55 protein-coding genes and 1 tRNA gene (1 of these 56 cut by a window edge) are annotated in these 56,730 nt (G+C 57.4%); 19 read left to right on the forward strand and 37 right to left on the reverse strand.

Translation table 11 applies throughout. The features are described 5' to 3' along the window. From ACR0EN_RS10705 to rlmB, 4 genes are all read right to left on the reverse strand, one after another. Nucleotides 1-269 carry the 5' portion of a CoA-binding protein gene (locus ACR0EN_RS10705; RefSeq protein ID WP_170392089.1) on the reverse strand. The gene continues 202 nt to the left of window position 1, outside the view, so only the first 269 of its 471 coding nucleotides appear in the window; it begins with the start codon at nt 267-269; its stop codon lies off the left edge, out of view. A gap of 291 nt (nt 270-560) precedes the next feature. After that, entirely contained in the window at nt 561-932 is a 372-nt protein-coding gene (locus tag ACR0EN_RS10710; protein ID WP_255611718.1) for a YHS domain-containing (seleno)protein, read from the reverse strand. Between the two features lie 175 nt (nt 933-1,107). Next, on the reverse strand, nt 1,108-1,383 hold the full coding sequence (locus ACR0EN_RS10715) for a hypothetical protein (RefSeq protein WP_255612144.1): 276 nt from the start codon (nt 1,381-1,383) through the stop codon (nt 1,108-1,110). 12 nt (nt 1,384-1,395) lie between these two features. Continuing rightward, nucleotides 1,396-2,169, reverse strand: a complete 774-nt coding sequence (gene rlmB / locus ACR0EN_RS10720; protein ID WP_480567210.1) for a 23S rRNA (guanosine(2251)-2'-O)-methyltransferase RlmB — start codon at nt 2,167-2,169, stop codon at nt 1,396-1,398. Nucleotides 2,170-2,285: 116 nt separating this feature from the next. Between rlmB and ACR0EN_RS10725 the strand changes: the two genes are divergently transcribed. Further along, nucleotides 2,286-2,369: transfer RNA gene (locus ACR0EN_RS10725), tRNA-Tyr, on the forward strand. A gap of 86 nt (nt 2,370-2,455) precedes the next feature. Here ACR0EN_RS10725 and ACR0EN_RS10730 read toward each other — a convergent pair. From ACR0EN_RS10730 to ACR0EN_RS10755, 6 genes are all read right to left on the reverse strand, one after another. Beyond that, the gene (locus tag ACR0EN_RS10730) at nt 2,456-3,928 is read right to left on the reverse strand and encodes an ArnT family glycosyltransferase (protein WP_480586691.1); all 1,473 of its coding nucleotides are present in this window, start codon (nt 3,926-3,928) and stop codon (nt 2,456-2,458) included. Nucleotides 3,929-4,086: 158 nt separating this feature from the next. Beyond that, nucleotides 4,087-4,623 (reverse strand): DUF2478 domain-containing protein, encoded by a 537-nt coding sequence (locus tag ACR0EN_RS10735; protein ID WP_170422398.1) that lies wholly within the window; start codon nt 4,621-4,623, stop codon nt 4,087-4,089. Nucleotides 4,624-4,695: 72 nt separating this feature from the next. Further along, a complete protein-coding gene (locus tag ACR0EN_RS10740) occupies nt 4,696-5,361 on the reverse strand; it encodes an NnrU family protein (protein WP_170563835.1) in 666 nt (221 codons plus the stop codon). A 105-nt stretch (nt 5,362-5,466) separates the two neighbouring features. Next, nucleotides 5,467-7,530: an ABC transporter permease subunit gene (locus ACR0EN_RS10745; RefSeq protein WP_170818767.1), complete on the reverse strand. Its 2,064-nt coding sequence runs from the start codon at nt 7,528-7,530 to the stop codon at nt 5,467-5,469. Beyond that, nucleotides 7,527-8,576, reverse strand: coding sequence for a betaine/proline/choline family ABC transporter ATP-binding protein (locus ACR0EN_RS10750; protein WP_170392104.1), 1,050 nt, complete (start codon nt 8,574-8,576; stop codon nt 7,527-7,529). Before ACR0EN_RS10750 ends, ACR0EN_RS10745 begins: the two co-directional genes overlap by 4 nt. A gap of 10 nt (nt 8,577-8,586) precedes the next feature. Next, nucleotides 8,587-9,537 (reverse strand): ABC transporter substrate-binding protein, encoded by a 951-nt coding sequence (locus ACR0EN_RS10755; protein ID WP_170392106.1) that lies wholly within the window; start codon nt 9,535-9,537, stop codon nt 8,587-8,589. A gap of 334 nt (nt 9,538-9,871) precedes the next feature. Between ACR0EN_RS10755 and ACR0EN_RS10760 the strand changes: the two genes are divergently transcribed. Together ACR0EN_RS10760 and ACR0EN_RS10765 are read left to right on the forward strand one after the other, a co-directional pair. Continuing rightward, entirely contained in the window at nt 9,872-10,534 is a 663-nt protein-coding gene (locus tag ACR0EN_RS10760) for a DNA-3-methyladenine glycosylase I (RefSeq protein WP_170512305.1), read from the forward strand. 42 nt (nt 10,535-10,576) lie between these two features. Continuing rightward, nucleotides 10,577-11,263: a hypothetical protein gene (locus tag ACR0EN_RS10765; RefSeq protein WP_170392110.1), complete on the forward strand. Its 687-nt coding sequence runs from the start codon at nt 10,577-10,579 to the stop codon at nt 11,261-11,263. A 5-nt stretch (nt 11,264-11,268) separates the two neighbouring features. Here the strand turns inward: ACR0EN_RS10765 and ACR0EN_RS10770 are convergent, their stop codons facing one another. After that, nucleotides 11,269-11,676, reverse strand: coding sequence for a c-type cytochrome (locus ACR0EN_RS10770; protein WP_170392112.1), 408 nt, complete (start codon nt 11,674-11,676; stop codon nt 11,269-11,271). Between the two features lie 97 nt (nt 11,677-11,773). Between ACR0EN_RS10770 and ACR0EN_RS10775 the strand changes: the two genes are divergently transcribed. Next, on the forward strand, nt 11,774-12,211 hold the full coding sequence (locus ACR0EN_RS10775) for a DMT family transporter (protein ID WP_170401478.1): 438 nt from the start codon (nt 11,774-11,776) through the stop codon (nt 12,209-12,211). On the opposite strand, the gene ACR0EN_RS10780 is transcribed toward ACR0EN_RS10775, so the two are convergent. Further along, nucleotides 12,195-12,881, reverse strand: a complete 687-nt coding sequence (locus ACR0EN_RS10780; RefSeq protein WP_480586696.1) for an ABC transporter ATP-binding protein — start codon at nt 12,879-12,881, stop codon at nt 12,195-12,197. The two genes, ACR0EN_RS10775 and ACR0EN_RS10780, sit on opposite strands and share 17 nt — an antisense overlap. After that, nucleotides 12,874-14,160 carry a lipoprotein-releasing ABC transporter permease subunit gene (locus tag ACR0EN_RS10785; RefSeq protein WP_170512314.1) on the reverse strand — a complete coding sequence of 429 codons (1,287 nt, stop codon included), beginning with the start codon at nt 14,158-14,160 and terminating at the stop codon, nt 12,874-12,876. The genes ACR0EN_RS10780 and ACR0EN_RS10785 overlap by 8 nt, the downstream gene beginning before the upstream one ends. Nucleotides 14,161-14,552: 392 nt before the next feature. Here ACR0EN_RS10785 and ACR0EN_RS10790 point away from each other — a divergent pair, with 392 nt between their 5' ends. Beyond that, on the forward strand, nt 14,553-14,909 hold the full coding sequence (locus ACR0EN_RS10790; RefSeq protein WP_170563856.1) for a hypothetical protein: 357 nt from the start codon (nt 14,553-14,555) through the stop codon (nt 14,907-14,909). A 30-nt stretch (nt 14,910-14,939) separates the two neighbouring features. Here ACR0EN_RS10790 and proS read toward each other — a convergent pair whose 3' ends face one another. Next, nucleotides 14,940-16,280, reverse strand: a complete 1,341-nt coding sequence (gene proS, locus ACR0EN_RS10795; protein ID WP_480586700.1) for a proline--tRNA ligase — start codon at nt 16,278-16,280, stop codon at nt 14,940-14,942. Between the two features lie 132 nt (nt 16,281-16,412). Between proS and ACR0EN_RS10800 the strand changes: the two genes are divergently transcribed. The 5 genes from ACR0EN_RS10800 (at nt 16,413) to ACR0EN_RS10820 (ending at nt 22,233) form a co-directional block, all read left to right on the forward strand. Then, nucleotides 16,413-17,810 (forward strand): FAD-dependent oxidoreductase, encoded by a 1,398-nt coding sequence (locus ACR0EN_RS10800; protein ID WP_480586703.1) that lies wholly within the window; start codon nt 16,413-16,415, stop codon nt 17,808-17,810. Then, nucleotides 17,810-18,784 carry an isopenicillin N synthase family dioxygenase gene (locus ACR0EN_RS10805; RefSeq protein ID WP_480586706.1) on the forward strand — a complete coding sequence of 325 codons (975 nt, stop codon included), beginning with the start codon at nt 17,810-17,812 and terminating at the stop codon, nt 18,782-18,784. The genes ACR0EN_RS10800 and ACR0EN_RS10805 overlap by 1 nt, the downstream gene beginning before the upstream one ends. Before the next feature lie 90 nt (nt 18,785-18,874). Continuing rightward, nucleotides 18,875-19,948, forward strand: a complete 1,074-nt coding sequence (locus tag ACR0EN_RS10810; RefSeq protein WP_170392915.1) for an AI-2E family transporter — start codon at nt 18,875-18,877, stop codon at nt 19,946-19,948. Further along, nucleotides 19,949-20,638: an HdaA/DnaA family protein gene (locus ACR0EN_RS10815; protein ID WP_170801911.1), complete on the forward strand. Its 690-nt coding sequence runs from the start codon at nt 19,949-19,951 to the stop codon at nt 20,636-20,638. It abuts the gene before it with no gap. 50 nt (nt 20,639-20,688) lie between these two features. Further along, nucleotides 20,689-22,233 carry a Ppx/GppA family phosphatase gene (locus tag ACR0EN_RS10820; protein ID WP_170401504.1) on the forward strand — a complete coding sequence of 515 codons (1,545 nt, stop codon included), beginning with the start codon at nt 20,689-20,691 and terminating at the stop codon, nt 22,231-22,233. Here ACR0EN_RS10820 and ACR0EN_RS10825 read toward each other — a convergent pair whose 3' ends face one another. The 7 genes from ACR0EN_RS10825 to ACR0EN_RS10855 form a co-directional block, all read right to left on the reverse strand. Further along, complete coding sequence (locus ACR0EN_RS10825) at nt 22,234-22,593, reverse strand: hypothetical protein (RefSeq protein WP_480586709.1); 360 nt, start codon at nt 22,591-22,593, stop codon at nt 22,234-22,236. Nucleotides 22,594-22,642: 49 nt separating this feature from the next. Continuing rightward, on the reverse strand, nt 22,643-23,635 hold the full coding sequence (locus ACR0EN_RS10830; RefSeq protein ID WP_170625259.1) for an endonuclease/exonuclease/phosphatase family protein: 993 nt from the start codon (nt 23,633-23,635) through the stop codon (nt 22,643-22,645). 3 nt (nt 23,636-23,638) lie between these two features. Further along, complete coding sequence (locus tag ACR0EN_RS10835) at nt 23,639-24,319, reverse strand: molecular chaperone DjiA (RefSeq protein ID WP_170392133.1); 681 nt, start codon at nt 24,317-24,319, stop codon at nt 23,639-23,641. Nucleotides 24,320-24,328: 9 nt separating this feature from the next. Then, nucleotides 24,329-24,853 carry a GNAT family N-acetyltransferase gene (locus ACR0EN_RS10840; protein WP_170818772.1) on the reverse strand — a complete coding sequence of 175 codons (525 nt, stop codon included), beginning with the start codon at nt 24,851-24,853 and terminating at the stop codon, nt 24,329-24,331. Continuing rightward, the gene (locus tag ACR0EN_RS10845; RefSeq protein WP_170732941.1) at nt 24,850-25,452 is read right to left on the reverse strand and encodes a VOC family protein; all 603 of its coding nucleotides are present in this window, start codon (nt 25,450-25,452) and stop codon (nt 24,850-24,852) included. Before ACR0EN_RS10845 ends, ACR0EN_RS10840 begins: the two co-directional genes overlap by 4 nt. A 109-nt stretch (nt 25,453-25,561) precedes the next feature. Beyond that, nucleotides 25,562-27,688, reverse strand: coding sequence for a methylmalonyl-CoA mutase (gene scpA / locus ACR0EN_RS10850; protein WP_170661943.1), 2,127 nt, complete (start codon nt 27,686-27,688; stop codon nt 25,562-25,564). Next, nucleotides 27,685-28,500: a hypothetical protein gene (locus tag ACR0EN_RS10855; RefSeq protein ID WP_170818773.1), complete on the reverse strand. Its 816-nt coding sequence runs from the start codon at nt 28,498-28,500 to the stop codon at nt 27,685-27,687. Before ACR0EN_RS10855 ends, scpA begins: the two co-directional genes overlap by 4 nt. A gap of 170 nt (nt 28,501-28,670) precedes the next feature. Here ACR0EN_RS10855 and ACR0EN_RS10860 point away from each other — a divergent pair, with 170 nt between their 5' ends. Continuing rightward, nucleotides 28,671-29,117, forward strand: a complete 447-nt coding sequence (locus tag ACR0EN_RS10860) for a DUF4174 domain-containing protein (RefSeq protein WP_170392143.1) — start codon at nt 28,671-28,673, stop codon at nt 29,115-29,117. A gap of 76 nt (nt 29,118-29,193) precedes the next feature. Here ACR0EN_RS10860 and ACR0EN_RS10865 read toward each other — a convergent pair whose 3' ends face one another. Then, nucleotides 29,194-31,239: an acetyl-CoA carboxylase biotin carboxylase subunit gene (locus tag ACR0EN_RS10865; protein ID WP_170818774.1), complete on the reverse strand. Its 2,046-nt coding sequence runs from the start codon at nt 31,237-31,239 to the stop codon at nt 29,194-29,196. Between the two features lie 117 nt (nt 31,240-31,356). Next, nucleotides 31,357-31,560, reverse strand: a complete 204-nt coding sequence (locus ACR0EN_RS10870) for a hypothetical protein (RefSeq protein ID WP_170392147.1) — start codon at nt 31,558-31,560, stop codon at nt 31,357-31,359. Nucleotides 31,561-32,210: 650 nt separating this feature from the next. On the opposite strand from ACR0EN_RS10870, the gene ACR0EN_RS10875 reads away from it, so the two are divergent. Then, complete coding sequence (locus tag ACR0EN_RS10875; RefSeq protein ID WP_480586712.1) at nt 32,211-33,362, forward strand: DcaP family trimeric outer membrane transporter; 1,152 nt, start codon at nt 32,211-32,213, stop codon at nt 33,360-33,362. 86 nt (nt 33,363-33,448) lie between these two features. On the opposite strand, the gene ACR0EN_RS10880 is transcribed toward ACR0EN_RS10875, so the two are convergent. The 3 genes from ACR0EN_RS10880 to ACR0EN_RS10890 form a co-directional block, all read right to left on the reverse strand. Beyond that, the gene (locus ACR0EN_RS10880; RefSeq protein ID WP_170512369.1) at nt 33,449-33,802 is read right to left on the reverse strand and encodes a hypothetical protein; all 354 of its coding nucleotides are present in this window, start codon (nt 33,800-33,802) and stop codon (nt 33,449-33,451) included. Nucleotides 33,803-33,938: 136 nt separating this feature from the next. Then, nucleotides 33,939-34,418: a DUF6497 family protein gene (locus tag ACR0EN_RS10885; protein ID WP_480459624.1), complete on the reverse strand. Its 480-nt coding sequence runs from the start codon at nt 34,416-34,418 to the stop codon at nt 33,939-33,941. 28 nt (nt 34,419-34,446) lie between these two features. Continuing rightward, nucleotides 34,447-35,979 (reverse strand): acyl-CoA carboxylase subunit beta, encoded by a 1,533-nt coding sequence (locus ACR0EN_RS10890; RefSeq protein WP_170392153.1) that lies wholly within the window; start codon nt 35,977-35,979, stop codon nt 34,447-34,449. Between the two features lie 181 nt (nt 35,980-36,160). Between ACR0EN_RS10890 and ACR0EN_RS10895 the strand changes: the two genes are divergently transcribed. Together ACR0EN_RS10895 and ACR0EN_RS10900 are read left to right on the forward strand one after the other, a co-directional pair. Then, nucleotides 36,161-37,366: a multidrug effflux MFS transporter gene (locus ACR0EN_RS10895; protein ID WP_170563891.1), complete on the forward strand. Its 1,206-nt coding sequence runs from the start codon at nt 36,161-36,163 to the stop codon at nt 37,364-37,366. A 64-nt stretch (nt 37,367-37,430) separates the two neighbouring features. Further along, on the forward strand, nt 37,431-38,831 hold the full coding sequence (locus tag ACR0EN_RS10900) for a helix-turn-helix transcriptional regulator (RefSeq protein ID WP_170818775.1): 1,401 nt from the start codon (nt 37,431-37,433) through the stop codon (nt 38,829-38,831). Nucleotides 38,832-38,887: 56 nt separating this feature from the next. On the opposite strand, the gene ACR0EN_RS10905 is transcribed toward ACR0EN_RS10900, so the two are convergent. The 6 genes from ACR0EN_RS10905 to ACR0EN_RS10930 all read right to left on the reverse strand — a co-directional run bounded on the left by ACR0EN_RS10905 (nt 38,888) and on the right by ACR0EN_RS10930 (nt 44,715). Continuing rightward, entirely contained in the window at nt 38,888-39,127 is a 240-nt protein-coding gene (locus ACR0EN_RS10905) for an HP1242/YdcH family protein (protein WP_170392158.1), read from the reverse strand. A 133-nt stretch (nt 39,128-39,260) separates the two neighbouring features. Continuing rightward, nucleotides 39,261-40,919, reverse strand: a complete 1,659-nt coding sequence (gene betA, locus ACR0EN_RS10910; protein WP_170818776.1) for a choline dehydrogenase — start codon at nt 40,917-40,919, stop codon at nt 39,261-39,263. A gap of 88 nt (nt 40,920-41,007) precedes the next feature. Next, a complete protein-coding gene (betC, locus tag ACR0EN_RS10915; RefSeq protein WP_480586715.1) occupies nt 41,008-42,516 on the reverse strand; it encodes a choline-sulfatase in 1,509 nt (502 codons plus the stop codon). Continuing rightward, nucleotides 42,513-43,085, reverse strand: a complete 573-nt coding sequence (gene betI, locus ACR0EN_RS10920) for a choline-binding transcriptional repressor BetI (RefSeq protein ID WP_170392164.1) — start codon at nt 43,083-43,085, stop codon at nt 42,513-42,515. The genes betC and betI overlap by 4 nt, the downstream gene beginning before the upstream one ends. Nucleotides 43,086-43,142: 57 nt before the next feature. Continuing rightward, on the reverse strand, nt 43,143-44,075 hold the full coding sequence (locus ACR0EN_RS10925) for a DMT family transporter (protein WP_170392166.1): 933 nt from the start codon (nt 44,073-44,075) through the stop codon (nt 43,143-43,145). A 40-nt stretch (nt 44,076-44,115) separates the two neighbouring features. Continuing rightward, nucleotides 44,116-44,715, reverse strand: coding sequence for a LysE/ArgO family amino acid transporter (locus ACR0EN_RS10930; protein ID WP_170512381.1), 600 nt, complete (start codon nt 44,713-44,715; stop codon nt 44,116-44,118). A gap of 84 nt (nt 44,716-44,799) precedes the next feature. On the opposite strand from ACR0EN_RS10930, the gene ACR0EN_RS10935 reads away from it, so the two are divergent. Next, nucleotides 44,800-45,693, forward strand: a complete 894-nt coding sequence (locus ACR0EN_RS10935; protein WP_170392170.1) for a LysR family transcriptional regulator ArgP — start codon at nt 44,800-44,802, stop codon at nt 45,691-45,693. On the opposite strand, the gene ACR0EN_RS10940 is transcribed toward ACR0EN_RS10935, so the two are convergent. Further along, nucleotides 45,690-46,964, reverse strand: a complete 1,275-nt coding sequence (locus tag ACR0EN_RS10940) for an MFS transporter (RefSeq protein WP_170420736.1) — start codon at nt 46,962-46,964, stop codon at nt 45,690-45,692. The genes ACR0EN_RS10935 and ACR0EN_RS10940 overlap by 4 nt on opposite strands. Before the next feature lie 172 nt (nt 46,965-47,136). Then, complete coding sequence (locus ACR0EN_RS10945; RefSeq protein WP_170392173.1) at nt 47,137-47,877, reverse strand: YebC/PmpR family DNA-binding transcriptional regulator; 741 nt, start codon at nt 47,875-47,877, stop codon at nt 47,137-47,139. A gap of 110 nt (nt 47,878-47,987) precedes the next feature. On the opposite strand from ACR0EN_RS10945, the gene ACR0EN_RS10950 reads away from it, so the two are divergent. The 4 genes from ACR0EN_RS10950 to ACR0EN_RS10965 all read left to right on the forward strand — a co-directional run bounded on the left by ACR0EN_RS10950 (nt 47,988) and on the right by ACR0EN_RS10965 (nt 53,114). Beyond that, nucleotides 47,988-49,760 carry an SLC13 family permease gene (locus tag ACR0EN_RS10950; protein WP_480586718.1) on the forward strand — a complete coding sequence of 591 codons (1,773 nt, stop codon included), beginning with the start codon at nt 47,988-47,990 and terminating at the stop codon, nt 49,758-49,760. A gap of 16 nt (nt 49,761-49,776) precedes the next feature. Then, the gene (locus ACR0EN_RS10955) at nt 49,777-50,511 is read left to right on the forward strand and encodes a glutamine amidotransferase (protein WP_170594678.1); all 735 of its coding nucleotides are present in this window, start codon (nt 49,777-49,779) and stop codon (nt 50,509-50,511) included. 72 nt (nt 50,512-50,583) lie between these two features. Further along, complete coding sequence (locus ACR0EN_RS10960) at nt 50,584-51,441, forward strand: bile acid:sodium symporter family protein (protein WP_170512356.1); 858 nt, start codon at nt 50,584-50,586, stop codon at nt 51,439-51,441. Nucleotides 51,442-51,452: 11 nt separating this feature from the next. Further along, entirely contained in the window at nt 51,453-53,114 is a 1,662-nt protein-coding gene (locus ACR0EN_RS10965; protein WP_170818781.1) for an FAD-binding dehydrogenase, read from the forward strand. On the opposite strand, the gene ACR0EN_RS10970 is transcribed toward ACR0EN_RS10965, so the two are convergent. The 3 genes from ACR0EN_RS10970 to ACR0EN_RS10980 form a co-directional block, all read right to left on the reverse strand. Beyond that, complete coding sequence (locus ACR0EN_RS10970; RefSeq protein ID WP_170818782.1) at nt 53,115-53,861, reverse strand: YbaY family lipoprotein; 747 nt, start codon at nt 53,859-53,861, stop codon at nt 53,115-53,117. Nucleotides 53,862-53,958: 97 nt separating this feature from the next. Next, nucleotides 53,959-55,737 (reverse strand): SLC13 family permease, encoded by a 1,779-nt coding sequence (locus ACR0EN_RS10975; RefSeq protein WP_170392185.1) that lies wholly within the window; start codon nt 55,735-55,737, stop codon nt 53,959-53,961. Nucleotides 55,738-55,828: 91 nt separating this feature from the next. Continuing rightward, a complete protein-coding gene (locus ACR0EN_RS10980; protein ID WP_170512362.1) occupies nt 55,829-56,641 on the reverse strand; it encodes a TIGR00282 family metallophosphoesterase in 813 nt (270 codons plus the stop codon). Nucleotides 56,642-56,730: the final 89 nt, after the last annotated feature.

Raw genomic sequence — 56,730 nt, forward strand, 5'->3', positions numbered from 1 at the left:
ACAATGGGTGGCACGGCCTCGGAGCGGCGAAAGATGTCAACCATATCGACGGGCTCGGGAATGTCGGACAGCGAAGCCTGCACCGTCTGGCCAAACAGCATCTTGCCTGCATGGCCCGGATTGACCGGTATCACCCGATATCCCTTGAGCGACAGATAACGCGCGACGTAGTAGCTGGGCCGCACCGGGTTCATAGAAACCCCAACCACCGCAACCACTTTGGTGCGCCTAAGGATTTGGGTCAGAACATCGTCGGAGTAGTCATTCATGAGCACACCATAAGCAAGCGCATGCAAAGAAAAAAGCGCCCAGGAAACTCCTGAGCGCCAGTTGTTGGAACGAGGGACAGTGAAATGACCCGCGGCAGTTCCATTCCGCGGTCACTGTGACATTTAAGCATGAGTTTTCTAAAAAAAAGAGGTCGCGCGCATTTTTGTGATGACACATCACAAAAGGCGGAATGCCGCCGAATGAAACCGTGCGCATTTCCTTCGGCGATCATGGTCAGAACGGCTCGTTACATAAGCCGCGCGCCGATCTTAAGCCAAGAGCAATAGGCTTTATTGGTAAAGAACCGCAGGCCAATGCCCCTCGGCCTCGCGGATGTAATTGGTGACATCGCGTTCCCAGATACGTTCGATCGCTTCCGAGTGGGTCAGATATAACCGCCCATCCACAATCTGCCATGCCATGGGATCGGTACTGCTTAGCAGACCTTTCGCCATCGCATAGGCGCAGTAACCACCAAACTGCGGGGCATAGGCGCGCGGATTGCGTTCAAATCGATCGCGATTTTCCTCTGACGCAAACCGCCAAATCGCACCCTTCCACATCAGCGCTATGTCGGGCTGACCCAACTCTGGTGCTCCAGCCTTGAAATAAGAAACCGCATCATAGCCTGAGACCGCCATCCCATCGTCCACATAGAACATGGGCATTTCCTGCGCACCGACGACAGAGGCAAACGGGGTACAAGAGAGACTGATCAAGAAGGAACGTCGAGACAACATAGGTGATTCACTGGATTGCGGTTAGAGGGCTTCAAGATGCATATTTCAAACCGTATCTGAAACCCCCATGACGCCGATGTGAACTGGCGTGCGGTTGTTAATCGAAAACGTCTTCGATCACGTCCCAGGCTTCGTCCAACACCTTTGAGAACAGGCCCCGCTTTTTCTTCTTTTTGTATTTTTTGTGCTTCTGTGCCGGCTGGTAACTTTTGATCGGCCGATCTGCCAGTTTGGCTTTCGGCACCATCTTGAGATTATGCAGGGGTGCGCCGCAGCTTGCGCAACTCAGCTCGTGCTGTTGCTTTCCCCGAAGAACCAATGCGGCACGGGTACCGCAATAGCAGCAGGTGGCAATTTTATGTGGAGTGGATATGGGGGCCTCCTGTCATCTGGGTTTGGATGCATATAGTGCGATAGCCGCGGCATTTGAGACGTTCAGAGAACCAAATCCCCCCGCCGCGTCAATTTTTACCAATTGATCGACGGTTTCTTTGGTTTTCTGCCGCAACCCGGGCCCCTCGGCCCCAAGCACCAGCGCCACCGGGCGATCACGCTTGTCGCCCAGCGTGGCTTCTATCGTCTGTTCAGCCTCACCATCCAGACCCAAGACTAAATACCCCATGTTCTGCAGCTCGATGATCGTATCGGCCAAATTGCGCACGCGTAGATAGGGCTGTCGTTCCAATGCACCGCTGGCGGTTTTAGCCAACGCGCCGGTCTCAGGCGCCGAATGGTGGCGGGTGCCAATAACGGCGCTGGCGCCCAGCACTTCTGCCGAGCGTAGAATCGCCCCGACGTTATGTGGGTCTGTCACCCGGTCCAGCAGCAACACACGTGGGTTTTCCTGCCCGATACAGTTCTCGGCAAGCCCACCCCATTCCAGCGGCTTGACCTCAAGTGCCGCGCCCTGATGAACCGATCCCGGATCAATCGGTGCGGTGAATTTTCGCGGATCAACCATCTCGGGCGTGATCGCTGAAAATTCAATGGCTTCCAGCAGTTTGTCGCGGGCATTGCGCGTCACAATCAGGCGCAGCTTCTGCCGTTTCGGGTTCATCAGCGCGTCGCGCACGGCGTGTAGACCGAACAGCCAGACGGTTTCTGCCGCAGCCGCTTTGCGCGCCTGTTCCTTCTCAACGACCCACTTTGGTTTCTTCATGATACGGGCCTCCGGGCCGGGAATTCGGTTTCCTGCGTCAAAGCGGTATTTTCCTGTTGACGCCCTTTAGACGCGCTAGTAATCACGCCTCCACGTCAGGTGCAACGCCTGACAGTGGGCGACAGGCCGCAAGGTGTGGCAGGGGACTGTAACTCCCTCGCGGAGACGCACGCCTGGTTCGATTCCAGGGTCGCCCACCACTTACTCACCGATAAATTTGGCCCATTCGTTCAGGCCGATAACTGTTTGATTGCACCGCGCGCTGTCAGTTGCCATAGTCACAGCACTATTGCGACACAGGTCCAAATGACAGCGACATCTCTTCTTTGTTGTCAAAGCGGTATGGCGCAACCAAGGTTTTCACCTGTGCTGGGTCGACGTCCTTCGGGACATTTCGAGCCGATTCCCAAACCCGAAGAGCAGCATTTGGCGCGCGCGGGTCCCGATCGCTGTAAACAGGATGATCGGGCGCAAAATAGGCCATGTTTCCGGAAATCCAATTGTCAGCAACAATTGCATTTTCGGGCGCTGTTTGCGCAATTATCTCAGAGGTCAAAGTAGCGAAAGGGGCCGCGCGTTTGGCATCCCCTGCCAGATTGTGATGCAGCATCGCCAGTCCAATAAACACCGCTAGAACGGCGCTGACCTGGGCAAATCGCCTTACGCCTTTACGACCTGCACTCGGTAACAACCACAAACACAGCACGGGGCCGGCATAAATCAATATCGGTTGCAGCCAGCGATCCTTTACGTTGGTGCTTCCGCTCACAAGCACTACAGCCGCCATAAGTAACAACGCCCAGACCAGAGTACGCGTCATCAATCGCCTCAGATCATCGCCTTTGGCGGCCACCCCATGCCTGAGATAGATCGACCAAAGGACGCCCAGTACGATCAGCAAGAGCGATACAAACCCAGCCGACGCCAAGGCCAGCTCAACCAAGCCTTGCAGCGCGATCAATGTGGTTGGGCCATCGCTGCTCATGTCCAACTTGCGCGCGCTTGCAAATGCGTGTTCGGGATTGTTCAGAACCCATAGCATCGGTGGTGTGACAAGCAATGCGGCGACACCCAACGAAAGCAGCAGTCGAGGCGACCAGAGAGGCTTGCGCGTCTCAGATGCACTGAAAGCCGCCAGCAACATGGCCAGCAGCGCGATCGCATAGTTGTATTTTGACAAACTTCCCATTGCCACGACTACGCCCAGCAAGACGAATCCCCAAGTCGTCGGTTTGCGAATTAGCCCCCAAATCACCGCGAAGGTCAGAACCGAGCAGAGATTGGCCAGAACGGTATGCGTCAGCGCGCGTTGCGCCTCCCAACTAAACTGATAGAGCATCAGAAGTGACAGGACCGACAGCCCTGCCCACAGTGGCGCATGACGGGTTCGTATGGTCAGGTACAGCGCGACAACCGTCGCCAGCAGCATCCCGTTCTTCAGCAGTGACAGCCCTAATATGCCGGGACCGGTTATCTGAAAGATGCCCCATTGCAGCCAGGCATAAAGTGGCAGTTGCGGGCCGTAGCCCCATTCCAAGCGGCGCGCATCAAGAAGTATCTCAGCCTCATCCAGACCAAGCGCGCCGCCGGTTGCAACTCGCAATACGACATGAAGCAGAAAGTAAGCCGTTACTATGCTTAACCAGAAGCGATCTGTCGACATCAACCCATCAAGACGGGATTGCTTCGCTGCCGGGTCATCGACCCCGCAAGCGGCTTCCAGAGATCGCTCATCTGAGACGCACTGATCTTCGATCATGGATAAGCCCATTTCGTCGGCACTCGCCCAGGATACCTGGCCGCCGGATTGCAACTTTGACCGAAGCTAGACCCGATGTGTGGGCTCAAGTCCACCATTTTTGCGGCAGTTGGGCGCGTGAAACGAAGTGCTTCGCTTAGTCGGTCGAAGCGCGGGCTTTAGTTGCCAGATGCCGCGGCGTGTTGCACGTCGGTTTGGGATATTTTGTCAAACCACTCAGTCAGGCTGCTGACATCGGGGCCAAGCGCCTCGGCTATGCCGCCGGCGAATTCCTGAAACTTTTCAATGTTCAATTTATTGACGCCCACCAAGACGGGAATTTCACGTTCAAGAGCGTCGGCGATAATCGGGCGAAAGCCCCGCCCGTCCGCCTCGTGCTTTCCGAACTTGTTGATGATCAGCAATTGAGGGCTATCCTCAAGCGACCGCGTCACGAGGCCGACGGCCCGTTCCAATTCAGCCGGATCCAGACGGCAACCCCGAGCGTTCTTGCCAAGGGATTGTGAGATGCGAATGGTTTCCCCGGTCGGCAAGACTTTCAGATCCATATCGCATTTATATCCGTCGGCACATTCGGTGTTGGTCTGCACAACCCCGGCAATCGGTGTTCCGGCCTGCACAAGACCATCCGCAAATTCGCTAAGCAGGCGATCGGTTGCGCCGCGATCGGTTGTCGTAACATAGGCCAGATGCATTTTTTGGACCTCAAAGTTCAATTGGTGACGTTTCAGATAGCACGCGTCGGCTTGTCCGACCACCTTCATCCATCAAGGCAGTGGAGAAAGCCCGATCACCGATGCGTGCAGGTGGAGGAGAACCGCGTAAGAAGCCAAAGCAGTCAACCAGACCCAAAGGCTGGGCCAAGGGCGGGGCGCGCTGAGTGACAGGCGCGCCGTATTGCGGGAAAGGCGTACCCACTGCGTCCCCAAATTGCGCGCGGTGCGGTGATCAATGAGCGCCATGCCCATCACCGCAAAGCCAGCAAACAAGCCGAACAAGATGACATGCGACAGGCTTCCATTGGCCAACAGATGTGCCAAAGCCCATAGCATCAACGCCGCAAGTATCGGATGACGCGTCGTGCGCAGGATTCCAGGGTTTTCGGGATCGAACGGACGGTGCCCCAGCCCTCCGAATGAGAACGGGTTCCGGATCGACAGGCCCGCAATGGCCAACCAGCAGACTATAGGCATGACCAGCAAAGGCACCCAGCGAAAGATTGGAAGCGGCGGGATCACTTCGACATAGGGTGCATTTGCGGCGGCGATGATCAACCAGGCCAAAACTGCTAGCGAAATCATTGAATAGCTGGCGAAATATGCGCGCTTTCCCATCGTACCGATCAGCCAGCCGCGCACTGCGGGGCGTGCTGGAATCATGTGGCTAAGAAGGAATGTGGCAAGTGCTGCGAGGAAGAGGCCCCAACCAGTCATCGTAATCTCCGAACGTGTTGCTCCCGGTTTAGGCCGTGACAGCGCGCTGGTCTTTGTCCGAAATCAAGTGAGGGCAAAGGGGCGGTTACCCGCCCCTGCCCTGTCTTACAGGCCCAGCGCCTTGCGGCGTTCCTCGGCAAAACCCTGCACCATACGATCAGCGATCAGTGCTAAAATCGCCATGGCGGCACCGGCCGAGATGCCAAGCCCCACATCCGCCTGCCCCAGCGCCAGATAGATCGACTGGCCCAGACCGGTTGTCCCGATCAGTGCCGCAATCACCAGCATGGCGAAGGCATAGAGGATGGTCTGGTTCAGCCCCAGTAGGATGGTCGGTGCGGCATAGGGCGCGCGGACGTCGCGCATGATCTGCCATTCGGTCGCGCCGCTGGAGATTGCGGCTTCCATCATTTCCTCGGGTGTGTTGACCAGCCCGTGTCGCGTGTAGCGGATCATCGGGACGATCGCGTAGGCACAGATCGCCAGGAAGGCCGAGAACTCACCGATCTGAAACACCATCAGAACCGGGATCAGGAACACAAACAGTGGGATCGTCTGCAGCATATCACAGATCGGGCGAACCACTTTCCAGACCGGCCCCCAAACTGCGCTGGCAAGACCGATCAGCCCTCCGACCACTGCGCAGGAAAACACTGCGGCACCGCTGAGGTAGAGCGACAGGAGTGCCCGCTCCCACAGGCCTGAAACGAGGATGGTACACAGCAGCCCAACCGACAGCGCCGCAAGACGCCAGCCACCCGCGACCCAACCCAGCGCAGCCGCGCCCGTCAGGACAAACGGCCAAGGCAGGTTTGATATGCCGGTTTCCAGCATTCCGATCAGGATAAGAACGATCAGTCCACCGGTCAGATGCCCGCGCCATGCCATCAGCAGAGCGATAGCCGCACCAGCGGCGAACAGACCCCAGCTCATGCTCGGGGTCCACTGGAACCCCCAGGTGAACGGTAGTACAGCCTGGTCCAGACCGATCCGCAAGGGCAACAACACATAGAACAGAGAATTGTTCTTGAGTGCGTCCAGCCAAGGCCCGTTAGCCTGCGTAAATGCGGTCAGGCCGGTGTCAATCGCCTCGGCCATCGGGTCCAGAACTGTAAGGTCAGACGGGTTCGGCAACCGGGACCAGAAGGCAGCGGTAAATAGCACTGCAAAGCCCAGCATCGCCCAGACAACGCGGCTGTCATAACGCTTGCGCTCGGTCGCCAAAGTGCCGCTCATCCTGTCGATGATCACTGCGAAGACAACGATGACCAGACCGGCCATGAGGGATTCACCGAACTGCGCCTTGCGCATGGTCAAAAGGACTTCCCAGCCGATGTCGTTGAAGCCGCCGATGACCGCGGCGATGATCACCATCGACAGGGCGGCCATCAGGCATTGGTTCACACCAACCATGATCTGAGTCGTGGCAGCAGGAATTTCGACCTGAAAGAGTTGCTGCCAGCGCGTCCCGCCGGACATGATCGCAGCTTCTTTGATTTCGGGCTCTACCCGTTCCAGCCCCAGCATAACGTTGCGAGCCATAGGTGGCGCGGCGTAGATGGCCGAAGCGATCAGGCCGACCACCGGACCGAAGCCAAACAGAAGCAGCAGCGGCGTCAGATAGGCAAAGGTCGGCACCGTTTGCATGATGTCCAGTACTGCCTGAACAAAGGCCTTCACACGTGGCACTTCATTGGCAAGAATACCGATAGCCCCGCCCATAATCAGCGCCACGGGGACAGATACGGCGACAAGGGCCAGCGTATTCATGCTCTCGGCCCAATAGCCTGAAGCCAGAACGAAGCTGAGGCCAAAGAACCCCAGCGCCGCCATCGGCAGACCGCCCAGATACCAACCCAGCGCAGTGACGACCCCAATCAAGATCGGCCAGGGCGTGCTGCCAAGCACGTAGTTTGCAGCATTCATCGGATAAGTCATCAGGTCCGAAAACAACCGCATCGCCGGTTTAATGCCATTCAGAAACCAGTCGAGAAACGCACCAACCCATTGCGTTGCAGGCAGTTCCCATTCTTTGGGCCATGTGACCAGCCATGGGGCGACGCCTTCCAGCGCAAGGCAAACCGCGCCAACGACAAGGGTAATCAGCGCGGCCTGCGTCCCAGCCGTCAGGCGGGCCTGCCGCGCGGGGATATCCGTCACAGCGGTCATGCTTCATCCACCTGCAAAGCTGCGGCGAGATCGGACGGATGAACCGTACCTACAATATTGCCGTCTGCATCGCGGACGGGCACGGGTTCATACAGCTCCATGCAATGTGCGAGCGCCGCGTCGAGCGTCATGGATGTGGTCAGGCCCGGATCATCCGGCCCACGCTCAGCATCATCACGCATGACCGAAGCAACCTTAGCATGCTGGCCTTTGGCCACGTCCTTAGAAAATTCGCGCACGTAGTCGTCTACCGGACGCAGCACGATATCCGTCGGCGTGCCGATCTGAACGATCTTGCCGTCGCGCATAATGGCGATGCGGTCGGCCAGTTTCAGCGCCTCTTGAATGTCGTGAGTGATAAAGACAATGGATTTTTTCAACGTCGCCTGGATGCGTAGGAATTCATCCTGCAGCTGGCGGCGGATCAAAGGATCAAGGGCCGAGAACGGCTCGTCCAGAAACCAGATATCGGGATTCACCGCAAGGCTGCGCGCGATCCCCACGCGTTGGCGTTGACCACCCGAAAGCTGCCGGGGAAAGCTATCTTCGCGGCCTTCCAAGCCGACCAGCGAGATTACTTCCTGCGCACGCGCCAAACGTTCCTTTTTGCCGACGCCTTGCACACGTAGCGGATAAGCCACGTTTTCAGCCACGGTCATATGAGGGAACAGGCCAAAATGCTGGAAAACCATGCCCAGCTTCTTGCGCCTTAGTTCAGTCAGGGTTTTCTTCGATGCACCGATGACATTCTCGCCATCCACACGGATCTCGCCGCCCGTACCGGGCAGAAGTTGCGAAATGCAACGAATCAGCGTCGATTTGCCCGAGCCGGACAGGCCCATGATGACAAAAAGCTCGCCTTCTTTGACCTCGAAATTGGCATCCTGAACAGCGGGGATAAACCCCTGTTCGCGCAAATCGGCGGCGGCTTTGTCAGCGTCACTCCCTGACCGAGACAGCGCGTCGGTCAGAGCTTTGTCGGCACCTTGGCCAAACACCTGCCAGAGATTCTGGCAGGCGATGGCTGGCGTATTCGCTTCAGTCACTTAAGCGGACTCACTGCGTTGCCGCGTCAACGACGGGGCGCCATTTGTCTTCATTCTCGGCCATCCATGCCGCGACGACTTCTTCGACCGCGCCACCATCTACGTCGATCGCCCCCATCATTGGCTGCTGGTCTTCGACCGAAAGCTGATAGTTAGTCAGGATTTCATAGGCAGCGGGCCACTTGTCTGCCATGCCGCTCCAACCGGCCTTGAAGATACGTGACGGCGAGAAATCGCAATCATTCACTGCGTTGGGGTTCGGGCCCCAAGACGGATCGTTAAAGCACGCCTCTTCGCCTGCAGGCAGTTCGACAAACTGTACGTCATATGCCGACATCGCCCAATGTGGCTGCCAGAAGGTGATCAGCAACGGCGACTTGCGCTCGGTCGAGGCGCGCAATTCGGCGATCAAAGCGCCCTCGGAACCCGCGGGGACCGCTTTGAACGGCAATTCAAGACCGGTCATACGATCCGCGCCGGGCGTACCCCAATCCGCTGGGTAATCGACCAGACGGCCACCGGGCAGAGTTTCAGCCGTAGCAAAAACTTGCGCACACTCTTTCAACGCTTCCCACGCAGGCAGGCCCGGGCACAGCTCCGCCACATGTGCCGGGTAGGCAATGCCTTCCTTGGCATCAAGCCCCAGATCGCCGATTTCAACAACGGTGCCTTCGTCGATCTTCTTGGCATATTCGTCGGACACGTTGGACGACCAGATTTCCAATGTCGCGTCAATGTCCCCATCGGCCAACGCCTGGAACTGATTCATCATCCCGGCGGTCACGTATTCTACGTTATAACCGGCGGCCTTCAGCATCTCACCTGCCACATGGGTGGTCACATGTTGACCGGTCCATTCGTTGATCGCCAGCTTGATCGGTTCATCGACCGCGCCCATATCTGCGGCATGGGCCGCCCCGGCCACTGCGATAGCCAAAAAGCTTACGCTTAGCTTTTTCATAACAACAACTCCCTGTTTTTTACGTTTGCCCCATGGCGATATCGAGCCCGCCCAGGATCATTTGTGGTCACAGCACATTTCGCAACATGCACAAGTTTAGCCGAAAAAGGAAAGGGAACAGTTGTTCCGGGTCCGACGCGCTTCATCTAGCGTTAAACCACGACCCGTCCCTGCTGCTCCACTCGGCAATACACACACTTAACACCGTCAGTTCGGAACCGTCAAAGATATTGATTGACTAGTCAATATAAAACACGCGCTTCATCTCAAGATCTGATTTGCCTTGTCAAATCTTCTTAATAAGGCAGCATCTGGATAAGGGAGGGTCTGGGAGATGCGTCACTTTGAAAAGATCTACCAGATATCGGCTGATCGCCACGGCGGCCCCGCCGAACTGGAAAGCAAGCTAAGCAAGCCTAAACCAATCGCCGAATTGGTGGCGATGTCAGATGATCGCTGGTTATCGATTATTACGAAAACCGTGTTCCAGGCAGGGTTTAACTGGAAAGTGATCGAATCGAAGTGGGACGGATTCGAAACGGCATTTGACGGCTTCGACATTGGACGCTGCGCATTCATGGATGACGAGAAATTCGACGCACTGCTGCAGGACACCCGCATTGTCCGCAACGGAACTAAGATTGCCACAGTGCGCGACAATGCCGCGTTTCTGCTGGAACTCCGCGCGGAAGGTGGCGTCGGGCAAATTCTGGGCGGGTGGCCATCACAGGATTATGTCGGCTTGCTACAGATGCTCGCCAAGCGCGGATCGCGGCTTGGCGGTGCTTCGGCGCAGTATGCTATGCGATTTGCCGGTCGGGACAGCTTTATTCTGTCCCAAGATGTAACAGCTCGTCTGATCGCTGAGGGCGTTATCGACAAACCTGCAACCTCCAAAAAAGCAATGGCCGCGGTGCAGGCCGCGTTCAATACATGGATGGGACAATCCGGGCGATCGCTGACGGAAATCAGCCGGGTTCTAGCGATGAGCCTTTGAAAACGACTTGCAGCGCCGAGCTGCCGCATTAGGCTTAATGCCATGATCCGCCCCCTGTTGATTTCATTGCTGTTTCTATGTGTAGCCTGTGGTCGACCTCTAACCGATCACGAGCGCGCATTTGTCAGTAAAATCCACGGAGACACATTGAATCTGGATCGTGTGCGATTGGTAGAGGGTGCCCCCGTCGCAGCGGTTACATTTACCCGCAAAGCCCGCCCTCGGGTTGCCTGCCGCGAACGGATCTTACCACCTGTCAAAGAGGAAACCGTGACCGGCAAACCCGCGGGCGTTGCATTGTTCAACCATGTATACTTCACGAAGGACTGGTATCTGGACGACTACATGAGCCAGTACCCCGATCAGGTGAACCTGATCGGGGCAATGTTGCTTGCGCATGAATTAACCCATGTCTGGCAGTGGCAAAATCGCAAGACAACTGGTTATCACCCGTTCCGCGCTGCGGCAGAGCATGGCCGGAAGGACGATCCTTACCTGTTCGACCTTGATACTTCGCCCGATTTTCTGGCCTATGGCTACGAACAGCAGGGCGCCATCGTCGAGGAATATGTTTGCTGCCGGGCGCTCGACCCCGACGCACCTCGAACCAAGCGTCTGCACGATATGCTAAGCGCCCAATTCGAAGTCTCGAAATTGCCCGGTAACAGGCGTGAAAGCTCCGTCCTGATACCCTGGGCGGGCGCAGAGATTAATGGCATCTGTCGCTGAGCTTGTTAGTTTACTTGCAGGGTCTTCAGGTAAGCCACTAGATCCACGATTGGCTTGCTGGTCAGGATTGGCTGCCCTTCCGGCGTTTTGATCGCGGTGTCGTTGCCTTCGAAATAGGGGCCATAAACCGGCATCGGGCTGCCATGGCTGACCAACGGTTCGCGCCCGTCAATCCGCGCCACGACGCGCGCTGTCGGAAATACACCATTTGCATCGGCCAGCGTTCTCAGGTTTGTTGGCTGGATCACCAGCACCCCGGCCATTGGCCCATGCCCTGTTGCATCCAGCCCATGACAGGTAGCGCAATAGTGCTGATACAGCTCGGCCCCGGTCTCCACGTCCTGAGCTGAAGAGGCCTGTGGTATCATGGTAAGTACAGTCAGCGCGCCTGCGCCAAGTATTGATCGGATCATCACTTTTCTCCCTCCTGCCTTGCAATTCGAGACTTGCCGGGAGGTCGCGCTGGCGCAATGATCCAGATCAACGAAATAGGCGCAGGGACAAAAGGCAATGACACAATACGCAGCCATCATGCTGGCCGCCGGAATCGGCGTTCCCATCCTCGCCGCGCTGAACGCCGCATTAGGCAAGTTGATCGGCTCACCCAATGCGGCCGCCGTCATCCTGTTCGCGATCGCCTTTGTCGCTTCAGCGCTGGCGCTGTTGGTACTCGGTGGATCCGATGCCTTTGCCAAACTCACCCAAGCCCCCAAACATCTGCTGCTGGGTGGCGTATTAATCGCCTTCTATGTGCTATCAATCACCCATGTGGCCCCACATTTTGGCGTGGGCAATGCGGTGTTTTTCGTCTTACTCGGCCAGTTGATCAGCACAGCCGCAATTGACCATTTTGGCTTGTTCGGCGCGCAGGTTACGCCGCTGACATTAATGCGGGCCGGAGGCATTACGGTGATGGCAATCGGGGTCGCAATCACTCAGCTGGCCTGAGCACGCCGCCCTCCAGCCGCAACATCCGGTCCATCCGCGCCGCCAGATCAAGGTTATGCGTCGCGATCAGCGCCGAAAGCCCTTCATCCCGGACCAGCGCCATAAGGGCCGCAAACACCTGATCCGAGGTTTCGGGGTCCAGATTGCCGGTCGGTTCATCCGCCAGCAGCACACGTGGCTGATTTGCGAGCGCCCGGCAGAAGGCCACGCGCTGTTGCTCTCCGCCCGACAAGGCTGCTGGCCGGTGATCTGCGCGCGGAGCGACGCCAACGCGATCAAGCAACTGCATCGCACGGGCTTGCGCTGCTTTCTCGGAAGCACCGTTTGCCAGTTGCGGCAACACGATGTTCTCCAGCGCCGTAAACTCAGGCAACAGATGGTGGAACTGATAGACGAAGCCAACATCGCGCCGACGGATCGCTGTGCGCATGCGATCCCCTTTGCCCGTCGCGCCCTGCCCTGCGACTTCGACTTCGCCTGTATCTGGGGTATCCAGCAGGCCTGCGATATGCAGTAGGGTCGACTTGCCCGCCCCGGATGGTGCAACCAGTGCCACAGCCTCACCCGCGCGCAGCTCCAGATCGGCACCGCGCAGAACCTGCACCTCTCCTGGGGTGCCTTGCAGATAGGTCTTGGTCAGACCGCTGAGCCTTAAAGTCACATCACTCATAGCGCAGCGCCTCAACCGGGTTCAGCCGCGCTGCGCGACGAGCCGGGAAATAGGTGACAAGGAAAGACAGGCCAAGTGACAGCCCTATCGCTTTCATGACGTCAGACAGGTGCAATTCGGCGGGCAATGCGTAGATGCCGCGAATGGACGGGTCCCAGACGCCGCCACCCATGACGTAGTTCACGAAGGAAAAAATCGGATCGATATAGATAGCGAAGAGGCAGCCCAGTACGACGCCCATCGCTGTTCCGATGATTCCCGTAAAGGCCCCGCAAATGAAGAACACCCGCAGCACTGATCCTTCGCTGAGCCCGATGGTGCGTAAGATACCGATGTCGCGCCCTTTGTTCTTCACCAGCATGATCAACCCCGAGACGATGTTCATTGCTGCAATCAGCACGAGGATCGACAGGATGATGAACATCACATTGTCTTCGACCTCCAGCGCCCGCAGGAATCCTCCAGAGGCATCCTGCCAAGTCCAGATCTGGCTGCGCTCACCTGCGGCCTCAAGGATCGGAATCAGGATCGGGGTCAACTCTTCGGGGCGCTCAACCATCACTTCGATCTCGTCCGCCACGCCTTCACGGTTGAAGAAGCTTTGCGCCTCGGCAAACGGCATGTAGACGCGCGTTCGGTCGATGTCATAGCGCCCGGCAGAAAAGACATAGACCACCTCATAAGCGTTCACGCGGGGAGATGTGCCAAATGCGGTTTTTACACCGTTGGGCGAGGTCAGTTTGACCCGATCCCCCACCGTCGCCCCGATGGCCCGCGCCACGCCCGAGCCGATGGCGATGCCGTCCGGGAACCGGGACAGGTCACCATAGGCCTCTTCGCTTTCTGCAATACCTGGCAACTCGGCCAGATCGTCGGGACGAATGCCAAAGACCTGCACGCCTGAACTGCGGTCCGCGTTGGTGATCAGCACCTGACCTTTGACAAGCGGTGCTGCCCGTTCGACCCCCGGCACCTGCGCGATCCGCTCGGCCATTCCATCGAAATCCGTGATGGTACGGTCTAGCCGCCCCTGCGCATCGATTTCTCCGGCGGAATAAACCGTGACATGTGCGTTGGCCCCAAGAATAGTGCCCACGAATTCTGACCGGAATCCGGACCGAACAGCCAGCGTCGCGATCAAAGCGAACACAGCGAGCGTAATCCCGATCAGCGAGATCCAGGTCATCACGCTAACGCCCCCTTCGGCCCTACGGGCACGGAGGTATCGCCAGGCGATTTTCCATTCGAAAGGGGCAAAGGGCGGGGGAGATTTGGCCATTCCTGCCTCGGGTTCAGATTTTTCGCGACCCTTTCGACATTTCGCCGGATGGTCAAGCCAGTTATCGTGCGGACACCGGTTCGGCGTTACTGCGCCCGATAAAGGGGCGAAAAGAACAGTTTGAAACGAATCATTTGCCCCAAGCGCCAACTCATCAGCGGCAGCGCGAGAAATCACTGGCCGCAAATTATACCAATGGTTGTGAACCCCTTCACAGACAAGGGCTTATTGTTTCAGTTATGAAGTCAATGTGAGATATCAGCACCCGACTGAGTCACAATCGCAACATTCAGGTGCGAAATATTGTTTCACAAATTGATTAGTGTGAGAAACTTTGTCACCCTATTTGTGTGGGGGACACATTTTAAGAGTTTAAGGGCGGAGGCACGCTCATGGGTATTCAAGAACATATGGAAGGTACGGGCCCGATTACTGCCCGTTCAGCAGCAACAGAACTGGATTGCGAAAGCGCCGCATTGTTGCGGGCAGCGATCAGGCCAGTTTTCACAAGCGCAGCAAGCTGGGCCGGGTTGGCCGACATACTGCGGGACAAAGGCTATCGCCTTGCTTTCCGGCAGGGGCGGCTGTGTATCACGGATCGCACCACTGACGAACGCGTCTGTGGATTGCGGTTTCTGGGCTTCGAACTGGCGGAACTTGTACGCCGCTTTGGTCGCCCGATCGTGGTCGCACGCGGCAGCGAAGCGGACGGCGATTTCCTGACCGCACGTCCGACCTCAGCTTCCTGAGCTAAACCGCCGAAGGTTGCACCGCCTTGTTCAGGCGATGCCCTCATAGATTTCTGCGATCTTGGTGACGGCCTCTTCGGGGCTGAGTTCCTCACTTTCGCCGGTACGGCGGCTGGTGAGTTCGACCACACCGTTCTTCAGACCACGCGGGCCCACTGTGATGCGCCACGGCAGACCGATCAGGTCCATGGTGGCAAACTTGCCCCCTGCCCGTTCATTCCGATCATCATAAAGCGGCTCAAGCCCCAGCGCAGTCAACGCGCTGTAGATTTTATCGCACGCCGCGTCCGCCTCTTCATCACCTTGCTTCAAGTTCACAATGCCGCAATGGAATGGAGTCACGCCTTCGGGCCAAATGATGCCCTTATCGTCATGGCTGGCTTCGATGATCGCACCGATCAGGCGGCTAACGCCGATGCCGTGGCTGCCCATATGCACCGGAACCGGCTTGCCATCGGGGCCTTGCACAGTCGCTCCAAGAGCTTCGGAATACTGGGTGCCAAAATAAAAGATCTGCCCCACTTCGATACCACGCGCCACGCGGCGGCGATTTTCGGGGATTTGGTCAAACAGGGCTTCGTCGTGGGTTTCGTCCGTGCGGGCGTATTTAGAAGTGAACTCTTCGAGGATCGCCTGACACTGTTCGCGGTTATCATAGTCGATCTCACGATCGCCGAAGGTCAGATCGGTGACCGCGCTGTCATAAAAGACCTCGGATTCGCCAGTATCGGCCAGTACGAGGAACTCATGCGTGTAGTCACCGCCGATAGGTCCAGAATCAGCGCGCATCGGGATGGCTTGCAGACCCATCCGCTCATAAGTACGCAGATAGCTGACCAAGTGGCGGTTATAGGCGTGCAGCGCGTCTTCTTTGGTCAGATCGAAATTGTATCCGTCCTTCATGTAGAACTCGCGCCCCCGCATCACGCCGAAACGTGGGCGGATTTCATCGCGGAACTTCCACTGAATCTGATAGAGCGTCAGCGGAAGGTCTTTGTAGCTGCTCACGTGGCCGCGGAAGATGTCGGTCACCAGTTCCTCGGCGGTTGGCGTGTACAGCATATCGCGACCGTGGCGGTCCTGCATGCGCAGCATTTCCTGGCCATAGTCGTCATAACGACCGGATTCGCGCCACAGGTCGGCTGATTGCAGAATCGGCATCTGGATCGCGATGTGCCCAGCCCGCGCCTGCTCTTCATGCACAATGTTCTCCAGCTTGCGCAGAACTTTGAAGCCCAATGGCAACCAGGAATAGATCCCGGCGGCGGCCTGTTTGATCATCCCGGCACGCAGCATCAGCCGGTGGCTGACGATCTGAGCCTCCGAGGGGTTTTCCTTGAGAACGGGCAGAAAGTAACGGCTGAGGCGCATAACGTAACCTTACGGGTGAGAATTTCGCTGCAAGGTGATTATTCCAAAGCCTAGCCGGGGGCAATCGCACATCGGTGTTTTGCGACCCATGCGCAGTCGGTTTTTTGATTGACCGCAACGCCGGGGTTTTCAATGTTGGCGCAAACGTTCAACCGCGAGGCAGCAATGCAAACAATCACCGAACCCGCCCGCCAGATCCCCGTTGTTCACCAGACCGACGTATTGGTTGTCGGCTCGGGTCCCGCTGGATTGTCAGCAGCGCTGGCTGCCGCACGCGCTGGGGCCGAAGTTTCCTTGATGGACAGATTCGGTTGCATGGGTGGGAATATTACGGCAGTCGGTGTCGAAGGCTTTGCCTGGTATCGCCACGAACAAACTGTCGAGGCCGGAGGCATCGGCATGGAATTCGAAACCCGCGCCAAAGAGATGGGTGCAGCAGTGCCTGAAAGCCAATCGCTCAGCTACGAACTGGACAGCGAGGGTTTCAAGCTGGTGGCCGACAAGCTGGTCGAAGAGGCCGGCGTTCACCCGATGCTGCACCGTCAATTCGTTGCCCCAATCATGGAAGGGGATCGCATCACTGGGGTGATTACCGAATCCAAAGCGGGGCGTGAGGCGATCTTGGCCAAGGTTGTCATCGACGCCACAGGGGATGCAGATGTAGCGCATCGCGCGGGCGCCCCGACGCACAAGACGCCGCGTGAGGACATGATGGCAGCCTCGGTCATGTTCCATCTGGCCGGTGTCGACAAACGGGCGTTTATGGAAGGCATCAAAGCCGATCCGCAGACCTACAAGGACTGGGGCGGCGGTGGCGAATGGAATATCGAGACCTCTGGCAAAGAGGACGACATGTTCTCACCCTTCGTCAAGAAACCCTTCCAGCAGGCGATTGATGAGGGCCTGATCCCGGCGCATCTGAACACGATTGCAGGCACGTGGGGAGCGATGCACGATACCGGAGAGCTGACTTATATGAACCTGATTCATATGGATCAGATTGACGGGACCGACCCCGACAGCCTGACATTTGGCGAGATCGAAGGCCGCCGTCAGGCGATGCTCGCCATTGATGCCCTCCGTCGCTTCATGCCGGGCTGCGAAAACGCACGTTTGCGCAATTTCGGCATGACTATCGGTATTCGAGATACGCGCAAGATCGATGCAGTCTACAACATGACCGAAACCGATGCCCGCCATCAGGGCCGGTTCGAAGACTCTATCGGCATCTACCCAGAATTCATTGATGGTTACGGCATACTGATCCTGCCCACTACCGGGCGGTATATGCAGATCCCCTATCGCTCGATGTTGCCCAAAGGGATCAAGGGCCTGCTGGTAGCGGGCCGGTCTCATGGTGCGGATCGGGTCGCCCATGCCGCAACGCGCAACATGTCCTGCTGCGCGGTCATGGGGCAAGGTGCGGGGATTGCGGCGGCCTTGTCGCTGAAAAGCAATCAGGAGCTCGACAGCATGAACCTTGCCCCAGTGCATCAGGAACTGGAACGGCAAGGCGTGAGAATTAACTGATGGAGCATATTCCAACCATAGATATCAGCCCGCTGGCCGATCCTTCTGGTCCACAGTATCAGTCAACGGTCGCGCAGATCATGGATGCCTGCACCAGTATCGGGTTTCTGTCGATCACAGGGACAGGCATCGCACCCGAGCAAATTGAGCAGGTGCGCGATTGTGTCAGTGCGATCTTTGATATCGACGAGGCCCGAAAATGGGATCAGGCCATCACCCGCGAAAACTATCGTGGGTACATTCCGATGGGGTTCTTCACGCCCAATGACGGCTCGGGCGCGGCGGATAAGTACGAAGGGTACAAGCTGCATTTCGAAGCAGCCGAAGATGCGCCGATCCGGGTTGAATGCGCACTTTACGGCCCGAATATCTGGCCCCGAGAAGTGCCCCAGGCCCGCGCGGTAATACTGGATTACTGGCTACAGCTTGATGGCGTGACAGATCTTTTGCTGGGTGCATTGGAAGTGGGGTTAAAAATCCCGCCCAACACACTACGCGACGCCTTCCGCGACCCGATGACCAACATGACCCTGCTACACTATCCGCCACAATCCCCGGATGAGCGTGGCTATGGAATTCATCCGCATAAGGACACCGACGCGCTGACAATAATCGCTCCCGATCCGGTCGGAGGGCTTGAGGTGCAGACCCGCACCGGCGGCTGGATCACACCGGACTGCCCGCCCGGCGGCTTCGTGGTCAATATCGGCGACATGCTGGAACTGTGGTCGGGCGGGCAGTTGAAATCGACCCCGCATCGCGTGGTTAATCGATCCGGGCGTGAACGCTATTCCTTCCCTTATTTCGCCGTTCCGCGCCACGATGTGGTGGTTGCGCCACTGCTGCCTGCCCTGTCCGGCTTTGATCGCCCGAAGGTACATTGCGGACACTGGTCGGCGGAAATCTGGCGCACCAACTGGCCTGATGAAATGGCCACAGGTGAGACACCGGAACTGGGTACTCTGACAGACTAGGGTATAAAAATCGCGCGCCATGAACCGCTTGCATCGCCGGGCGTCATGGGCCAAGAACACGGCAATGCTGTGCAAACGAGGGATTGCGCCATGGCCTTGCCGGTGAAGGATCAGCTTAGATACTGGGGCATTGCCGCCGCTGTTTTCGTGCTGCTTTTGTACCTGTTGGGCGATGTCTTGCTGCCCTTTGTGATCGGTGGTGCGATTGCATATTTCCTTGATCCCGTTGCGGACCGCCTGGAAACACTCGGCCTTTCGCGCATGGCTGCGACCGGGATCATTACCGTTGTCGGCGTGTTTGGTTTTGTTTTGATGATTCTTATGGTTGTGCCCGCGTTGATCACACAGCTACTGGATCTGATTGATGTTTTGCCAAGCCTTTTTAAAGAACTGCGCGCCTTTATTGAGAAACAATTCCCGGCTTTGCTCGATCGCGAATCAAATACCCACCAGATGCTGGTGTCATTTGGCGAGACGCTGAAATCAAAAACCGGCGATGTGCTGCAAACCGTTCTGGCCTCATTGGGTTCAGCGATAAATGTCGTCGTCCTGTTGGTTATCGTACCGGTTGTCGCGGTTTATCTGCTGATGGATTGGGATCGCATGATCACCCGGATCGGAGAGCTCTTGCCCCGTGATCACGCCCCCACGATCAAACGACTTGCTGGTGAAATCGACGCCGTTCTTGCCTCATTCGTGCGTGGAATGGGTACCGTCTGCCTGATCCTCGGCACCTACTATGCTGTCGCATTGATGCTGGTCGGTCTGCAATTCGGCCTGATCGTCGGCTTCATTGCAGGACTGGTAACCTTCATCCCCTATTTGGGCGCCCTGATCGGAGGCACCCTAGCCATAGGCCTGGCCCTGTTTCAGTTCTGGGGGGACTGGGCACATATCGGTTTGGTCGCCGGTATATTTGCTATCGGACAGGTGACCGAGGGCAACTTCCTGACGCCCAAACTCGTCGGTAGTTCAGTGGGCCTGCACCCGGTCTGGCTGCTGCTGGCCTTGTCGGTCTTCGGCGCGCTGTTCGGCTTTGTCGGTATGCTGATCGCAGTACCTGTAGCGGCTGCCTTGGGCGTGCTGGCACGGTTTGCGACCGAGCAATATCTGCACAGCCGCCTATATACCGGGCTTGAAGGGCTCAATCAGGAAGACGAATAAATGGCCATGCAGCTCAGCTTTGATCTGCCGTCCAAGACTGCCTTGGGCCGCGAAGACTTTTTCGTCTCGCCTGCTAATGCGCTGGCTGTTGCGATGATCTCTGCCACCTCATGGCCTGGCAACAAACTGGTGCTGAGCGGCCCTGCAGGATCGGGCAAGACCCATCTGGCGCATGTCTGGGCCGGCGAGACCGGCGGTCGAATCGTACAAGCCGCCGCACTTCGATATGACGACGTGCCGGACCTGGCGCGCGGTCCGGTGGCGGTCGAGGATGTGCCGGTAATCGCTGCGGACGCCGAGCAGCAGAAAACTCTGTTCCATTTGCACAATCTGGTTCTGGCTGAGGGCCACGCCTTGCTGATGACCGGGCGCACGACGCCGAAGCTGTGGCATCTGCCGCTGGCCGATCTGCAAAGCCGGGCCGAAGGTGCGCATCATGTGTCGCTTGAAGGGCCGGACGATGCGCTGCTGGGCGCAGTGCTGGCGAAGCTATTCACCGACCGGCAGCTCAATCCGGGGCCGGATGTCATAGCATATCTGGTCAAGCACATGAATCGAAGCTTTGAAACCGCCGCCCGCGTGGTCGAGCAGCTTGACGAAATTGCGCTGACTGAAAAACGCGACATCACCCGTGCGCTGGCGGTGCGTCTATTGAACACAGAGGCCGAACAATCGGATGCCTGCAATTGACCGGACAAGGGTGATCTCGCATCCTGTCGCGCAAAAGACCTGGGGACACCATGACCAAGATTGCCGAGACTGATTTCCCGGATCACGGGCTGTTCGGAAGGCCGCTGTTCGAAGATCCGGGCGCCCGTGCACTTTCCCGGGTCGGGGTTGTCGATATCGGATCGAACTCGGTCCGGATGGTGATTTTTGACGGCGCGGCGCGCTCACCGGCCTATTTCTACAATGAAAAGGTGATGTGCGAACTGGGCGCCGGCCTGTCAGAGACCGGCCGACTGAACCCTGAAGGTCGCAAACGGGCGCTGGCTGCCTTGCACAGGTTTCAGCATCTTGCCAGAGACCTCGGCCTGCCCGCCCTGCACGCGGTCGCCACCGCTGCGGTGCGCGAGGCCAGCGATGGACCGGATTTCTGCGCGCAGGCAAAAGCCGAAACCGGCCTGATCATCAACGTTGTCGATGGCGAGGAAGAAGCACGGCTCTCAGCTCAGGGCGTGCTGCTGGGTTGGCCCGGAGCTTATGGGCTGATCTGCGACATCGGTGGCTCGTCAGTCGAACTCGCTGAGATCGGAGGCGGCAAGGTCGGACGTCGCATGACTTCGCCCCTGGGGCCGCTCAAGCTGCGCGATATCAAAGGCGGTCGCCGGGCGCGTAAGGAGCATATCAAGAAGACGCTGGAAGAGATGCGCGACCGGATGGGCCCTCAACGTGATCGGCTGTTTCTGGTCGGCGGCAGCTGGCGCGCCTTCGCACGTCTGGACATGCTGCGCCGAGGCTATCCGCTGAACGTGCTGCACGAATACCGCATGACACAAAGTCAGGTACGCGAGACCATCAAGTTCATCGAACAGAATGATCCTGATGAATTGCGCGCATTGGCCGGTGTGTCGGGCTCGCGTATGGCATTGATCCCCTATGCAATGGATGTGCTTTCACGCCTGATCCGCACGTTTAAACCAAAGGACATCGCGATTTCAAGCTACGGCATCCGCGAAGGATTGCTGTATGAACAGATGCCGCAACGCCTGCGCGACCGGGATCCTTTGATCGAAGCCTGCCGGTTTGCCGAAGCGAAAGACGCGCGCTTGCCCGGTTTCGGCAAACACCTGTTCGATTTTGTCATGCCCTTGTTCCGTTCGGCGCCGGAACCGATGCTGCGCCTGATCAAGGCAGCTTGTCTGCTGCATGACGTTAGTTGGCGTGCGCATCCAGATTACCGGGCCGAGGCCTGTTTCGAATATGTCACCCGCGCCAACATGAGCGGGATCAAACACTCCGAGCGGATCTTTATCGGGCTCGCTTTGCAACACCGATATCGCAACAAACGCGAAGGGAGCCGCTTTACCGAGCTTTACGAACTGCTCGACGAACGCGGCCAGGAACAGGCCGAAATCCTGGGCAAAGCACTACGGTTCGGAGCGATGCTTTGGATGCAGCACGACGCAGCCATGGGCAAGATGCGTTACTATCCCAAAAAACAAAAGCTCGAACTGCGTCTGCCCAAATCGGCAGGCGCATTGTTCAACGAAGTCGCCGAGGCCCGTTTTAACTCGTTGGCCGGCGCGCTGAAATCAGAACCCAAAGTGATCATTCGGGGATAATCAGATATCGGTATAACCGTTAGAAGTCTCTTCTTCCGGCACAACTTCTTCGGGCTGATCTTTGGGCTTCTTGCGGATGATAATGTCGCCGTTTGGTAACATCTCGGGCGCTTCATACGCGCTCCAATCCTGCACCTGAGCAGCCAAATCAGCCAGCGCCGGACCCATTTCCCGCATGAAAGACTGCAAAGCCGGACCAAATTGGTCCGCAAATCCACGCAGGTCTTCGATCGTGGGCTCGATCTCTTGCCGCAAGCCTTCCAGAAACAACTCGGCACCCCGCTCCATCAGCGACTTACCTGAATCGTCCTGTGCTTGGGCAGGCAGGGCCAAGGCGGTACAAACAGCGCTGATCAGCATGAGACGTAGCATAGCTTGAATATAAGCGAGCGTGCCGAGTGTTGAAAGGTCAGAGGTCGATATCCAACGTCACCGGGAAGTGGTCGGATGCGGTTAGCAAGGCATCCCTCAGCTCGGGGTTGCCCCAGCAGGCGGCATCGCGAAACGGATGCCAGATGCGCCAGTTCGGGTGGTGGGCGCGCAAATCCTCGCTAATCATGATGTAGTCCAACAACGCCTCAAGATATCGTCCCTCATTAGGCCGCGCAAATCGTGCAGTTGCTGGGACGGAACCGGGGCGCAGTTCCAATGCCCTTGCTGCATGAGGATCATAGAGCCCCGCCTGCAACAATATCTCGACCGACGATCGACCGAAGAGGTGTTCGAACTCGTCCAGTCCGGGTCCGTCATTGAGATCGCCCAGCAAAATCACCGGCTCTCGCTCCGTCAAATGATGTCGGACCCGTCGACCCAGCCATACCGCCTGCGCCAACTGCTTACGGCGATTGGCAATCGAAATTCGTATCATCTCATCCCGCGACGCAGCGCCATGGGGCGCTTTGGACTTCAGATGCGCCCCGATCAGTCGAAACTCCTGCCCTGAGGTTGTTTGGATCGCCAATTCCATCGGAGGCTTTGAAAACCGAACAAGATCCTCGGTCGCATCCACATCCAGGTCGATCCGGAACTCGGCATTGAAACGCGGCGCGTTCTCAGCCTCCCTTGCGTCGTGTTTGGCTGTAAGAATTTCGGGATCATAAAGCAGGGCCAATTCCTGATGTGTATCATTGGGAAATCCCATGATTGCATGGCTTGTACGCAGACCGAACGCCTCGGCAAATCGCTGCAAGGCACGGACGGTATTCTGAGACTTGCCTGTGTTGGGGGCTTCGACGATCAGCATCGCATCGGCATCAATCGCCGTCAGCACCTTTGCGATCGCCTCAACCTGCCGGGCCTTGGTCACATCGTGACGCCCTGACCAGCTGTCATCGACAATCAGGCTGTCATTGCGATCAAACAGGTTGGCGAACCATTCGATATTGTAGGTCGCCAACCGCACGGATCAGACCCGGGCGCCGTTGATTTCATCCCAGGCGCGGTTGATATCGATCATCTTTTTCTCGGCCAGCCGCACCGCCTCTTCCGGAACGCCGCGTGCCAGCATCGCATCGGGATGAGTTTCTCTCACCAGTTGCCGCCAAACCTTGCGAATTTCGGTCAGAGGGGCGTCACGGGGAACGCCCAGAACCGTATAGGGGTCTTTCGGCGCATCCGGTACGAAACGCGCGCGCAGGGCCATGAACTGAGCGTCGGTCTGGCCGAAAATGCGGCTGACTTCTTCCAAAAACTCGTTTTCGTTCGGATGGTAGAACCCGTCCGCCATGGCAATGTGAAACAGCCCTTCCATCAAATCGCACAGGGTGGTGCTATCTTCGGCGAACATGCGGGCAATCCGGCGGGCATAGTCCTGATATCCAGCAACGTCTGTCCGTGCCATGTCAAAGACCTTGGCCGCCCCGTCTTCATCTTCGGGCGCGATCTGGAACACTTCACGGAAAGCCGTCACCTCATCCCGCGTCACCTGACCGTCGGCCTTGGCCATCTTGGCGCCAAGCGCCACGACAGCAATCGCAAAGGCCACCGAACGTTCTGGCGGCGTGCGCAGTTTCTCAAACACCGCAGTCAGGCTTTCGCCCTGGGCAAGCGCATTCAGCGCGTCGGCTATTCTGGACCAGATCGACATGGGCGCACCCTAGCGTGCCTTGTCACGACTGTCAGGTGCGACAGATGACTGCGGGTCGAGTATTTTTTGCATCAGGACAAGATCCAGCCGCTGCCCCCATTTGAACCCCACTTCAGGCATGCGTCCCACCTGCTTGAAGCCAATTGCCTTATGGAAGGCGATGGCTGCGGGGTTGGCCGATGAAATGCCCGCCACCAAGACATGCACGTTATCCTCCCGCGCGTTGGCTTCAAGAGCCTCCATCAACGAACGGCCAACATGCTGGCCTCTGGCTTCGGGTGCCAACTGTATCGAATGTTCGCGGCACTGCGCATATCCTGGTCCCGAGCGGAAGGTGCCATAGGTCGCAAACCCCTCGACGGCACCACTGCGCTCGGCGACCAAGAAGGCGGGACCTCTGGTTTCGATCTCTGCCACCACGCTTTCTACGCTGCGTTCATCGGTGGTGAAAGTGACCAGCGTATCACGGATAATCACGTTTGCTATCGCCGCAATCGCGGATGCATCGTGGGCTCTGGCCTGCCGGATGTTCATTCCAGCACGCGCAACCCGTGCGGTGTTTCGATTTCAGCGCGCAATGCAGCCGGGCCGCTGTCAAACGCGACATACTCCAACGCCCCCAAACCCTTGGCTAAGTCGATTGCATCCGGATGGCACACTATAAGGCGGCGTAACCGGCAGCCACTGTCCTGAAGCATTTGCGCCGGATGCAGATCACCCTGCCACTCAATAAGCGCCGGAAAGAGGTTGTCAAATGGCAGACGTCCATTTGGGGGGACTGCCATACGCCAGCGCAGCGCGCCTCGGTTCAGATCGATAGGTTGTCCGACGCCGTCAGGGAAAACGGTCAGTGACGCTTCGATATCCGGAACCCGGCAAATCCAGTTGGTCAGGCGGGGTGATCCGGTGAACCGGTCCAGATCGAACCAGCGCGTCCTTTGCGGTTTGGAGGCTTCGGGGTCGATCGCAATCGCCTCCAGATAGAGCCCATCCCGCAAGCCCAAAAGTCGATTATACGTCCCGAATTTTTCATGCTTGCCGCCGTCCTGAAGCCGTACGCCCAGCGCCTGTTCGATATGGTCAGAAGCTTCTTCAAGCGTTTCGCCCGCAACAGCCAGATGATCCAGTAACATGAAGACGCCTCCTGATGACAAACGACCAGACCATTTGGGTCTGGTCGCATGTTTTCCGCAAAGGGGCGAAATCACAAGATTTTTCGTACGAAAAATCTTGGCGCCGGCGTCAGGTTTTGGCTTCGCCGATCAAACGCAAGATGTCTTGTGCCGCTTCAGGGATGTTCGTTCCCGGACCAAAGATCGCCTTCACACCGTGATCGTAAAGGAACTGGTAATCCTGTTGCGGAATGACCCCACCGCAGATGACTATGATGTCCTCAGCCCCCGCCTTTTTCAGTTCCTCAACCAACTGAGGCGCCAATGTCTTATGCCCCGCAGCCTGCGAAGAGATCCCAATCACATGCACATCATTGTCCACCGCGTCCTGTGCGGCTTCTGCAGGCGTCTGGAACAGAGGGCCGACATCCACATCAAACCCGATATCGGCAAAGGCAGTGGCGATCACCTTGGCCCCTCGATCGTGGCCGTCTTGCCCCATCTTGACCACCAGCAGACGCGGGCGACGCCCCTCGGCCTTGGCGAATTCTTCTATGGAATTCTGAATCGCGGCAAAACCTTCGTCACCCTCGTAGGCCGCACCGTAAACACCGGCCAGGGTCTTCACTTCGGCACGGTGGCGACCGAACTCTTTCTCCATTGCCATGCTGATCTCTCCTACGGATGCGCGGGCTCGGGCGGCCTCGACGGCGGCGGCCAGCAGGTTGCCTCCCTCGCGGGCGGTTGTTGTCAGGGCGTCCAGCGCCTGTTGGCAAGCCGCCTCGTCGCGCGTTGCACGGATACGCTCCAGCCGCGCGACCTGAGCTTCGCGCACAGCCACGTTATCGACGTCCAGAATATCGATCGGGTCTTCTTGCTCTTTGCGATACTTGTTGACACCAACGATGACCTCTTCGCCCCGGTCGATCATGGCCTGACGGCGCGCAGCGCTTTCCTCGATCCGAAGCTTGGGCATGCCACTGGCAACGGCCTTGGTCATACCGCCCATTTCCTCGACCTCTTCCATAAGAGCCCAGGCTTTTTCGACCAGCTCGTTGGTCAGGCTTTCGACGTAGTAAGAGCCCGCCAGCGGATCGACCACATCGGTCACACCGGTTTCCTCTTGCAACACCAGCTGCGTGTTTCGCGCGATACGTGCTGAGAAATCGGTTGGCAGCGCGATCGCCTCGTCCAGTGCGTTGGTATGCAGTGACTGTGTGCCGCCCAGAACCGCGCTCATGGCCTCATAGGCAGTGCGGACCACGTTGTTATAGGGGTCCTGTTCCTGCAGCGACACGCCCGAGGTCTGGCAATGAGTTCGCAGCATTTTCGACCGTTCGGATTTCGCCCCGAACTCGGTCATTACCCGATGCCAAAGGGTGCGCGCGGCGCGCAGTTTCGCGATCTCCATGAAGAAATTCATGCCGATGGCGAAGAAGAACGACAGACGACCCGCGAACTTATCCACGTCCATGCCTGATTCCGTCGCAGCGCGCACATATTCGCGCCCATCGGCCAGCGTATAAGCCAGTTCCTGCACCAGGTTCGCCCCGGCCTCTTGCATGTGATAGCCCGAGATCGAGATCGAGTTGAACTTGGGCATCTCATTCGAAGTGTAATCGATGATGTCCGAGATGATCTTCATCGAAGGCTCGGGCGGGTAGATATAGGTGTTACGCACCATAAACTCTTTCAGAATGTCGTTCTGAATGGTGCCCGAGAGCACGGCCTTGTCATGCCCCTGCTCTTCACCTGCAACGATGAAGCTGGCCAGAACCGGGATCACTGCCCCGTTCATCGTCATTGAGACTGAAACCTTGTCCAGCGGGATACCGTCGAACAGGATTTTCATATCCTCAACGCTGTCGATGGCCACACCGGCCTTGCCGACATCGCCCACCACACGGGGATGGTCACTGTCATACCCCCGGTGAGTTGCCAGATCGAAGGCGACCGAGACACCTTGCTGGCCGGCTGCCAGATTGCGGCGGTAAAATGCATTCGATTCTTCAGCCGTCGAGAAGCCTGCATATTGACGGATCGTCCAAGGACGCCCTGCATACATCGTCGCTTTGACGCCGCGCGTAAACGGCCCGAAGCCCGGAAGCGAGCCCATATGCGGCAGATCAGCCGTGTCTTCCTGAGTATAAAGCGGTTTGACGTCGATGCCTTCCAGCGTCTCTTTGGTCAGATCGCCCAAAGGTCGGCCGCGCAGCTCTTTTTCAGCCAGCACCTGCCAGTCGTTGGTGTCGGTCATGTCGATTTCCTCTGTTCAATTCTGGTTTCGGCGGGGGCGACCCCGCGTGCATTGCTATCTGTCCGGCAGATCAGTTCAGCCCGCCCATCGGCGCCCGAGGCAAGCCATTCCAGATCATCGGCATAATCAGCCCAAAGCTGCATCGCCTGTTCAGCGGTCAGACCATGGGGCGTAGGTTTGGGCGCAGCATTCAACGCAAGGCCATCGCTGAATTCGGGCGCGGTGCGACCCGTCAGCGCCTGAAGCTGCGCCTGTTGATGACCCGCAAATTCCTCAAACGGCAAAACGAGCAATGGGACGCCCGGGAAGGCGTGGCTAATATCGGTGATGACGTCTCGCCAGCTCCGCTTGCTTTGCGCGATGCGGGTCCACTTTGTGGGCTCTATTGGGGCGCTGCCACGTTTGAACTTATAGGCGGCCACGGAAGACCAATACATATCCAACGCGCGGATATTCAAAGCAATTTTGGTGACTCTTCCATCAAATGCCCTTGCCAAAAGCTGCCCACGTTCCTGCATACCTGGATAGAGCGAGGCAAAGGCAATATTGCGCTCCATTGAGCCCACGAAATTCTCTTGGCTGACCAATAGCTGCGTCGCGCCGTCTTTCTGACATACGTCCAGCTCGCGGCGTAATCCATCACAGACCTCAGGCGTCAATTTATTCAAGCTGTTGAGGCCATTGGAGCGTGTTCGCTCCGGCCCCCAATACGCCAGACCTTGATCTGCAAGGACCTGCACGTTCCGGCTCAGATAGTTCTGGAAACTGGTGCTTGCACATCGATGTGCACCGCAATGCAGGATCACTTCCATCGGCCTACTCTCCCCACACGAAGGCCGCGGGAACGGCGCATTTTGTAGGCAAATTGATAAATACGCATGGGTGGGTGCGGCGTCCACGAAGCAAATTTTTGGTGATCACACGCATTTCGTCAGTCGCATTCGCCCCAGCAGAGGCTATATTCATCACAACAGGAGGCCTCATGACACGCACGCTTGCCTTTGTTTTCTCGGCACTATTCCCGTTGGCCGCCTTGGCCGCCGACGCGACTGCCCCTGCGGATGACAGCTTTGTTCGTCCAGTAGCTGACAGCGATCTGAGCGATTTTCTCTGGACGCATCGCCCGATCGTCGTTTTTGCCGATACCCCGGCAGACCCAAGATTCCAGCAACAGATTGACATGTTACTGGAAGGCGAGGACGCAATGCGGGATCGCGACGTGATCGTCTTGACCGATACTGATCCGGCGGCGCGATCATCGATCCGATCAAAACTGCGACCGCGTGGTTTCCAGATGGTATTTGTCGACAAGGATGGTGTCGTCAAACTGCGCAAACCCAGCCCATGGAGCGTGCGTGAGATTGGCCGATCCATTGACAAGACGCCTTTGCGCGAACGCGAAATCCGCGAACGACGTGAGGGCGGCTGAGCACCTGCGACATGACTCAAGATCCCGGCGGAAGCCGCTGGGAACCTTGAGAGATATGTCGCAGGTGTCCGCATCATCACTCGAACTCGATGATCACATCATCAACGGCCAGACTGTCGCCGGGGCCCGCGTTGATCTTGGAGACAACGCCCTTTTTCTCGGCGCGCAGGATGTTCTCCATCTTCATCGCCTCAACGGTACAAAGTGCCTGACCTTCCTGCACCTCCTGACCTACTTCCACATCAATCTTCACGATCAAGCCCGGCATTGGGCAGAGCAGCATTTTCGATGTATCAGGCGGCAGCTTCTCGGGCATCAGGCGGGCCAGTTCGGCCTGACGCGGGGTGCGCACATGTACCTTGAGGTCAGCCCCTCGGTTTCGGATACGGAACCCGCCCGATATCTTTCCAACCTTCAGGACCAACGGGCTGCCATCCACGTCCAACACCGCAAGTTGGTCACCCGGCGTCCAGTCAGAGGACACACGCAGAGCTGACCCGTCTTTGAATTTGACAGTCGCGCCCTGTTTGTCAGCCTTAACCTTGACGCTGAAATCCTGCCCTTGCAGAGCGACATTCCAACGTTTGCCGACCTTCCGTTCATGGTTGTCCATCCGGCCCGATACGCGGGTGCGACGGATTTCGGCAACCCGGTGCATGGCAGCGCACGAGGCTGCGATACGGCGCAAATCCTCTTCGGGAAGGTCGACGCCTTCGAACCCGTCCGGATACTCCTCGGCGATGAAAGCGGTCGTCATGTCACCACTTACAAATTTCGGGTGATCCATGACCGCTGACAGGAATGGCAAGTTGTGACCGATGCCTTCGACTTCGAAACTGTCCAGCGCCACGCGCATCGCCTCAATCGCCTGTTCGCGGGTCGGTGCCCAGGTACACAGCTTGGCGATCATCGGGTCGTAATACATGCTGATCTCGCCGCCCTCATAGACGCCGGTATCGTTACGCACAGCGCTATCCCCTTTAGGCGCAGCACCTTGCCATTTGTCATTCACAAGCAGCGGGCCGGCTGCGACCTCCTGCGGCGGGCGATAACGGGTAAGGCGGCCAATCGAGGGCAAGAAGCCACGATACGGGTCCTCTGCATAAAGACGGTTTTCAATCGCCCAGCCTGTCAGGGTGACGTCATCCTGCGTAATCGACAGTTTTTCACCAGCCGCCACACGGATCATCTGCTCCACCAGATCAACACCGGTGATCAGTTCGGTCACCGGGTGTTCCACTTGCAGGCGCGTGTTCATTTCGAGGAAATAAAAGTTCTTTTCCCCATCCACGATGAATTCCACCGTACCGGCACTGGCATAGTCTACCGCTTTGGCAAGCGCGACCGCCTGTTCGCCCATCGCCTTGCGGGTTTCAGGGTCAAGGAACGGCGATGGCGCCTCTTCCACAACCTTCTGGTTCCGGCGCTGGATCGAGCATTCGCGTTCCCCGAGATAGATGCCATTGCCGTGACTGTCACAGAGCACCTGAATCTCGATGTGGCGCGGCTGAGTCACAAATTTCTCGATGAAAATCCGGTCGTCGCCGAAGGAGTTCGCGGCCTCGTTCTTGGATGACTGGAAACCTTCCCGCGCCTCTTCGTCATTCCACGCAATCCGCATGCCCTTGCCACCGCCGCCAGCGCTGGCCTTGATCATCACCGGATAGCCAATGTCGTTCGAAATCTTCACTGCCTCATCGGCGTCTTCGATCAGGCCCATGTAACCGGGCACCGTCGAAACCCCGGCCTCCTGCGCGATCTTCTTCGAGGTGATCTTGTCGCCCATGCTTTCGATCGCACCGACCGGGGGGCCGACAAAGGCGACGCCTTCGGCATCCAGCGCCTCGGCGAATTTGGAGTTCTCGGACAGAAAGCCATAACCGGGGTGGACCGCCTGCGCGCCGCTTTTACGGATGGCATCCATCACCTTGTCGATGACGATGTATGACTGGTTGGCGGGCGGCGGGCCGATATGCACGGCCTCATCCGCCATTGAAACATGCAGGGCGTTCTTGTCAGCATCTGAATAGATGGCAACCGTGCCAATGCCCATCTTGCGGGCAGTCTTGATGACCCGGCAGGCAATCTCGCCCCGGTTTGCGATCAGGATCTTGTTGAACATGGAACGTCCTTTGGCTTGATGTTCTGGAAACGCAAAACGCCGCCGCGGGGCGTTGACCCCACGACGGCGTGATGCGCAATGACGGACGGGACTTTTCCAGCCCCGTTAAATTCAGCTTTAGTTACAGTTGTTCTGGGTCTTGCAGTAAAGCACGTTGCCCGCAGCCCCGACTGCCGCCCCAAGCAGCGGATCTGCACTGAGGACCGCCGCCCCCAGAGCCCCCGCACCGCCGCCAAGGATCGCCTGTTCACCGGTCGAGCCACCGCAGGCCGCCAAACCCGCGCAGGTTGCCAACGCAAGAGAAATTCGTTTGATTCGCATGGTTTCTGCCCTTCTAGATTTTTTGCAGTCTTTGAGAGCAGATGCCGATTTCGCGCCTTGTTATGCAATAACACGGACCACAAACTTGCGAATTGCGCAGGTTTTTGCCGTTTTTTGTCCAAACCTGACAAAAAGAAAACCGCGGACAGAACTCTGTGGGGAACACAAGCCTGCCCGCGGAAGGAAGGGGTACGGAATAGTAGGTGCTTGTGCGACGCAGGCAAAGTAGAGCCGCACGGCCCAATCACTGTGCACAGCACAATTCTGGCCGCCAACCAGTTATTGTTTCCATCTGAGATTCCGGCTGAAACCTGCCCATCCAGCGCGGCACCACGCAGATTTGCGCCGACGTCGTAATCGCCCGGACAGCGACGACTACGTCTGAAATCCGTCACGTTCCTGTTACAAATCGAAGACTTGTAGCGAGGCAGTGCGCGAGGCACCTCACGCAACATCACTACAAACTCACGCAAAAATCCTTCCGGTGACAGTAACTTAGATTCCGGTTTCACCGCAGTGTGAAACGTCACATGTCTACCGACACTTTTGCTTGAAAAATTGAGAGCATCTTCTCTCAACTTGGTGATTTCCCAAGAATTCAGTTGCGTGGAACGGTGCCCCTGCACACTCGCACACAAGGAACTATCCATATGATAACAAAGGGTAAAACTGCTAGCCTGCTTGCTGCCAGCGCGCTTTCCGTGACCGGTATGCAAGCCTTGGCGCAAGATGCACAAACTCAGGCTGAACTGGATGCACTGCGCGCCCGGGTCGAAGCGCTGGAATCCTCCAATCCCGGGTCTGGCACTGGGGATCTGCAGATCGGCAACACCACTCTGGACGTCTACGGTTATGTCAAAGCCGACTTCTTCTATGACTTCGAATACGATCAGGGCGACACCGCGTTCGTAAACGTGATTGGTGAACCCTCGGCCGAGACAGATGGTACGTTTGGCGCCACAGTCCGTCAGTCTCGTATCGGCCTGCGCACCAGCACACCTTCGGGAATCGGTGACATTCAGGGCCAGATCGAAGTCGATGCCTTCGGCTCGGACGGAACCGCCGAATTCCGAATTCGTCATGCCAATATCCGAATTGGGGAACAATGGCTGATCGGACAATACTGGACCAATTTCCAACCTCTGGACACCTACCCGACCTCGGTGGAATTTAACGGGCCGGTCGGGATCGCTTTCGCGCGCGTTCCGCAGGTGCGCTACACCAACAATATCGGATCGAATACCACCTTCGCCGTTTCCGTTGAAGAAAACGTCGGCGGCTCGGATTCGGATGATCCCGTGCTGACTGGCTCGGTCGAATACAACGATGGCAAATACATCGCTCGTGCCTCGGCGCTCTACGGCAAGGCGCAATCCGGCGACGTCGAGGTCAATCAGACCGGTTTCTCTTTGTCGGGCTCGATCCGACCGTGGGAAGGTGGGTTGTTCCAGGTCAACTATGTCAACGGTGAGGCACTTGGCCCCTACCTGATCGGATTGGGCGATGCAGTCGTCGGGGGTCAGGCCAACGATGTTGATGGCTACACCATCGAATTCCGTCAGGACCTGAGTTCCAAATGGAACGTCGGCATCGCCTATGGCAAGGAAGACTACGACCTGCCTACATCGACCGGTACTTTGTCGTTCACCGAGCTTGAGACGATCCACGTCAATGCCTTTTACAAGGCGACAGACAACCTGACGCTCAGCGCCGAATACATCTATGGAGAGCGGAACGACACAATTTCCGGCGACACATTCGACGGCAATCGTGTCCAGTTGGCCGCGCAACTCAACTTCTGATGAAAACAGCCTACCCTGCCCATTAGCGGGCAGGGTTCCAGTGTCACTGATCATCTGAGTGTTATGTGCGGCAGCCCCGGTCACAATCAGCGCGCTCCGTCGAACACGTCAGGGAAAGATTGGCGCGCGGCGTCCAGATTGATCACCAGCAGAGCATCATAGCTTGCAGGATCAAACGGGTCTTCGGCGGCGACAACCTCACGCCCGAACAGCCAACTTAGACGGCCCGCGTCCAGATTGCCTCGCTCAAAGGGCTGATCACCAAAATGCGCCCATAACGCCTCGATAAACGCGACATCTGCGCGCTTGTCGGCGGGTTTGCGATCGCGAAAGCGTTCTCGCTGGGTCAGCGGCGTAACGCCCTTGGGATTGGCCCGCCGAATGGTGAACTGGAAGTCTGTTCCGGGCAAACGTCCGGGGAAACCGCGATGTTTCAGCATTGCGAAACCTCAACGGACAAGTTCCAGATATGGCAGGCCATCGGACATGCCTGCGGGATTGAAGTGATCATGCGAACCTCCAGAGCTGCATCACTGTATCGGGACACTCTGAGACCGTGACATTGTTGGTTCATGGTCAGAGCCCCTCCCAGATACACCGGGATTGATCCAGCCGGTAGGCTTCGAAGAACTGCGTTGCGTCAGGTTCGGAGGTGCCGAACGCTACCGGTCTGTCCGAAAACGAAATCACAATCCGGGCAGGCTGCAATTCGTGCTGGGCCACATAAGGCACCGCCAGTGTTTCACACAAATGCTCCATGTCGACTACGGCGACATCATATGTGATACGACCTGCAGTCGATCCGATCTTGGGTGCAATGAACCGAAACCGCACCCAAAGCTCACCCGGATTGGTGTCCAGAAGCACATCGCTAAGCTCGACCGGTTGACCCGATGGCACGGGCAGCAGGTTTGAGGCCAGCGCCGAACCTACTCCGACCAGCAACGTAAAAACCCCGGCGCATCCCCGGATCCGCCAGCGGCGGTTTCCTTCCTCCGAGGGAGCGTGCAGAGCTGTTGCAACCTGCGCGGTCTTATGTCCGGTCAATCGGGGCATTTACGGCTCGGGCCTCCTCGGCGGGCATTTACAGCGGGATATTGTCGTGCTTTTTCCAAGGGTTCTTCAGTTGCTTGCCGCGCAGGCTCGCAAATGCACGTGATACACGGCGGCGGGTCGATTGTGGCATGATCACCTCGTCGATAAAGCCGCGCTCGGCCGCAACGAAGGGATTTGCGAACCGGTCCTCATAGTCCTGAGTGTGTTGCGCGATCTTATCGGAATCGCCGAGATCGGCGCGGTGGATGATTTCGGTCGCGCCCTTTGCACCCATCACCGCGATCTCAGCCGTGGGCCAGGCATAGTTGAAATCGCCGCGCAGGTGTTTCGACGCCATCACATCATACGCACCACCATAAGCTTTACGCGTGATCACCGTAACCTTCGGAACCGTTGCCTCACCATAGGCAAACAACAGCTTCGCACCATGTTTGATCACGCCGCCATATTCCTGCGACGTCCCCGGCAGAAAGCCCGGCACATCTACCAGCGTCAGGATCGGGATTTCAAAGCAATCACAGAACCGCACGAACCGGGCCGCTTTTCGGGAACTATCGATGTCCAAACATCCTGCCAATACCATGGGTTGGTTGGCCACGACGCCCACGGTCTGCCCTTCAAGCCGGATAAAACCGGTGATGATGTTCTTAGCGTAGTCTTCCTGAATCTCGTAAAAATCACCCTCATCCGCCACTTTGGTGATCAGTTCCTTCATGTCGTACGGCGTGTTCGGATTGTCCGGGATCAGCGTATCCAGCGATGTCTCGACCCTGTCAGGGCTGTCAAAAAACGGACGAACCGGCGGTTTCTCGCGATTGTTGAGCGGAAGGAAGTCGACAAGACGGCGCACCTCGGCCAGCGCCTCCACATCGTTTTCAAACGCGCCATCAGCGACCGACGACTTTTTGGTGTGGGTCGAAGCCCCTCCCAGTTCCTCCGCCGTCACGACCTCATTGGTGACGGTCTTCACAACGTCTGGGCCGGTTACGAACATGTACGAGGTGTCTTTGACCATGAATATGAAGTCGGTCATCGCAGGACTGTAAACCGCACCACCTGCACACGGCCCCATAATCACGCTGATCTGCGGAACGACGCCCGAGGCCATGATATTACGCTGGAACACCTCGGCATATCCGGCCAATGAAGCGACGCCTTCCTGAATCCGCGCCCCGCCCGAGTCGTTAATCCCGATCACAGGCGCTCCGTTTTGAACTGCCATATCCATGATCTTGCAAATCTTCTGCGCATGGGTTTCCGACAGCGAGCCGCCGAATACAGTGAAGTCCTGGCTGAAGACGTAGACCATTCGACCATTGATCGTACCCCAGCCTGTGACCACCCCATCACCAGCAGGCTTTTGTTTCTCCATGCCGAAATCAGTGCAGCGATGGCTGACAAACATGTCAAACTCTTCAAAGCTGCCTTCGTCTACCAGCAACTCGATCCGTTCGCGTGCCGTCAGCTTTCCGCGGGCGTGTTGCGAGTCGATGCGTTTTTGCCCACCACCCAATCGCGCGTTGTTGCGACGGCCTTCGAGCTCGGAAAGGATGTCTTTCATGTCGGTAGTCTCCCAAGAGAATTTGCGCGACCATAACGAGTTGGGATCGGCGGCCAAAGAAGTTTTCGGCAAATTTGCAAATATTTGGCAACACTATTTGAGATAACTGCAAATTTGTTAATTAACACAACAAGCCAAACTGCCGATGGCATTTCGCGCGATCAGGGTCTAAAGGTAAACCATGCAGTTCAGTTCACCCTCTGTCAGCCGCACGCCCCCCACGCTTGCAACACTCGTTTTGTTGTCAGGATTGTCGGCTCTGAGCATGAATCTGTATCTGCCCAGCCTTCCCTTTATGGCGACGTATTTTCAGACTGATTACAAGGTGATGCAGCTTTCGATCGCGCTTTATCTTCTGGTCAACGCGGCACTGCAAATCTTAATAGGACCCATTGCCGATAAGGCCGGACGTCGGCCTGTACTGCTGTGGGGACTCGCCCTTTTTCTGCTGGCAACGCTGGGGTGTATATACGCCCCAAATGTCGAGACCTTTCTGGCCTTCAGAATGTTTCAGGCCGTCATTGTCGTTGGTATTGTCTTAAGTCGTGCGGCTGTGCGGGACATGTACGAACAGGACCAAGCTGCTTCGATGCTCGGATATGTCACCATGGGAATGGCGGTCGTCCCGATGATCGGCCCTGCGGTCGGCGGACTTCTCGAAGAAACTTTTGGCTGGAAAGCCAATTTCTGGCTACCCTTTGCCCTTGCGGCACTAGCGCTGGCGCTGACCTACCAAGATTTTGGCGAAACCGCCGCCGCAAGCGGCAAAACACTGATGCAGCAATTTCGCGAATACCCTGAACTGCTGAAATCGCCCCGCTTCTGGGGCTATTCCCTGTCCTCAGCGTTCTCTTCAGGTGCGTTCTTTGCCTATCTCGGGGGCGCACCCTTTATCGGGACCGAAGTGTTCGGCATGACAGCCGCCGAGGTCGGCATCTACTTTGGTGCGCCTGCGATTGGCTATTTCTTCGGTAACTTCATCAGCGGTCGATTCTCGGTTCGCTTCGGTGTCAACCGAATGGTGCGCTGGGGATGCTGGCTGAATGCAATTGGCGTGGCCCTATCAGCTTTGTTGTTCCTAGTGGATTTGGGAACGGCTCTCAGCTTCTTCGGCCTGATGACCTTCGTCGGGTTGGGCAACGGCATGGCGATCCCAAATGCAACCGCCGGATCGCTTTCGGTCCGCCCGCATCTTGCGGCTACAGCCTCTGGTTTGAGCGGTGCGATCATGTTGGGCGGCGGCGCGGCACTCAGCGCATTGGCAGGCGCATTGCTGACGCATGAGACGGGCGCGATGCCTCTGCTTTGGCTGATGCTGGCAACCGCCGCACTGGCAATCTGCGCGATCAGCGTTGTTATCTGGCGCGAACGGCAATTGGGTCTGTAGACGGCTTGCGCGACAGGGTTTGCAAAGTTAGCCTGCAGATTCAGTAAAGCTGCAAAGAACCGCCATGGCCACTCAGAAACTATACGCTGGCGCCAAGCTGCGCGAAATGCGCACACGCCTGACCCTCACGCAGAAGGACTTCGCCGCAAAACTGGGCGTTTCACTGCCCTATTTGAACCAGATGGAGAATAACAACCGGCCGATCTCGACGACCGTTGTTCTGGCACTGGCGCAAGAGTTTGGTATGGATGTGACCGAACTCAGCACAGGGGATAGCGAACGATTGGTTTCGGACATGCGCGAAGCACTGGCCGATCCGGTGTTTGCCGAAACAGTACCCCCTCTGGCTGATCTCAGGCTCACCGCTTCAAACGCGCCCGCGCTTGCACGCGCGTTCATCGAGTTACACCGCGCCTATCGTCAGACCCATGAACGCCTCGCCTCGCTCGACGAGGCATTGGGCCGCGAGGATGCCCGTATTCAGGCCAGCCCATGGGAAGAGGTGCGCGATTTCTTTCACTACTGCGACAATTATATTGACGCCGTTGACCGCGCCGCCGAACGCTTCGCCAGCCGTGCCGATGAAACCAGCGATATTCGGCAAGTAGCCCTGAACAGCCTGTCAGAACGCGGCATTCACGTCACTTTCGCCGACACAGAAACCTTACGCAGCTACAATGCTGGTGACAAAACCCTGCGCCTTTCCTCGCGCGCCGCACCACAAACGCAGGTCTTCCAACTGCTGCTGCAGGTGGCGTTGATCAGTCAGGATAAGCTGCTTGAAGCAACGCTAGATTTCGCCCGTTTCCAAAGCGATGAGGCCCGCGCCATCGCCAAGATTGGCCTCGCCAACTATTTTGCCGGGGCTTCGCTGATGCCTTACGGCGCTTTCCTGTCCGCAGCGCAAGACTATCGGCATGATTTGGAGCTGCTCAGCAACCGGTTCGGGGCGTCGATTGAACAGGTGGCGCACCGCCTGTCTACGCTACAACGCCCCGGCGCAAAGGGGATTCCGTTCTTTTTTGTCCGTGTCGATCAGGCCGGAACGATCACCAAACGCCATTCAGCTACGCGCTTGCAATTTGCCCGTTTCGGCGGTGCCTGCCCACTCTGGAATGTCCACCGGGCATTCGAGACCCCGGGTCATTTCCTGCAACAGCTAGCCGAGACACCGGATGGCGTCCGCTATATCTCATTGGCTCGTGATGTTTCAAAATCCGGAGGCTCGTTCGGTGCTCCTGTCCGCCGCTATGCCATCGCCTTGGGATGTGAGGTTCGTCATGCCGAAGCATTGGTCTACGCCGATAATCTCGACATAAACAACGCGAGCGCTTACGAGCCCATCGGCATATCCTGCCGCATCTGCGAGCGCCAGACCTGCCACCAAAGATCGGTCCCACCGTTAGAGCGCCGCCTGACCATCGACGCCCATAGCCGCGGCACCCTGCCTTATGAGGTCACCTGATCTTCGCCTGGCCATATATATCCTGCGAGTCCGGGGGCAGAGCCCCCGCCTAATCCTCAGCTTTTTGACAAGATCGCCCAGATCTCGTCTTTGAGCGCCGCGCGTTTCTTGCGCAAATCAACCTCGGCCAATTCCTCCATCGGTTCGACGTTGGTTTCAGCCCGATGCACGGTGCGGTTGACCTCATGATACTCATCCGCAAGTCGGGCAAAATGCGCATCCGTTTGCTTGAGCTGACTCATCACTTCGAGCTTGTCGGGGAACTCTTCAGCCAGTTCATGCGGGGTATGAGACATCCAGTTGGCTCCTTGTTTCAGCGTTACATCCCAAGGCTAAACATGACTGTCGCACTCCGCTTTGACGCCGATCAAATTCCGAGCGCAATCAACCAGCTTTCAGGATAAATGCACGCCGTGGGTTTTGGATGTGTCAGCGCTGTGCCGTTGCCCATCTCGGACTTATCCAGGGTTGGTCGTTCGCTTTGGGCAGAGGGTCTTTATGCAGCAAATGGTCCGACATCTTTTCACCCACCATGATCGACGGCGCGTTCAGATTGCCATTGGTGATTTGCGGGAAAATCGAGCTATCGGCGACGCGCAATCCATCCACCCCAATCACACGCCCTTGCGGGTCGACAACGGCATCCTTGTCATCCGCGCGGCCCATGCGGCAAGTCCCGCAAGGGTGATAGGCGCTTTCGGCATGCTCGGCGATAAAGGCATCTAGCTCATCGTCCGACTGAACCTCCGCCCCCGGTTGGATCTCTTTACCGGCAAAGGGTTTGAACGCCTGCTGTCCAAAGATCTCTCGGGTCAAGCGAATGCAGGTTCTGAAGTCTTCCCAATCCGAATCATGGCTCATGTAGTTGAACCGGATCACCGGCGCGTCTTCGGCTTTGGCGGATCGCAGAGTCACAGCGCCGCGCGAGGGCGACCGCATTGGCCCCACATGCGCCTGGAATCCGTGCCCTTCGGCTGCCGCCTGCCCGTCATAGCGAACCGCCATCGGCAGAAAATGATATTGTATGTCAGGATATTCCACACCCGGTTTCGAACGCACAAAGGCGGCGCTTTCAAACTGGTTCGATGCGCCAAGGCCGGTTTTGGTAAACAACCATTGCGCCCCGATCATCCCCTTACTGATCAGGTTCCAATGCTTGTATAGCGTGATCGGCTGGATCGAGGCCTGTTGGATATAAAGTTCTAGGTGATCCTGCAGATTGGCGCCGACGCCAGGGCGGTCGGCGACCACTTTGATACCGTGCTCAGCCAGGTGCGCCGCGGGTCCAACCCCCGAAAGCATCAGCAACTTAGGCGAATTGATGGACGAAGCCGCCAATACAACCTCGCGCCGCGCTGTGATCACTTCCCGTTTGCCACCCCGGATCAATTCGACCCCGGATGCGCGCCCGGATTCAATAATCACGCGCGCCGCAAGACCCCGGATGATTTCGCAGTTTTGCCGCTTGAGCGCTGGCCTAAGGTACGCATTCGCCGCCGACCAGCGCCGTCCTTTCCAGACGGTCTGCTCCATCGGCCCAAAACCTTCTTGTTTCTCACCGTTATAGTCGCCAGTGACCTCATATCCAGCCTGCTGACCTGCATCGACGAACGCCTTAAACAGCGGATTTTCACGAGGCCCTCGCGACACGTGCAGAGGTCCATCCGTGCCTCTCCAGGTGTGATCACCGCCATGGCCACCATCATGCCAGGTTTCCATGCGTTTGTAGTACGGCAGCACATCTGCGTAAGACCATCCATCTGCGCCCATCTCGGCCCAGGTGTCAAAATCTCGCGCGTGACCGCGCACATAGACCATGCCATTGATCGAAGAAGACCCTCCGATCACCTTGCCTCTGGGGCAAGCAAGTTGACGATTGTTCAGATGCGGTTCGGGCTCGGATTTGTAGCCCCAGTCATATCGCGACATATTCATCGGATAGCTTAGGGCGGCAGGCATCTGGATGAAGGGTCCGGCGTCAGTGCCGCCATGCTCGATCACCAGAACCGAGGCTCCGGCCTCACTCAGACGGTAAGCCATCGCGCAACCAGCAGAACCGGCGCCAACAATGACAAAATCTGCTTCCATATTCGTGTCTCCGTTCACCTTCGGGGCAAGATTTTTCGACGAAAAATCTCCGCATTTCCGACGGGTGCAATTTCAAAAATGTAAAGGATTACTCGCCACGCGGATAACGCTGGCTATCCTCGACATCGTTCAGGTCCATGTGATTGCGCATGTACCGTTCAGACGCTTTCTGAAGAGGCTGATAATCCCAAGGAAAATAGCCACCCTGCCGCAGTGCCTCATAAACCACCCAGCGCCGGGCTTGGCTGGCCCTCACATCGGCGTCAAAGCGATCCAGATCCCATCGCGCCTCGGATTTAGCACGCAGTGTTTGCAGGGTGCCTGCATGTTCGGGCAGACCAGCGAGATTTTCCATCTCATGCGGATCAGCCTCGAGATCGAACAGTTGATCGGGGTCCAATGTACAGCGATTGTATTTCCACTTGCCATAGCGCAGAGAGACTAAAGGAGCGTATGAGGCCTCGGCGGCATATTCCATTGCAACCGGCGCGGTTCGGTCTGTACCCTTTGCCAACGGAACAAGGTCCTCACCATCCGTCCAAGGTGAGATTTCCGCCATATCGACGCCCGCCAACGTACCAAGCGTCGGTGTCACGTCGATCGTCGAAACTGGTGTATCGATGCGACCAACTGGAAGATCGGGGGCCGAAATCATGAGCGGCACGCGGGAAGAGCCTTCGAAGAAAGTCATCTTGAACCACAACCCGCGCTCACCCAGCATGTCGCCGTGGTCGGACACGAACAGTATGATCGCCTCTTGACGCGTCGTTTCCAGAACCTCCAGTATCTCACCGATCTTGTCATCCAGATATGAGATATTGGCGAAATAGGCGCGACGGGATTTGCGAATATCCTCGGTCGTTATGTCGAAGCTGCGCCAGTCATTGGCATCGAAAATACGTTTGGAATGCGGGTCCTGATTGTCATATCCCAGATCCGCGATCTGTGGCTCAAGATGCTCACAGTCTTCATACAGATCCCAGTACTTGCGTCGCGCCACGTAAGGATCGTGTGGGTGCGTGAAGCTGACGGTCACACACCAGGGGCGATCATCCTTGCCGCGTGCAAGGTCATATAGCTTGGCCTTGGCGTTATAAGCGACCTCGTCATCATATTCCATCTGGTTGGAAATCTCGGCAATGCCTGCCCCAGTGACCGAGCCCATATTGTGATACCACCAGTCGATGCGCTCACCGGGTTTACGATAATCCGGCGTCCAACCGAAATCTGCCGGGTAGATATCAGTGGTCAGACGATCTTCGAACCCGTGCAACTGGTCTGGGCCGACAAAGTGCATCTTGCCGGACAAGCAGGTGTAATATCCCGCACGACGAAGGTGGTGGGCATAGGTCGGGATATCGCTGTTGAACTCGGCGGCGTTGTCATAGACGCCAGTGCGCGATGGCAGTTGACCCGACATAAAGCTCGCACGTCCCGGAGCACAGAGCGGCGAAGCAGTGTAGGCATTTGCGAAACGCGTTGATCTTGCCGCCAGCTTCTTCAGGTTCGGCGCATGCAACCATTCTGCAGGACCGTCGGGGAAGAGGGTCCCGTTGAGCTGATCCACCATCAGGATCAGAATATTCGGCTTTGTCATTTTTCGGCCTCTAGGAAAACTCTCAGTACCCGCAGCGCATGGGTGACTGCCCGCTGCGGCTCTTGTGGGGAATTCAGTGCAGAGTGGATGTACAACCCATCGATCAGCGCGATCATACCTTCGGCAGCCTCGCTCGGGTCACTCATATGTGGGCGCAACGCATGGATCAGGTTCGAGCGGATGCGTGCCTGATAGATTTGCCAGAGCCTCAGCGCATCATCGTTGGTTTGAGCCAAAACATAAAAAGTCATCCAAGCTGCGATAACATCCGGTGTGAAACATGATGGCGCGAAACAGGCACGAATGATGGCCTGTGCGCGCTCTTCCGGATCTGCCGTGCTGAGTTGCGCGCGCGCTTCAGATCCAAAATCCGTCAGGATACGCCGCATCGCGGCTAGGAATATCTGTTCTTTGCCCCCAAAGTAATGATGCGCCAATGCACTGGACATACCTGCGCGTTTGGCGATCTGGCTAACGGTGACATCAAGGGATTTTTGCGCGCCAAGCTCGGCGATCGTCGCCTTGACGATCGCGTCCCGCCGGATCGGCTCCATTCCGAGTTTTGGCATCTTCGCCTCTTCGCCATACCTGAGTGCAAGGAAGGCTAAGCGGTTTTTATTGACTCGTCAATCAATAACGGTTCTTGGTTTCGCCGGTGGGGTCTCAGAACCTTGCGGCGGTGTGCCGCCACGGCTCAGCACGGCTTCACGCCAGGTGATGAAGCTGACGGCAGCCAGGATCAGAGTGCCTCCTGCAATTACCCAGATGTCGATGCGTTCATGGAAGGCCAAAGCGCCGAGCAAAGTGGCCCAGATCAGCTGCAGGAACGTCACCGGCTGGGTCACGGCCACCGGGGCAGCCTGCAATGCAAGCGTCATGAAATAGTGCCCCGCAGTCGCAAAGCTGGCGACGATGAAAAGTATACCAAGATCGCGCAGGCTGGGCGGCTCCCAAACCGCAACGGCGAAAGGGATAAGCGCGATGGTGACCCATATCGAAAGATGGGCAACAACGGCTGAGGGACGGATATCACGGACCATGACTTTGGCAAGCAGATAGGAACCACCAAGCGCTAGTGCAGCCCCCAGCATCGCTATGTGACCGGGCAATATCTCGCGAAAGCCCGGGCGCAGGATGATCACTACTCCAATCACAGCAACACCAATCGCGGCGATACGACGAAAAGCTAGCTTTTCACCCAAGAACAGTGCCGCACCCACCGTGACGTAGATAGGTGTCATGTAATTCATCGCGGTCACCTCGGCGAGGGGGATGCGCGTCATCGCAAAAAACCAAAGCATGACGGCGATGGCGTGGACCATTCCGCGTAGTCCAAACAGCGTAAGATTGCGCGGGGTCAATGGAGTTCCGAGGATCGCCCGGATTGCGGGCAAAAGAAACACCAGACCCAGGACATAGCGCAAGAATGCCGCTTGAATGGGGTTCATGCTGGTTCCCAGCACCTTCACCAGCGCATTCATGCCCACAAAGGACAGCCCGGCCGCAAGCATCCAAAACATGCCAACAAGCGGGCGGTGCTGATCATTAGGTGAGGTCATACAAACGGTTGAACACCGAATTCTGATCCGGGACAACCCTTCACATGATAACAAGTTTCAACGCGATCATAAGCATCACGATTCCGATGATAAAATCAAGAATCTGCCATGCGCGCGGGCGGGCAAAAATCGGTGAAAGCACTCTGGCACCGTAGCCGAGCGAAAAGAAGAAAACGAAACTCGAAGTCATCGCCCCTATCGCAAACCCCATGCGATCTGAATATTGGGCCGATATCGACCCGATCAATACGACCGTATCCAGATATACATGGGGGTTGAGCCAAGTGAAGGCCAGCACGGTCAGCATGGCCGCACGCAGGCTGGTGCGCTGCCCTGTTGCGGTATCCATCACCGCCCCACCTTGCCAGGCAGACCAAAAACTTCGTAGGGCGTACCAAATCAGAAACACTGCCCCACCATAGCGCATCACCGTTTCAAACCACGGCGCGGCCTGAGCCAGGGTGCCGAACCCTGCAACACCCGCCCCGATCAGTATCGCGTCAGACACTGCGCAGGTCAGACACAGTGCAAAGACGTGCTCGCGCCGCAGGCCTTGGCGCAGAACAAAGGCGTTCTGAGCGCCTATCGCCAATATAAGGCTAAAACTCAGGGCAAACCCGGCAATCATTGATGGGAACATGCAGCCTCCTGTCGATGCTCGTTGACTACATGGCCAGTGTGAATCTATCAAATTAATGATGATTACCCAGATTAAGTAACTCTAATGCTCCTCGACCCTCATCAGCTCTCAGCATTGGCGGCGATCTTGCGACACGGCAGCTTTGAGGCCGCAGCCGCAGAGCTATCCGTCACCCCGTCGGCTATTTCGCAGAGGATCAAGGCGTTGGAGGATCGTGTTGGTGCGGCCCTTATTCATCGCGGCACCCCATGCATCGGCACTCCGGCGGGTCTGCGGATCGCCCGTCATGCCGAAGATATCGGTCTGTTGGAGGCAAAGCTGGCGCGAGAGCTGACTTTGGATCAGCGTGAAGGTCCGGTACGGGTTCGCGTCGCGCTACCGGCTGACAGTCTGGCCACATGGTTTATCGACGCGATGGCGCGCGCCGAAGACATACTGTTCGACCTTGTAATTGACGATCAGGACCATTCGGCTGACTGGCTGCGGCGTGGCGACGTAAGTGCGGCGATAACGGTGGGTGGTCAGAACATTACCGGATGCGATGCCATTGCGTTGGGCACTTTGCGCTATTTGCCGACCGCGAGCCCTGGCTTCATGCAACGGTGGTTTTCTGATGGGGTTTCCGCCAAATCCCTGGCACAGGCCCCCTGCTTGACCTTTAACCGCAAGGATAATCTGCAGAAATCCTGGATATATGCCCAGACAGGCAGCCGTCTTTCGCCACCGTCTCACTTTCTGCCGTCCACAAATGCCTTTGTTGACGCGGCAATCGCCGGATTAGGATGGGGTATGAACCCCGAAAGCCTTGTAAGAAGAGCGATCGCAAATGGGCAGATCTGCGAAGTAATCCCCGATGCGCCGCTCGATATCGAACTGACCTGGCAGATCGGGCGCGTCCTTGCCCCCGCCCTTGCACCCTTGACCCAAGCGGTACGCCGCGCGGCAACGCAGCAACTGATCGCACCGGCGGCACATTAGGCCTGCGACTCTGAAGCCTTTTGCGGTTTCGCGATGCGGTAACAGCTAAATGCCGCCCAGATGCTGGCCAGCACGATAAACACGATGGCAGCGGCAACCTCGTGCATATGTGCAACCGCAGCCAAAATTGCAGACAGTGCAACGGCAGCGAGTCTGCAGATGGATTTGATGGCTGCTGCGCCCTGAATACGTTGTTCCTTGGGCGCAACATCTAAAAAATACAGCTGGCGCGCACTGGAAATTCCAGTTGTCGCCACCGAGACGACAAACAGGGCAATCGCGTGCAAGTGAACTTCGTGATCGATACCGGCATAGTGGAACGCCAACAAAACGATCCCTGTCACTGCGACCAACAAGTTGCCCGCGACCATCACGGTACGGTGTGATTTCATGTTCACCAGTTGCCACAAGGGCGCCGAGACCAGATAGCCGGACGCGGATGAGATGATCATGGCCGTCAAACCCTTGGCCGAGTTGTGATGTGCCTCGGCAGCGATGAGCGCAAAAAACGGAACCGACAGCGATACGACAACCAAAGGAAGCCGCAGAGCCATATAGCGCCGGAACCATGGCTGTTCGAACATACTTACGATTCCGGAGATGATGTTCTGCAGCGATTGACGTCCTGCACCTTTAGGTTTTCCATTACCGGATTCATCGGGGGCGATCTCGGCCATGCCGAGAATGCATAATGCTGAAAACAAGAAAAACACGACCGAGGCCGCAATCACCGCGGAATGCCGCGAGAATGGCGGGTACTCTTTCGTGATCTCGTGTATCAGCAACACCAAGCCGATGGCACAAAGACCTCCCGCGCCCAATTGGAGATAACGGATAACCATCCGGGATTTCGATTTCAGATGATCGCCCAACAGGTCAGACAGCATCAGGGATTGGCTTTCTTCAATAAGCCCAATCATGAAAAAGGCGATCACAAAGGCAATGGCCGTCAATGAGACACTGCCGGTAGCCGCGATCAAAAGGGCCATCAGAAGGCAACCGCCAATTCCGATCTCGGTCAGGGCAATCCCGCGTTTCTTCCGCGCCTGCGCAGCAATGGAGCGGGCGAAAAACACGTCCGAGATCATGCTGCCAACCATGCGGATCGACACCAATGCACCGGCAAGGAACATCGGTAACTCCAGCGAGACCGCAAGGAATGGCAATACGATAGACGGGCTGCCCAAAGTCCACGCCACCTGGGAAAGGATACTTTGGCTAGCCAGAACCGGGACATTTCGTCGGGCCGGATCAGTCGATTTACTCGCCATTTGCGATGCTCTGCATGATGTGCCTACGGTTGCCTTTCAGGTCCTTCAGCCTCAATGATCTGAGTTTAATCGCAAGAGGCTTCAGGACCAAGGCTTGTGTAAGACGCGCAACTGCAACAGAAAAACCCGGCCGCTGGGCCGGGTTTGTTTCATCTGGCGTTTGTCCGGTACATCAGAGCTGCGCCATAACCTCGTCGGTCGCTTCGAAGTTAGTGGTCACGCGCTGAACGTCGTCGTCGTCTTCCAATGCATCCACCAACTTCATCAGCTTTTGCATGTCTTCCAGACCCAACTCGGTCGTCGTTGTCGGCTTCCAGACCAGCTTGGTGGATTCGGATTCGCCCAGCGCCTCTTCTAGCGCGTTCGACACATCGTTCAGGTCCGTATCTGCACACCAGATGATGTGACCGTCATCCGAGCTTTCGACATCCTCTGCCCCGGCCTCGATCGCGGCTTCGAAAATCGTATCCGCATCGCCTGCGTCTGCCTGATACACAACTTCGCCCTTGCGGTCGAACATGAACCCGACCGAGCCGGTTTCACCCAAGTTTCCACCATTCTTCGAAAAGGTCGAACGAACAGTCGAGGCGGTACGGTTCCGATTATCGGTCATCGTTTCAACAATCACGGCCACACCGTTGGGACCATAGCCCTCATACCGGATTTCTTCGTATTCATCGCCCTCGCCTGCTACGGACTTCTTGATCGCACGGTCGATCACGTCCTTGGGCACCGAATTCGACTTGGCCTCTTTCACCGCCAGACGCAGGCGCGGGTTCTTGTCGGGATCGGGGTCGCCCATCTTGGCGGCGACCGTGATCTCTTTCGACAGCTTGGAAAACAGTTTGGACCGCGCGGCGTCCTGACGTCCCTTGCGGTGTTGGATATTGGCCCATTTGGAGTGGCCTGCCATGGTGCGTCCTCGTCATCGTGATTGCGTGTTTGGCGCTCATATAGACGTTTGCGGGGCAAAGGATCAAGAGAGCGGCTTGCCCTGTCTTCGCCCGTGACTATGGTGGCGTTATGACGACAGATCAGATCATTCTTTTTTCCCTTTTCATCGCCGTTTTCGGAATGCTGCTCTGGGGGCGGTTCCGCTATGACCTTGTAGCATTCACCGCCTTGATGATCGCGGTCACGCTGGGTGTGGTGCCCGTTGACAATGCCTTTGCCGGGTTCGGGCACCCGGCCACGATCATCGTGGCGTTGGTGCTGGTGGTTTCTGCCGGTCTGGTGCGCTCGGGTGCAGTGTTCATGATCACGCGCACGCTGGTCGATGCATCGCGCGGATTGGGCGCGCATATCGCGCTAATGGGCGGCATCGGGGCGATCCTGTCAGCCTTCATGAACAACGTCGCGGCGCTGGCGCTGCTGATGCCGGTCGATATCCAGACCGCGCGCAAAGCGGGGCGCCCGGTCGGCCTTAGCCTGATGCCGCTCAGCTTTGCGACGATCCTGGGAGGGATGGCCACGCTGATCGGTACGCCGCCAAATATCATCATCGCCTCGATCAGGGCTGAAACGCTGGGCGAACCGTTTCATATGTTCGATTTCGCACCAGTGGGCGGGTTGGCTGCAATTGCGGGGCTGGCGTTCGTCGCGCTGATCGGCTGGCGCCTCATCCCCAATCGCGGCGCGCAGGTGGAAACCTCGGAAGTTTTGGCCGAATACATCGCCGAACTGACGATCCCGCCTGAATCGCCCCATATCGGGAAACGGGTCAGTGAGCTCTACGAGGCTGCCGAGAAATCTGACGTCGCTATCATCGGCCTGATCCGGAACGGAAAGCGACGCTATGGTCGATCAACCCACGCAACCCTGCATGAAGGCGATGCGCTTGTTCTGGAAGCACGCCCCGAAGCGCTGGATGAGTTCCGCGCCGCGCTCAATCTGGATTTCTCGGACGCCCGTCGGCAGGAGGTTTTGACTGCCGAAGGCGAAGGGCTGGAAGTGGTTGAAGTCGTTGTCCCCGAAAGCGCGCGCATCACGGGGCGAACTGCGCAGGCGTTAGGACTGGCCTGGCGACAGAGTACAGTCCTGATGGGCATTTCACGCCAAGGGCGCCGGATCACCAGTCAGGTTCGCAAAACCGAGGTCGAGCCCGGCGACATCTTATTGCTGCTGTGCCCGCGCGACCGAGCACCCGATGTCACCGAGTGGCTCGGCTGCCTGCCCTTGGCCGAGCGCGGCTTGAATGTAACCGCGAATGAGAAAGCCTGGCTTGCCATCGGCCTGTTTGCGGCTGCAGTGTTGGCGGCCAGTATCGGGCTGATCTATCTGCCGATCGCACTGGGGTTCGTGGTCGTAGCCTATGTGCTGACTAAGATCATGCCGATTGCGGATATCTACAACCACATCGAATGGCCGGTGGTTGTATTGCTGGGGTCAATGATTCCATTGGGCAGCGCGCTTGAAACCTCGGGCGGAACCGAGTTGATCGCCAACGCCTTGATTCAGCTGACCAACGGCCTGCCCGCCTGGGCAATCCTGACCGTACTGATGGTCGTGACGATGACCCTGTCCGATGTGTTGAACAACACAGCCACCGCCATTGTCGCCGCCCCGGTTGGCATTCAGATGGCGCGCACGCTTGAGGTGTCGCCCGATCCGTTTCTGATGACGGTGGCCGTTGCGGCGTCTGCCGCGTTTCTGACGCCCATTGGGCACAAGAACAATACGCTGGTGCTTGGTCCCGGAGGATACCGTTTTGGTGATTACTGGCGCATGGGACTGCCGCTGGAAATCCTGATCATCGCGGTCTCGATCCCCGCGATCCTTGTGTTCTGGCCGCTTTGATGGCTAAAGGCTGCCTATGAAACGCTTTCTGATCCTGCAACTGCGCCCGGAAACCGATGCATCGGATGCCGAATATGCCTCGATACTGGACAAAACCGGGCTGAGCCCTGCGCAAACTCATCGCATCCGGCTGGATTGCGAAGACCTGCCCGAAGGGCTGGATGTCGTCGATTACGCTGGTGTCATCGTGGGTGGGGGTCCCGGCTGCGTCAGTGACGATCCGACCACCAAATCCGCGCTGGATGCAAAGATCGAAGGCGCGATCATGAGACTGATGCCCCAGATCACTGCGAAAGATCACCCGTTCATGGGCTGCTGCTATGGCTTGGGTATTCTCGCCGTACATTTGGGCGGAGATGTCAGCAAACGGCAATTTGGCGAACCGGTCGGACCGTCCGACTGCCGTCTGACAGAAGATGGCGCTCAAGACCCCTTGACCGCAGGCCTAAAGCCGAAATTCGAAGCGTTTGTGGGACATAAGGAAGCCGTACAGTTACTGCCGGATGGCTGCGTTCATCTGGTAGCGTCTGACCCCTGCCCGTTTCAGATGATCCGCTGGGGGCAGAATGTCTATGCCACCCAATTCCACCCCGAAGCGGACGCCAAAGATTTTGAGCAGCGGATCAACATCTACAAGGACCACGGCTATTTTCCGCCAGAGGATGCGCAAAGCTTGATCGATATGTGCCATGCCGCAGACGTTACGGAGCCGGGTGAAATCCTGCGCCGGTTTGCTCAACGCTACGGGTGACCCAACGGCGTTGTTGCCTGATCTACGACCCCTCGCATAGGCTGGCCCGAATGACTTTGGGAGGAGTTGTTCTTGGACCTGCTTATCAACGTTGGCCTGCCCATTTCGCTGGCCATTATCATGTTGTCACTGGGGATCGGGCTAGAAGCCGCCGATTTCCGCCGGGTTTTGGCGCGGGGGTACCCCTTCGCCATTGGCGCCATCAGTCAAGTTGTGCTGATACCATTGGCTGCCTTCGCGACGGTCACTCTGTTCGGACTGCCCGCTGAAATCGCCGTGGGTGTCATGCTTTTAAGCTTTTGCCCCGGTGGGGTCACCAGCAACATCCTCGCAAAATTTGCCAAAGGTGATGTGGCCCTGTCGGTCAGCCTGACAGCGGTGATCAGCCTGCTGTCCATCGTGACCGTCCCCATTCTGGCCGCATGGTCCATAGATCATTTCATGGGCGAGGCCGCACCCAAGGTTTCGATCAGCGCATTAGCCACCGCGCTGTTCCTGATCACGACCCTACCAGTCGCCATTGGTGTCGCCATACGTCACTTTGCAAGGGGGTTCGCCATTCGGGTCGACGGCCCACTTTCGACGCTCGCATCGATACTGTTCGTGCTGATCGTCGCGGCGGCACTGGCCGGAAACTGGCAGTTCTTCATCCAAAACCTCAGCTCGATTGGGGCAGCTCTGATCGCGTTGAACGTTGCGCTGTTGCTGATCGGTCTGGGGCTGGCGCGCATCGCCAATCTGACATGGAGTGAGGCGAAAACGATCTCGGTCGAGACTGGCATTCAGAATTCGGCGATGGGAATTACGCTGGCAGCTTTGATCACCGGCACCACGACCGGCTTCAGCCCACTTGCCGTTCCCGCCGCCGTTTATGGTATCACGATGTATGTGGTCGTAACCCCCTTCATCCTTTGGTTCCGCAGCCGCTGAAAGGACATCCGATGACCAATAACACCGCAGACGCGATCGTGATCGGAGGCGGCCTTGCGGGCCTCTCGGCGGCGGCCGAATTGGGCGACCGGGGCAAGCGGGTGATCGTGCTGGATCAGGAGCCCGAGCATTTTCTGGGTGGACAGGCGTTTTGGAGCCTCGGCGGCCTGTTCATGATCGACACCCCCGAGCAGCGCCGCATGGGCATCCGCGACAGCCACGATCTGGCCCTGCGCGACTGGATGGGCAGCGCGCAGTTTGACCGCGATGAAGACAACTGGCCCCGCAAATGGGCTGAAGCCTATGTCGAGTTCGCCGCAGGTGAAATGCGTCCGTGGCTGCATGAAATGGGGCTGCGCTGGTTTCCCGTCGTGGGCTGGGCCGAACGCGGCGGTTCTTATGCGGACGGACATGGCAACTCGGTCCCGCGCTTTCACATCACTTGGGGAACCGGCCCAGGTGTACTTGAGCATTTTATCCGCCGCGTCCGCGCGCATGTCGACGCCGGCTTGATCCAACTGAAGTTCCGTCACCAAGTCAGCCACATCATTATGCAAAATGGTTCTGCCAAAGGCGTGTCAGGGGAAGTCCTGGCCGATGACGGCATTCAAAGAGGTGGCAAGACCAACCGGGACGAAGTAGGCGAATTCGAAGTCTATGCCCCTTCGGTTATTGTCACCTCTGGTGGGATCGGTGGGAATTTCGAGATGGTGAGACAGAACTGGCCCCGCGACCGGCTGGGTGAACCGCCCAAAGATATGGTGGCTGGCGTTCCGTTTCATGTCGATGGCCGCATGATCCCGATCAGCGAGAAAGCTGGCGGACATGTCATCAACGGCGACAGAATGTGGCATTACACTGAAGGTGTGCGCAATTGGGATCCGATCTGGCCCGCGCACGGTATACGTATTCTACCCGGCCCAAGTTCGATGTGGTTCGATGCGCGCGGCAATCGCCTGCAACCCCCTTGCCTGCCGGGGTTCGATACGCTGGGAACGCTGAAAGAGATCCTGAAAACCGGATATGAATACAGCTGGTTCGTTCTGACCCAGAAGATCATCAAAAAGGAATTTGCACTTTCGGGGTCCGAGCAGAACCCGGATTTCACTTCGGGCCGCTGGAAAGAGGTGATCCGTCAGCGCATCCTGTCTGGCACCAAGGCGACTGGGCCGGTCGAGGCGTTCAAGGAAAAGGGCGAGGATTTCGTCGTCGCCAACACGCTGACTGAATTGGTCAGCGGCATGAACCAATTAGGCGGGGGTCTGATAGACGAGACGCATCTGCGCACCCAGATCGAGGCACGGGATTCTCAGGTCGACAATCCGTTTTCCAAAGACGCCCAGATGATGGCCATCCTTGCGGCACGCAATTATCGGGGCGACAAGCTGATCCGGACGGCCAAACCGCACAAGTTCCTCGATCCATCAAACGGCCCGCTAATCGCGGTCAAGCTGCACGTACTGACCCGCAAGACACTGGGCGGGCTGCAGACCAATCTGGACAGTCAGATGATTGGCGCCAATGGACAAATCGTCCCCGGCTTGTTTGCAGCCGGAGAGGTCGCGGGCTTTGGCGGCGGCGGCTATCACGGGTACAACGCGCTAGAGGGCACGTTTCTGGGCGGTTGCATCTTCTCGGGTCGCAACGCAGGAAGGTCCCGCGCAGTGGCCTGATTACTGGGTGCGCACGAATTTCAGTATCGGCTCACCTGCAGCATCGAGCAAAACCATGCTGTCGCCGGCAACGGCATAGTTCGTCACGTTTTGCAGGGCAGCAAAGAACTGATCCTCGACCTCGTCCAGTTCTGGCGGGCACGCCATTAAAGTCGCGGCCATATTGTCTGGAAACTCAAGGCTGTTGCCGGTGATCTCGGCTTGCCCGGAAAACCGGTTGCAACCGCCCGTGCCACCGAACGCACCACCTTGGGCGAAGGAAAGCTGGGGCGGCCGTTTTGTATCTAGCACGGTTCCACCGATACCGATGGCTGTCCACTCGGTCCCTTCCAGGGTCGCGGGACTCTGAGCACCGGTCTGCACCAGCACAAGATCTGCCGAATTGCCTTCGCCGTTGGTCAGCACGGGATGGACCGTATCCGTCGTAAACAACAGCTCACCCCCGCGATAGATCGACCCGCGTACGGCATAGGTCATCCCCTCGCGGATCAACGCGTCATCAAAAGTCAGTTCAAATTCCGAGGGCACTCCGTTCAACGCATAGCGTTGCGCCGCCAGCGTGACCGCTACCGCATCGGCCCGAGAGATATCCTGCAGTTCGACAAATAGCGTCGCATCCGGTGGCAGGGCGATCCGTTCACGGTAGGTTGCCGTGCCAGTGACTGTTCCTGCCGAGCTTTGGCTGCCCAGCAAGGCCAATACGATTGCTCCGGCCACAATGGCCTGCCCGAGTTTTGGAAAAGGCATGATCCCATCCTTTCACATTCATCTTAGGCAAAAAAGATTGTGACGATATCGACATTTACAAGGCCCGAAACACCAGGTCGGCGAATCCGTGCCAGTGTCAGAGCGGCCAGATGAACGGAATAAGAAGTGACGCCAGCAGACCCACAGTCAGGTTCAGCGGCACACCAACTTTCAGAAAATCGGTGAATCTGTACCCACCCGGGCCATACACCATCATGTTGGTCTGATAGCCAATCGGCGTCGCAAAGGATGCCGATGCCGCCACCATCACCGCGACCACCAGCGGGCGCGGATCAATTCCTACAGCCTGAGCCAGAGAGATCGCGATCGGAGTGACCACCACCGCCACGGCGTTGTTCGAAACCAATTCGGTTAGCACCGAGGTCAACAGATATACGGCCCATATGATCAAGAAAGGTGGCAACATGCCAAGCGCCGGTGCGACCGCTTCGACAATCAGTGTAACCGCGCCCGATTTATCGAGCGCAGCCCCAATTGCGAGCATGGAGAAGATTAGGGCCAGCAATCGGCCTTCGACAAATGAGAACGCCTCATCCGCGTCGATACATCGGGTCAGCAAAACCACAGCAACGGCGATGATCGACAACAGCAAAATCGGTGCCACGCCCAACCCCGCCAGGGCGACGATCCCGACCAGCGCACCGATGGCTATGGGCGCATGGCTGCGGCGAAACGCTCGTGCCGAAGGTTGCGTAACATCGACCATATCCATATCGGCGGCCAGCTTCTGGATATCCGCAGGCGAGCCCTCTAACAGCAGTGTATCCCCGACACGCACGGTCAAAGCATCCAACTGACGCCCGATATTTTGGTTCCTGCGATGAACCGCCAGGACGTAGACACCATATCGGCGACGTAACCGCATCGCACCAAGCGTTCGACCGACCATGCGGCAGCCCGGCGTGATCAGAACCTCAACCGTCTTGGTCTCAACAGCTGAGACCTGATCAACGCGCTTGAGTTCCTTGTTGCTTTGAAGACTCAGCAATTCGGTCATCTCGGTGCGCAAAACTACCCTGTCGCCCACTTTAAGCGTCACCCCCTTGAGGTTCCGCCGCAGCGAGTCATCCCCCCGGATCACGTCGATCAAACGCACTCCGGGGCGCTTGAACAGCTGAACGCCGGTCACTTCGCGGTCGATCAGATTGCTGTCGGGTGGAATGACCGCCTCGGTAAAAAACTTCATCTTGGAGCGGTCGCTGAGCATCTCGGCCATGCTGTCACGCTCGGGTAGCAGTCGTGGCGCAATGAAGCGCAGGTACACCATACCGTAGATCACCAGCGCTATGCCCAGCGGGGTAACCTCGAAGATTGAAAACGCCGTCATACCCTGTGCGCGGGCCACACCATCGACCAACAGGTTAGTCGAGGTGCCAATCAGCGTCAGCGTACCCCCAAGGATCGCCGCATAGCTGAGCGGGATCAACAATTTGGACGCCGAAACGTTCAGCGTGCGGGCGATCTGGATAAAGACCGGGATCATTACAACGACAACCGGTGTGTTCGACACCACCGCCGAAGCGACGACGACAAACGCCATCAATAACCCGATGGCAAACCGAGGGTTCACCTGCGCCTGCTTCTGCGCGAGCGAGGTGAAGGCATCAAGCGCTCCGGTGCGCACCAAGGCACCCATGATGATGAACATCGCGCCGATGGTCCACGGCGCGGGATTCGAAAGGACTGCAAGCGCACTTTGATAGGGCAGGATACCGGTTGCCAGCATCAGGGCCGCCCCGCCGATGGCGACAACTTCGGTCGGATAGACCTCGCGCAGAAACATGATGAACATGCCCGCTACGATCATCAGCGCCAGAATTGCGCTGCCCATCTCTGTCAGTTGAAGGAATTGCATTCTTGGTATTCTGTCCGAACCCTGATCTGGCATACGCGCCTAATAGGTAGTTTCACGTATTGCGTGCGGCGGGGCAAGTCTGACGTGCTTTTCAGGGTGTAGACTGCTGCAACCGCCCGCCAACACGAATCATCTGCACGGATTTTGCGCTTCCATCGCGGTCATCGGTTTCGACAAAAACTCCGCTCAAGGTCGCCTCACCGGTCGCAGGCGTAAACCGCGCCTTGGGCATCCCGGTTATGAACCGGCGCATCGGTTCCTGCTTGTCCATTCCGATGACCGAGTCATAGTCGCCGCACATCCCGGCATCGGTCAGGTATCCTGTACCGCCTGGCAATACCTGCGCATCCGCGGTAGGCACATGCGTATGCGTCCCAACCACAAGGCTTGCGCGTTTGTCGCAATAATGGCCCATCGCCATTTTCTCGGACGTTGCCTCGCAATGCATGTCGACGATGATCGCCTGCGCCTGGCCGCCGCGTGGGTGCGATTTCAGGATCGGTTCAATGGCCGAAAAGGGATCGTCAAAGGGGCGTTTCATGAAGACCTGCCCTAACACCTGCACCACCAGAACCTTGCGACCGCCCGGCGCGGTGAACAGTCGATGCCCCCGCCCCGGTGCCCCTTTGGCATAATTCAACGGACGCACGATGCGAGGTTCTTTCTCAATAAACTGCAGCATGTCTTTCTGGTCGAAAGCATGATCGCCCAAGGTGATACAATCGGCCCCCGCGTCCAAAAGCAGCTTGGCGTGGTCCCCGCTCAGCCCCATTCCGTTCGAGGAGTTCTCGCCGTTGACAACGACAAAATCCAGCCGCCATTCGTCACGCAGGCGTGGCAGATGCTGCTGGATGGCGGCGCGACCCGAGCGCCCCATGACGTCACCAAGAAACAAAATCCTCATGATTGCGGTCCTAGGGGCTGGAAGTGGCAATAACAAGGCAGAAGCAAACAATCACTCAGCCTGAAGCCTGCCATTGTAAAGGAAATCAC

Source organism: Ruegeria sp. AB7 (genome assembly GCF_056542625.1).

Bases quoted from the DNA above. Each gene is read 5' to 3' on its own strand.
- ACR0EN_RS10710 (WP_255611718.1), bottom strand. From the start codon at position 932: ATGTTCTATGTGGACGATGGGATGGCGGTCTCAGGCTATGATGCGGTT.
- rlmB (WP_480567210.1), bottom strand. From the start codon at position 2,169: ATGAAGAAACCAAAGTGGGTCGTTGAGAAGGAACAGGCGCGCAAAGCG.
- ACR0EN_RS10730 (WP_480586691.1), bottom strand. From the start codon at position 3,928: ATGATCGAAGATCAGTGCGTCTCAGATGAGCGATCTCTGGAAGCCGCT.
- ACR0EN_RS10735 (WP_170422398.1), bottom strand. From the start codon at position 4,623: ATGCATCTGGCCTATGTTACGACAACCGATCGCGGCGCAACCGATCGC.
- ACR0EN_RS10740 (WP_170563835.1), bottom strand. From the start codon at position 5,361: ATGACTGGTTGGGGCCTCTTCCTCGCAGCACTTGCCACATTCCTTCTT.
- ACR0EN_RS10745 (WP_170818767.1), bottom strand. From the start codon at position 7,530: ATGACCGCTGTGACGGATATCCCCGCGCGGCAGGCCCGCCTGACGGCT.
- ACR0EN_RS10755 (WP_170392106.1), bottom strand. From the start codon at position 9,537: ATGAAAAAGCTAAGCGTAAGCTTTTTGGCTATCGCAGTGGCCGGGGCG.
- ACR0EN_RS10760 (WP_170512305.1), top strand. From the start codon at position 9,872: ATGCGTCACTTTGAAAAGATCTACCAGATATCGGCTGATCGCCACGGC.
- ACR0EN_RS10765 (WP_170392110.1), top strand. From the start codon at position 10,577: ATGATCCGCCCCCTGTTGATTTCATTGCTGTTTCTATGTGTAGCCTGT.
- ACR0EN_RS10770 (WP_170392112.1), bottom strand. From the start codon at position 11,676: ATGATCCGATCAATACTTGGCGCAGGCGCGCTGACTGTACTTACCATG.
- ACR0EN_RS10775 (WP_170401478.1), top strand. From the start codon at position 11,774: ATGACACAATACGCAGCCATCATGCTGGCCGCCGGAATCGGCGTTCCC.
- ACR0EN_RS10780 (WP_480586696.1), bottom strand. From the start codon at position 12,881: ATGAGTGATGTGACTTTAAGGCTCAGCGGTCTGACCAAGACCTATCTG.
- ACR0EN_RS10785 (WP_170512314.1), bottom strand. From the start codon at position 14,160: ATGGCCAAATCTCCCCCGCCCTTTGCCCCTTTCGAATGGAAAATCGCC.
- ACR0EN_RS10790 (WP_170563856.1), top strand. From the start codon at position 14,553: ATGGGTATTCAAGAACATATGGAAGGTACGGGCCCGATTACTGCCCGT.
- proS (WP_480586700.1), bottom strand. From the start codon at position 16,280: ATGCGCCTCAGCCGTTACTTTCTGCCCGTTCTCAAGGAAAACCCCTCG.
- ACR0EN_RS10800 (WP_480586703.1), top strand. From the start codon at position 16,413: ATGTTGGCGCAAACGTTCAACCGCGAGGCAGCAATGCAAACAATCACC.
- ACR0EN_RS10805 (WP_480586706.1), top strand. From the start codon at position 17,810: ATGGAGCATATTCCAACCATAGATATCAGCCCGCTGGCCGATCCTTCT.
- ACR0EN_RS10810 (WP_170392915.1), top strand. From the start codon at position 18,875: ATGGCCTTGCCGGTGAAGGATCAGCTTAGATACTGGGGCATTGCCGCC.
- ACR0EN_RS10815 (WP_170801911.1), top strand. From the start codon at position 19,949: ATGGCCATGCAGCTCAGCTTTGATCTGCCGTCCAAGACTGCCTTGGGC.
- ACR0EN_RS10820 (WP_170401504.1), top strand. From the start codon at position 20,689: ATGACCAAGATTGCCGAGACTGATTTCCCGGATCACGGGCTGTTCGGA.
- ACR0EN_RS10825 (WP_480586709.1), bottom strand. From the start codon at position 22,593: ATGCTGATCAGCGCTGTTTGTACCGCCTTGGCCCTGCCTGCCCAAGCA.
- ACR0EN_RS10835 (WP_170392133.1), bottom strand. From the start codon at position 24,319: ATGTCGATCTGGTCCAGAATAGCCGACGCGCTGAATGCGCTTGCCCAG.
- ACR0EN_RS10840 (WP_170818772.1), bottom strand. From the start codon at position 24,853: ATGAACATCCGGCAGGCCAGAGCCCACGATGCATCCGCGATTGCGGCG.
- ACR0EN_RS10845 (WP_170732941.1), bottom strand. From the start codon at position 25,452: ATGTTACTGGATCATCTGGCTGTTGCGGGCGAAACGCTTGAAGAAGCT.
- scpA (WP_170661943.1), bottom strand. From the start codon at position 27,688: ATGACCGACACCAACGACTGGCAGGTGCTGGCTGAAAAAGAGCTGCGC.
- ACR0EN_RS10855 (WP_170818773.1), bottom strand. From the start codon at position 28,500: ATGGAAGTGATCCTGCATTGCGGTGCACATCGATGTGCAAGCACCAGT.
- ACR0EN_RS10860 (WP_170392143.1), top strand. From the start codon at position 28,671: ATGACACGCACGCTTGCCTTTGTTTTCTCGGCACTATTCCCGTTGGCC.
- ACR0EN_RS10865 (WP_170818774.1), bottom strand. From the start codon at position 31,239: ATGTTCAACAAGATCCTGATCGCAAACCGGGGCGAGATTGCCTGCCGG.
- ACR0EN_RS10870 (WP_170392147.1), bottom strand. From the start codon at position 31,560: ATGCGAATCAAACGAATTTCTCTTGCGTTGGCAACCTGCGCGGGTTTG.
- ACR0EN_RS10875 (WP_480586712.1), top strand. From the start codon at position 32,211: ATGATAACAAAGGGTAAAACTGCTAGCCTGCTTGCTGCCAGCGCGCTT.
- ACR0EN_RS10880 (WP_170512369.1), bottom strand. From the start codon at position 33,802: ATGCTGAAACATCGCGGTTTCCCCGGACGTTTGCCCGGAACAGACTTC.
- ACR0EN_RS10885 (WP_480459624.1), bottom strand. From the start codon at position 34,418: ATGCCCCGATTGACCGGACATAAGACCGCGCAGGTTGCAACAGCTCTG.
- ACR0EN_RS10890 (WP_170392153.1), bottom strand. From the start codon at position 35,979: ATGAAAGACATCCTTTCCGAGCTCGAAGGCCGTCGCAACAACGCGCGA.
- ACR0EN_RS10895 (WP_170563891.1), top strand. From the start codon at position 36,161: ATGCAGTTCAGTTCACCCTCTGTCAGCCGCACGCCCCCCACGCTTGCA.
- ACR0EN_RS10900 (WP_170818775.1), top strand. From the start codon at position 37,431: ATGGCCACTCAGAAACTATACGCTGGCGCCAAGCTGCGCGAAATGCGC.
- ACR0EN_RS10905 (WP_170392158.1), bottom strand. From the start codon at position 39,127: ATGTCTCATACCCCGCATGAACTGGCTGAAGAGTTCCCCGACAAGCTC.
- betA (WP_170818776.1), bottom strand. From the start codon at position 40,919: ATGGAAGCAGATTTTGTCATTGTTGGCGCCGGTTCTGCTGGTTGCGCG.
- betC (WP_480586715.1), bottom strand. From the start codon at position 42,516: ATGACAAAGCCGAATATTCTGATCCTGATGGTGGATCAGCTCAACGGG.
- betI (WP_170392164.1), bottom strand. From the start codon at position 43,085: ATGCCAAAACTCGGAATGGAGCCGATCCGGCGGGACGCGATCGTCAAG.
- ACR0EN_RS10925 (WP_170392166.1), bottom strand. From the start codon at position 44,075: ATGACCTCACCTAATGATCAGCACCGCCCGCTTGTTGGCATGTTTTGG.
- ACR0EN_RS10930 (WP_170512381.1), bottom strand. From the start codon at position 44,715: ATGTTCCCATCAATGATTGCCGGGTTTGCCCTGAGTTTTAGCCTTATA.
- ACR0EN_RS10935 (WP_170392170.1), top strand. From the start codon at position 44,800: ATGCTCCTCGACCCTCATCAGCTCTCAGCATTGGCGGCGATCTTGCGA.
- ACR0EN_RS10940 (WP_170420736.1), bottom strand. From the start codon at position 46,964: ATGGCGAGTAAATCGACTGATCCGGCCCGACGAAATGTCCCGGTTCTG.
- ACR0EN_RS10945 (WP_170392173.1), bottom strand. From the start codon at position 47,877: ATGGCAGGCCACTCCAAATGGGCCAATATCCAACACCGCAAGGGACGT.
- ACR0EN_RS10950 (WP_480586718.1), top strand. From the start codon at position 47,988: ATGACGACAGATCAGATCATTCTTTTTTCCCTTTTCATCGCCGTTTTC.
- ACR0EN_RS10955 (WP_170594678.1), top strand. From the start codon at position 49,777: ATGAAACGCTTTCTGATCCTGCAACTGCGCCCGGAAACCGATGCATCG.
- ACR0EN_RS10965 (WP_170818781.1), top strand. From the start codon at position 51,453: ATGACCAATAACACCGCAGACGCGATCGTGATCGGAGGCGGCCTTGCG.
- ACR0EN_RS10970 (WP_170818782.1), bottom strand. From the start codon at position 53,861: ATGCCTTTTCCAAAACTCGGGCAGGCCATTGTGGCCGGAGCAATCGTA.
- ACR0EN_RS10975 (WP_170392185.1), bottom strand. From the start codon at position 55,737: ATGCAATTCCTTCAACTGACAGAGATGGGCAGCGCAATTCTGGCGCTG.
- ACR0EN_RS10980 (WP_170512362.1), bottom strand. From the start codon at position 56,641: ATGAGGATTTTGTTTCTTGGTGACGTCATGGGGCGCTCGGGTCGCGCC.